The organism is Rothia nasimurium, from assembly GCF_928381415.1.
GTDB classification, from domain to species: Bacteria; Actinomycetota; Actinomycetes; order Actinomycetales; family Micrococcaceae; genus Rothia; species Rothia nasimurium_H.
The window spans coordinates 57,672-115,342 of sequence record NZ_CAKMSF010000002.1 but is presented as its reverse complement, the minus strand read 5'-3'; the positions used below and the strand labels follow the sequence as shown (position 1 = coordinate 115,342).

Here is a 57,671-nt window from a genome sequence, read left to right as displayed (position 1 = left end):
GAAGTTATCTTCACCTTCGACGGCGATGCCGCCGGTCAAAAAGCCGCCCTCGCTGCCTTCTCAGAAGACCAGCGCTTCGTTGCTCAAACCTTCGTCGCCGTTGCCAAAGACGGCATGGATCCCTGCGACCTGCGCCTAGCCCGCGGGGACGCCGCCGTGCGCTCCCTCATCGCCTCCCGGCGTCCGCTCTTCGAATTCGCCATCGACGCCACCCTCGCCAACTACGACCTCGGCACCCTTGAAGGGCGAGTGCGCGGCATGCGCGCCATCGCCCCCATTATCGCCGGAATCAAGGACGCCGCCCTGCGGCCAGCCTACGTACGGCAAGTTTCAGGGCAGTTAGGACTAGACGCCGCCGAAGTGCAGCGGGCCGTCAGTGCAGCGGCAGCTAACCCGCAGGCGTCCGCCAGCCAAAGGGCAGAGGCTGCAGAAGCCGAACGAGCCGCCCGCGCCGCCACAGAAGAGACCCCCGCCCCCGTAGAAGACCCCTACGAGCTACCTGACCTACGCGACCCCGCAGCGCGCACCGAGCGTGAAGCCCTCGAAATCGTGCTGCAATACCCCCAGTACCTCTCCCTCGAACAGTGGCAAGAACTAGCCACCGTGCACTGCCGCTACCGGGCCCACAGCGGCATCGCCCAGGGCATCATTGGAGCTGCTTCCACCATCGCCCCTGAGCCCGGAGCCACCTGGGTCAACACTGTGCGAGCCTATGCCCCCGAACCCGTCCACGCGCTCATCGCAGAACTCACCGTCGCCCCCATCCCAGCCCGCACCGACGAGCAACTGGTGCGCTACTCACAAGACATCCTCAACCGACTCTTCGAACAAGAAATCACCCGACAAAAATCAGATCTGCTCATGCAGCTCCAACGCCTCTCACCCCAGAGCGACGCCCAAGCCTACCGAGAAATTCAACAGCAACTCCTCACCCTCGAACTCCGCCGCCGCAGCAAAATGCAAGGCCAAGACTAAGATGTGATGTAGTTAACCCCATCTTGATTTGCACGGGGTGAAAACCCCGTGTAAAGTTATTACTCGTTGCAGCGATGGAAACAAAGCAAACAACATTCCCCCGTAGCTCAATTGGCAGAGCATTCGACTGTTAATCGAAGGGTTACTGGTTCGAGTCCAGTCGGGGGAGCAAATAAACAGCCCGGTCTTATGGCCGGGCTTTTTTGTATGCTTACGCTCTCTATCTGTGGCACTGGTCCCCAAATGTGGCGGCACCACTGCCACATTTGGGAAACAGTGCCACACTTGCTAAAGTCTTGCCTTCTAGCAACTAAGGCTGGTGGCTTCGCGCGAAGAGGCGTAGCATGTGAACTGTTGCATAGTTCATAGATAAAGGAATAGGAAATGTCTGACCAGCAACTTCTAAACGACCTCTACGCCACCGCTGCTCGAAACGAGAAAGACATCATCGCCTGGCGTCACCACCTTCACCAGCACCCCGAACTTTCAAACCGCGAGACAAAAACAGCGGCCTACATCGTTGAATGCCTCAAAGATATGGGCTTCGCAGATACTGACATACAGCAAAACATCGGCGGAACCGGAATCATCGCTACCCTGCGAGGAAGTACCCACTCAGAAAAGGCTGTTCTCTTACGGGCGGACATGGACGGCCTGCCTGTCAAAGAAGAAACCGGCCTGCCCTATGCCTCTGAAGAAGTAGATGAAAACTACCCCGGTGGCCCTTTTCCCGTTGCCCACGCCTGTGGTCACGACTGCCACGTCGCCATGCTTTTGGGTGCAGCGCGTACCTTCGCAGAGCACCGAGAGGAACTTGCCGGAACCATCTACTTCGTCTTCCAGCCAGCAGAAGAGGGGGCCCCTGTGGAAGAAGAAGGCGGAGCTGCCCACATGTTGACTGACGCGGCCTTTGACTCACTTGACCCCCAGCCAACTCTGGCCTTTGGTATGCATGTGATTCCTGCACCAAGCGGCTATGTGGGGTGGGCCTCGGGCGTGCAGCACGCTTCATCTGAAATGGTCAAGATAACCGTGCACGGTGAACAGGTGCACGGCTCATCGCCGTGGGCGGGGCGAGATCCGATGCCAGCGGCTGCAGACATCATCAGCGCCATGGGGCAAATCTACCGCCAGATAGATGCCAAAGATGCGTTTACTATTTCCATTGGCCATGTTGAAGACCAGGGGCGTTTCAACATCATCGGCGAAAAAGTAACCCTCTGGGGCACCGTGCGCTGTCTCAAAGACGGACTGATAGACGCCGTCAACACCAAGATTGCCCGTACCGCTACCCACATCGCAGAAGCCTACGACTGTACCGCTACTGTCGAGTTCTTACAGCAAATTCCGGCTGTGGTGAATGCGCCTGAAACGGTTGAAGCCTTGCGCCCTGCTTTGGAAAGCGCAGCGGCAGACCCGGATCATGTCTTTGCAGCGCCAGCGTCACTGGGATACGACGACGTCTCTGAGTTCATTAACCGGTACACCGGTATGTACGCCCTGCTCGGTGTGCAGGACGTGAAGTTCGGCTCGGGTGCAATGCCAGAACCTGTGGACGGCGGACGCGGTTTTGCTCCCAACCACTCACCGCGTTTCTACGCTAATGATGAAGCCCTCATCACCGGCGTCCGAATGCATCTTGCGGTTGCACTGACCCATCTCGAAACAGCGCAAGGCTAAGAACCAATAATCGCATCACAAATCGGGGGCGCAGTCGCCACAAGCCCTTAAAAGCCGGTAAACTTACTATTTGGTACACGTAATACGCAAGCACGCTTATCGACACATAGAGAGGTGGCACATGACCACTCCCAACGACCTGAACGGCTCACGCCGAGCCCAGGGTCTGCGCGCCGGCTTCAATAACATCAAAGCTAGCGTTACGAACGTGGCTGACGCAGGCAAGGTGCTCACCAACCTGGCCCCTAAGCAGCTCAAAGATGAAATCCAGATCGCCAAGATTGAGGTCAAAGAAAAGGGCATCGCCCTGGGCAAGGGCGCCGCGGTTGCCGCAATAGCCCTGGTCTTTGCTCTCTTCATGGCTATCGCCCTGGTCATCCTGGCCTACGTTGGCCTGGCCTCCATCATGCCTAACTGGGCGGCAGCTCTGGTTCTGTTCGTGCTCTTCCTGCTCCTTGCCGGCATTGCCGGTCTGGTCGGCTTCAAGATGATCAAGGCCCAGCTGCCCTTCAAGCCTGAATCAGCTATCTTTGGTCTGCTCTACGACCTGGGCGTGCTGAAGGAAGGCTCCGCCATGACCTCCAAGCGCCTCAAGCGCGAGCAGGCTGAGAAGGCAGAAGCCAAGAAGGCCGAGCAGAAGTCAGAGGAGAAGAAGGACGGCGGCGAGCAGCAGGCACCTGCTACCCCCGCCCCCAGCAAGGAACAGCTCCTGCAGCGCACCAAGCAGCGCCGCGAGCACCTCAAGACCCTGCGCGACGACATCGAGACCTACTCACGCGACGTGCAGGCCGGTGCCCAGGGCCTGGTGCAGAACGCCAAGACCTCCGCAAAGAACGCTCCTGCAACCGCCGTTGACGGTGGCAAGAAGCTGGCCGCAAACGCCTCGAACCCCGAGACCCTGCAGGCCCACTGGAAGTCCTTCGCAACCCTGGCAGCTTCCCTGGGAGCCTTCTTCGTCTTCCTCGGCAAGCTCATTAGCCGCCGCAAGTAAGACCCTGCCCTGCCTCAGATGAGGCGGCACAAGCGTCCTTGCACCCAGGCCCGCCCCGGCAGAACCGCCGGAGCGGGCCTGGCTTTTTGGACCAGTAGGGGCGCGGACGCCTGTGAGCCCCGTCGAATCCGCCGCCGGGCTGATGCAGAGCTACCGAAAACCCTGTAAGGTCAGTGTGACACTGAACAAAGAGACCTCGAAAGGGCCCCTGCATGGCTGATCAGCCCCTGACCGTCCTCATTGGCGCCGATACTTACCCGCCCGATATCAATGGGGCCGCTCAGTTCTCATCCCGTCTTGCTCACGCTCTGGCCGAACGCGGCCATACCGTACATGTGATGGCACCCAAGCAGGAAAAAGGCGTCACCAGCCGTCACACGGTAGACGGCATCGTCGAGCACCGCATGCGCTCGCACAAGGTAATTACCCACCCCTACATGCGCCTGAACTTCCCCTGGGAAATTTACGCCGAGGCAGACCGCCTGGTGCAAGAGATTCAGCCCGATGTGATTCATATTCAGTGCCACTACATCATTGGCCGAGTTTTAGCTCGTGTAGGTGCTAAACGCGGTGTGAGAGTTATCGCTACCAACCACGTGATGCCCGAAAACATCACCCCCTTCTTACCGTTCGGTAAGGCTGGTAATGAGCTGGTGGTTAAGGCGTCGTGGGTTGATATGCGCCGGGTTCTCAACCGGGCTGCCGTAGTCACCACTCCCACCCAAATCGGTGCGGACGCCATGGAAAGCGCCGGTAAGTTCCGTCGCCCGGTGATGCCGGTATCTAACGGTATTCAGAGCTCTGACTATGAGCTTGCTCCGGGTGAAGTAGTCGAGAAAGCTGCTGATGAGCTAACGATTTTCTTTGCCGGGCGCCTGGCCGTTGAGAAGAATATCGATGTGCTCATTGAGGGTTTTTCGCTTCTTCATGCTGAGCTGCGGCAAAAAACTGTGCTTGAGATTGCTGGAACCGGCGAGATTCTTTCTGACTTGCAGGTCAAGGCCGCAGAATGCGGTGTGGCTGACCGGGTGCGTTTCTTGGGGTATGTGTCCGATGAGGAACTTCGCGCGGGCTACCTGCGCGCCGACGTGTTCTGCCAGCCCGGTACAGCTGAGCTTCAGTCGCTCGTGACCCTAGAGGCTATGAGCGCCTCAAAGCCGGTGGTGTTAGCTAACGCCCTGGCTCTGCCTCACCTGGTGGATCCGGGAAACAACGGTTACCTTTTTACACCGGGCGATACCGTTGAGCTGGCTGCTCGGCTAGCTGATATCTTGAGCTTGCCCGCTGAAGAGCGCAAGGCCATGGGGGAGTGCTCCCACCAGATGGTAGCCCGCCATGCCGCTGAGAAAACTTGGGAGACCTTTGAATCTCTGTACGTGTCTGACAACTTGTATCGAGAGTTTCTTGACGGTAGGTGCTAGGTTTATCGAAGAAGCCTAGAAATACCATATAAACACACTACTAGAGGTAACCATTTTGTTCTCTCTCTCTCTCTCTCTCTCGTCTTAAGAAAGTAACCACTGCCTTTGTAACGACTGGTCTGGCTGTTAGCGCTTTAAGCCTTGCACCAATATCAGAAGCACAAGCCGTAACTACGAATCGGACCTTCGCTACCTTTTCTGCTTACGGTACAAGCTCTCAATACCACGTCTATGCCAACAATATTGACTGGTCACGGCCGGTAGGAGTGGTTTTCTACCTTGATGGTGACTACTGGACTTCAGATCAGTCCAAAGTCTATTTCCCTAACAATGCGGATTTAACTGCGATGGCTCGGGTAGCTAACCAACGGAACATGGTCTTTGTTCCTGTTATCTCACCTGATAAAGACGCTTCAGGCGACGGCATAACCTGGTGGCAGTCGATGAACTACAACGGTGACTGGTTCCGTGCTTTCGCCCAGAACTTTATCGAGTCAGCCGGTATTGACCGGTCTAATGTCTGGACTATTGGCTATTCAGGTGGCGCCGAAATCACCGGTTTTGAACTATTAGCGGACCGGCAAGATTCATGGCGTAGCGGTGGCGGATCCATCATGGTTGGTGGCGGTAACAGCAACGGTATGCAGACGTGGCCTTCCTCCGTGGCAAAGAACTTTTCGCTTCGCTGGTATGTAGGTGAGTTGGATGGCAAAGGCGTTACCTGGCCATCAACCTGGTCAGCTTTAGGCGCTGCTCAGGACGGGTATCGCGTGTATAAATCAGCTGGCTTCAATAATGCACAGCTCACAATTTTGCCAGCTACTACCCACTACAACTATAACTTCGCATCCATTCTTGATAACGCTCTTCCCCAGCGTCCTGCAAGTTCCCCGTACGCTCTCATCGGCGCTATCGGTGCCTACTACTACGCCCACGGAGCAGCTGCCACTTTTGGAACGCCTACCAGTGCTGAATTTCCCCTGCGCGATGGTGGTGTAGGCCAGACCTTTGCAAAAAACTACACTATCTACTGGACCCCGCGGACCGGGGCCTACCCTGTTTATTTCTCAGGTGGTATTGGTGCAAGGTACCGAGCTGGTGGTTATGAGAACGGGTACGGGTACCCGGTTTTTGCTGAGACTGCTATTGCCGGTGGAGCCATGCAGAAGTTTGCCCTTGCTGATGGGCGTCGGTTTGCTTTCTATTGGACTCCTGAGCATCATCGTACCCATGTGGTGTGGGAGGCCGGTGGTATCGGTGGACGTTTTACCCGTGAGGGTGGCACTGGCACCTACGGTTTCCCCAGTGAGGATGAGAGCGCTTACGCGTATGGGGCGCGTCAGACTTTCCGCCTCAACGGGAAAGAAACTCGTTTCTACTGGTCGCCTACTACCGGAACACGGACGATGAACGGAAAGGGTGCTATTTTTAGCCGCTGGGTAGATTTAGGGCATGCTACCACTCTGGGGTTCCCTCTAACGGATGAACAGGGTATTCCTGGGGGAGCGCAGCAGGTGTTTAGGGCGCAGAATGGTTGGGAGACTAGGTTGGTTTGGTCACCGGCTACGGGTACTCGTAAGGTGGCTGCTCATGGTGCGCTTTATTGGTATTGGGTTAATAACGGCTATACAAGTACCTTGGGTTTCCCTGTAACTGATGAGACTGTGCAGGCTGATGGTAGTGTGACTTTGAAGTTTTCTAGTGGTGTTGAGCTGCGGTGGACTGAGGCTGGTGGGGTGAAACGAGTCCGCTAAGGCTCTCGCGAACCGTGACTTGCTGTTTTTGGTCTCTGCCTGACTTTTCGGTATTCTTAGAGGCAGTGCCAGTTCGCTAGAACCTGGCGCTGTGGGGCTGTAGCTCAGCTGGTTAGAGCAGGGGACTCATAATCCCTTGGTCGCGGGTTCAAGCCCCGCCGGCCCTACTATAAACGCCTTGCCTTTCTACTTTCAGAAAGGCAAGGCGTTTTTTGTACCCTACCCAGGGTGTGGGCGACACGCCCCGTTCACCGGCTATTCTCACGCAGTTCCCCCACTCTTACCTGGCGGATGCTACATTTGCTGAGGAAAGTTTCACTTTCAATCACTCGCATTCCACCTATCCCAGAGGAAACTATGTCTTTCTCCCTCAAGCGCATCACCGCGCCCGTACTCGCAACCGGTCTGCTGGCTAGCTCCCTGCTCGTTGCTGGTACTACCAGTGCTCAGGCAACCACCAACACCACCCAGTTCGCGACCTACACCTCAGAAGCTGGTGTGAGCTCCAACTACCACGTCTACGCAGAGAACATCGACTGGGCCCAGCCCGTAGGCGTTGTCTTCTACCTCGACGGGGACTACTGGTTCACCAACCAGTCCAAGGTTCATTCCCCCAACAACTCACAGCTGCTCGGTATGGCCGAGGTAGCGAATGAGCGCAACATGATTTTCGTGCCCGTTATCTCGCCCGATAAGGACGCAAGCGGCAACGGCATCACCTGGTGGCAGTCCATGGACGCTAACGGCGATTGGTTCCGCTCTTTCGCTAGCTCTTTCATTGCTGAAGCAGGCCTGGACTCCTCCAACGTCTGGACCATCGGCCACTCCGGCGGCGCTGAAATCACCGGCTTTGAACTGCTGGCTGACAGTCAGGACGCCTGGCGCACCGGCGGCGGCTCCGTGATGGTCGGTGGCGGTAACAGTAACGGCATGCAGACCCTGCCCTCAGAGACCGCCCAGGACTTCTCCTTGCAGTGGTATATCGGTTCTGAGGACGGTGTGGGCGCAACCTGGCCGATTGCCTGGTCAGCCTACGGGGCAGCAGAAAACGGCTACAACGTCTACGCAGCTGCCGGTTTCAACAACGTAGACTTCACCGTGCTACCTGGCATCCAGCACCACAACTACGACTTCCCCGTGATTCTGGAAGAGGCCCTCGACAAGGTTGAACCCAAGCTTATCGGTGGTATTGGCGCCTACTACTACGCTCAGGGTGGTGCTGATGCCTTTGGCGAGCCGGTAGCTAATGAATACAGCATTGAAGGTGGTGCCCAGCAGCTCTTCCGTGCAGCTGACGGCACCGAGACCCTGCTGGTCTGGTCAGCTGAGACCGGCATTGTTACTCCGGTAGCATACGTGCGCTCATAGCGGTGCCCCTTAACTACCTCCTCATACCGTATGCTGTGTAGAAACACACATTTGAGGGAGTAGTTATGGCCCGTTCGCCATTTTTGCAGTCCGTTGCAGGCACCTGTTCCCTGGTGCTTGCAGCGGGTTTTTTATTTGCGACCCAACCCACTGCGGCCCAGGCAGCCCCACCTCAGGGTGCAGGTGGCGACACCGCAATCCAGGGGCAGGTCAGCGGTGGCCCGTCCGCTGGCCCCGCAGGTGAAATGACCACCCGCTACCAGCCGACAGCTGAACCAGATACCGACCGTCTGGTGGTGAAATTTAAGGACGGGGTAGACGGCCAAGAACAGGCCCAGATTCTGGAAGAGGTCGCTGACGCCACTGCGGCCGTAGACACCGCAGAAGTCTCGCATGAGACAGTTGAGCAGGCCCAGGTTGTAGATGTTCAGCAGATGATGACCCCGGATGAACAGGCGCAGGTGGTTGAGCTTCTCGAAGAGCAACCTGATGTTGAATACGCTGAACCCGATTTCATCATCACAACCGGCCAGGCCGCTATTCCCCGTAATCCTCCTAGCGACCCTTACTTTGCTAGTCATCAGTGGAATATGCGAGCTATCGATGCGCCCGGTGCCTGGCGATACGCTACCGGTGAGGGCATCATCATCGGTATCGCTGATACCGGGCAGACCTGGCACCCCGAACTAGCTGCAAAGACTTTACCCGGTTATGACTTTGTCTCGGCCGATCAGAGCCGGGACGGTAACGGCTGGGACCCCAACCCCAACGATGAAGGCGACTGGGGGCCTCAGGTTCCCCGTTCTATGTGGCACGGAACCCACGTAGCTGGTATCGCTGCCGCCGCAACCGATAATGGGGCAGGAGTAGCCGGTGTAGCCCCTAATGCTCGAATTCAGCATTCCCGCATTATGGGTGTCAACGGCCGCGCCTACACTTCTGACCAGGCTGCGGGCATTGCCTGGAGTGCAGGTGTGCCCGTCCCTGGTGCTCCTGCCAACCCCACACCAGCTCACGTCGTTAACTACTCCGAAGGCTTTTACTCGGCAACCTGCTCCAAAGTATTGCAGGACGCCATCAATGCGGCTCACGCACGGAATGTTCCGGTCGTTGCGGCGGCAGGTAACTTTGGTGCAAACGCAGTTGGCACCTCACCGGCTAACTGTCTGGGAGCTATCGTGGTCGGTGCAACCGCTAACGGCAATGTGATGACAGGTTACTCCAACTGGGGGCCCATGCTTGATGTGCTGGCCCCTGGTGGTGCGGTTGGATCAGATGTCTGGTCAACTGTGAATACAGGTGCCTACACCCAGGCGGGGCCCGGGTACGGACCGCTCAATGGCACCTCAATGGCTGCCCCTCACGTGAGTGGCATTATCGCTATGATGAAGGAACGCAACCCGAACCTGACCGTAGAGCAGATTCGCACCATTCTTAAGGACACAGGATCAAACGTCAACGGGTACCGTTTTGTTAACGCTCCCCGTGCAGTTTCAGCTGTTGCAGATACCCGCGGTTTCCCGCTGATTGGTGCTATCGGAGCCTACTACTACGCCCACGGGGCAGCCGCTACTTTTGGAACGCCGACGAGTGCTGAGTTTCCCCTGCGTGATGGGGGAGCGGGGCAGAACTTCTCGCGTAATTTCACTATCTACTGGACTGCCCGCACCGGGGCCTACCCCGTGAACTTCTCGGGAGGTATCGGGGCAAGATACCGAGCCGGTGGCTACGAGAACGGGTATGGGTACCCGCTCTTTGCAGAGACTGCTATCACCGGTGGCGCGATGCAGAAGTTTGCTCTTGCTGACGGGCGTCGATTTGCCTTCTACTGGACACCTCGACACCATCGAACCCAGGTGGTGTGGGAGGCCGGTGCTATTGGCGGCCGGTTTACAGCAGCAGGTGGAACTGCACGCTATGGCTTCCCCGACACCGATGAGCAAGCTGTTCCCGGCGGCGGCGCCCAGCAGCGCTTTACGACGCCTTCAGGTGCAGGCACCCTGTTCGTATGGTCACCTACCACGGGCGCTAAGACCCTGGTGGCAGATGGCGGAATCTACTGGTACTGGGTCAATAACGGCTATACATCATCGCTGGGTTTCCCCACTACCGATGAGGTTTCCCATCCCGATGGGTCAGTGACGGTGAGCTTCACCAAGGGCGCGGTTGTGCGGTGGACCGCCGAAGGTGGGGTGCAGCGCATCCGCTAGGCAGAGAAATCATCGCCGATAGGCAGTAGCACGCTGGGGCCTTCAAGCCCTAGCAGGAGCAGGGGGTTTGTGTAATCGAGCCCCCTGCGTGCTGTTTCAGAGCCCGGGGCCGGTTCCCTCACACCCCAGTGTAGGCAAAAGCTCGGGGCGCAGTGCTGAACCTCAGAATCTAGCTGGGCGATGGCGTCCCCGGCCTGCACCCGGCTACCTACCGGCAGCGAATCAGAAACCGGTTCAAAGGACGACCGCCGCCCGTCCGGGTGCTCAAGGGTAAGCACCTGCCGGTCAACTACGGTTCCAGCAAAAACTACCTTCCCCTCATAAGGGGCAAGGACGCGCCCACCCGCTTCCAGCGCAAGGTCAACGCCGCGGTGCCCGGCAGCCCAGCGGGCAGCCGGTTTTTCAAAACCCCGAACCACGGTAAGCTGCCCCTCCACCGGGGCCTGCCAGGGTGGCGTCCGCCCCGCAAAAGCTAGCGGGGTTACTACCCCTACTAAAAGCAGGGCACAACAAACCCCCAGAAACCTCACAAGCCTTCTAGAGAGCAATACAAGAAAAGACACGATAAACCCCTTTCGGTCGGAGCCCGCCCCTTACCCCAGGTGGCGCCAACCGTAGGTTGTCTCCATCTTTACCACTGGAAACCTGCCACCACAAGAGCCAAAACCCCGGTGATTAAAGCCCAATAATGCGGTATAGTTATTGATTGCAGTTTGCCCCTGTGCCCTGCCCAAAAACAGGCAGTGCAAGGGCAAGGGGAATCCCTTTACATAGAGACCTCTCCTTGGCGAGCCGTTCACGCGAGCTTCACCCGGGATCTGACGTCGCGTAACGCGAAGCAACTAGCCTCTAGTTGATAAGGAACTTTCGGTCCGGCACATGCCGGTGAAGGTCTGAGACAGCTTCGTCACTCCAACGAAAAAGTCTGAGTGTTACCAGGGGAGCGGGCTCACGCCCACAGGTTCCACATGTAAACCGATAACTACTATGCGCGGAGCGGAGCTAGCCTGGAATCAGGGGCCCGCCCGGCACCCACACTAATAAGGAGACGACATGCCCGTCGTAACTATGCGCCAGCTTCTCGATTCAGGTGTCCACTTCGGTCACCAGACCCGCCGCTGGAACCCCAAGATGAAGCGCTTCATCCTCACCGAGCGCAACGGTATCTACATCATCGACCTGCAGCAGTCACTGGCCTTCATCGACCAGGCTTACGAAGCTGTTAAGGCAACCGTTGCTCACGGCGGCACCGTTCTGTTCGTTGGTACCAAGAAGCAGGCTCAGGAAGCCATCGCTGAGCAGGCTACCCGCGTGAACATGCCCTACGTCAACCACCGCTGGCTCGGTGGTATGCTCACCAACTTCGCAACCGTTTCAAAGCGCATCGAGCGCATGAAGGAACTCGAGCAGATCGACTTCGACGACGTCGCAGGCTCACAGTTCACCAAGAAGGAACTGCTGCTTCTGCGTCGCGAGCACGAGAAGCTCGAGAAGACCCTCGGTGGTATCCGTAACCTCACCAAGGCTCCCTCACTGATCTGGGTTGTTGACACCAAGAAGGAACACCTGGCTGTTGACGAAGCTCAGAAGCTCGGCATCCCCGTAGTTGCTATCCTCGACACCAACTGCGACCCCGACGAAGTTTCCTTCCCCATCCCCGGCAACGACGACGCAATCCGCTCCGTCAACCTGCTCACCCGCGTCATCGCGGACGCAGTTGCCGAAGGTCTGCTGGAACGCGAAAACAAGAAGGCCGGCAAGTCAGCTAACGCTTCTGAAGAGCCCATGGCTGAATGGGAGCGCGAACTGCTCGAGCAGCACGAAGCTGCCAAGGCAGAAGCACCCGCTGAAGAAGCTAAGTAAAGCCTCATAAGAGAAACGGCACCCGCCCACATTCGGTGGGTGCCGTTCTCACCTTTCTTACCGGCACCACCGGTAAGAGCCCAATAGATTTCCCTAATCTGTTCAAAATATAAGGAGTTCACCATGGCGAACTACACCGCAGCCGACATCAAGGCTCTGCGCGAAAAGACCGGCGCAGGCATGCTCGACGTCAAGAAGGCCCTCGACGAGGCCAACGGCGACCAGCAGAAGGCAATGGAAATCATCCGCGTTAAGGGCCTCAAGGGCGTCACCAAGCGCGAAGGCCGTGCAACCGCAGAAGGCCTCGTTGCTGCCCGCGTAGAAAACGGCGTTGGCTTCATGATCGAAGTTAACTCAGAAACCGACTTCGTTGCTAAGTCCGAGCCCTTCATCAAGTTCGGTAACGACGTTCTCGAAGCAGCAGTTGCCGCTAACGCTTCCACCCTGGAAGAACTCAAGGCAGCTTCTTACGAAGGTAAGACCGTCGACGAGCTCACCACCGAAGCAGGCGCCCTGCTCGGCGAAAAGATCGTTGTTCGCCGCGTAGCTCGCGTTGAGGGCGAGAACGTTGCAGTTTACCTGCACAAGACCTCCAAGGACCTGCCCGCACAGGTTGGCGTTCTGCTCGCAGTAGCTGGCGAGAACACCGAGGAAGTTGCTCACGACGTAGCCGTTCACATCGCTGCAATGAGCCCCAAGTACCTCAACTCAGACTCCATCTCAGCTGAGGACATCGAGGCCGAGAAGCGCGTTGCTGAAGAAACCGCACGTGGCGAAGGCAAGCCCGAGCAGATCATCCCCAAGATCGTTGAAGGTAAGCTCAAGGCTTTCTACAAGGAGAACACCCTGCTCGACCAGGACTTCGCTAAGGACTCCTCAAAGTCTGTAGCTGCAGTTCTCGAGGAGAACGGTGCAACCGCAACCGCTTTCGAGCGTTTCCGCGTCGGCGCCTAATACTCGTCAGGTGTGATTGAGCACCAAAAAAGCTCATAGCTCAGGGGAGCCCCGCACAGGGGCTCCCCTTTGCCGTATGCTAGAAACAAAGCGCGCAACGGATGCCGCAAAAAATTTTTGACCTTTTTCAGGAGGGCCACCATGGCAGAGTCAACCCGAACCATCCACCGCGACGACACCGGCCGTCGCCGCGTCCTACTCAAGCTCTCCGGCGAGGTCTTCGGCGGCGGTGAAGTCGGCATCTCCACCGAGGTCGTCCGCGGCATCGCAGAACAGATTGCCTCAACCATCGGCCAGGTCGAAGTCGCAGTTGTCGTCGGTGGCGGCAACTTCTTCCGCGGCGCAGAGCTCTCAGAAGCCGGCATGGACCGCTCCCGCGCCGATAACATCGGTATGCTCGGTACCGTCATGAACTCTCTTGCCCTGCAGGACTTCCTTGAGCAGGCCGGCATCGACACCCGCGTCCAGTCCGCTATCTCCATGCAACAGGTCGCAGAAAACTACATCCCCCGCCGCGCCATCCGCCACATGCAAAAAGACCGCGTCGTCATCTTCGGCGCCGGTGCAGGCCTACCCTACTTCTCCACCGATACCGTCTCAGCCCAGCGTGCCCTCGAAATCCACGCCGACGAGGTCCTCGTCGCCAAGAACGGCGTGGACGGCATCTACACCGCCGACCCCAACAAGGACCCCAACGCCGAGCGTCTCTACAAGCTCACCTACGACGAGGCCCTCAAGCGCAACATCCGCGTCATGGACCAGACCGCCTTCTCCCTCTGCAAGGACAACAACGTCACCATGCGTGTCTTCGGTATGCAGGGAGAGGGAAACGTGGCTCGCGCAATTTTAGGTGAAGAGATTGGCACTCTGGTCACTGCCTAAACGCGCCACGACCACTAGACTAGATAAAGACTACCTACACCGCGCCCACAGACGGGCACAACCCTAAAGGACTAACAACAGATGGTTGAAGAAACCCTACTCGAAGCCGGCGAAAAGATGGACAAGTCCGTCGAGGCCCTCAAGAACGAATTCGCCTCAATCCGCACCGGACGCGCCAACCCCGCCCTCTTCGCAAACCTCACCGCAGACTACTACGGTGCACCCACCCCCCTGCAGCAGCTGGCGTCCTTCCAGACCCCCGAAGCTCGCACCGTCCTGATCACCCCCTACGACAAGAGCGCCCTGGGTGCCATTGAAAAGGCAATCCGCGACTCCGACCTCGGTGCTAACCCCGCTAACGACGGCAACGTTGTGCGCGTTGTCATGCCCGAAATGACCGAAGAGCGCCGCAAGGAATACATCAAGATGGCAGGCCACAAGGCTGAAGAAGGCCGCGTTGCTGTGCGCAACACCCGCCGCCACGCCAAGACTGCTCTCGACAAGCTGGTCAAGGACGGCGAAATCGGTGAGGACGAGGGCGCACGCGGTGAAAAGGAACTCGATGCCCTGACCAAGAAGCACATCGACACTGTTGATGCGCTGCTGAAGTCCAAGGAAGCTGAACTGCTCGAGGTCTAAATCCGAATGACTGTTCAATCTCAAGAACAGCCGCCCCAGGCCTCTAAAGCCGGCAGGAACCTACCCGCCGCCATCACCGTCGGCCTCGTGCTGGGCGCGTTGCTGGCGGTGGGTTTGTTTTTCGTCCCTCTTATCCTTGTGCTCCTGGCGGCTGCTGCCGTGTCGGTAGGTACCTGGGAGGTCTGCCACGGGCTCAACCAGAAACGCGGCATGGGAATCCCCGTTATTCCTGCCGTTGCAACAGCCTTTGTCATGCCCTTTGCCGCCTACTACGGGGGCGGGTCCTGGCTAATTTTTACCGTGGTCGCCTCGATTTTGGTGCTAATTGGCTGGCGTATCGTGGGGCACCGAGACGGCATGATTATGTCGATTATGGGCTCCATCTTCGTGATGTCATGGGTACCCTTCATGATTTCCCTGGCCCTGTTGCTCTACCGCGAAGAATCGGGCCCCGGTAAGGTGCTCATGATTCTGCTCATGGCTATCGGCAACGACACCTGGGGCTACATCGCCGGCGTGAAATGGGGCAAGACCCCCATGGCCCCCAAAATCTCCCCCAAGAAAACCTGGGAGGGCTTTGCCGGGTCGATGGTGGGCTCGATTATCGTGGGCATCATCTGTTCGCTCTTCATCGGTGACCCCTGGTGGTACGGCCTGGTTGTGGCGATTTTCCTGGTCGTAGCTTCAACAGCGGGCGACCTGGGGGAGTCCATGGTCAAACGTGAAATCGGCATCAAAGATATGTCGAATATTCTGCCCGGCCACGGTGGCGTGATGGACCGCCTGGATTCCATCGTGTTCGCTATCGCCATCGGCTACGTGATTTTCTCGGTACTCTCAGCTCTCTTCTAAGAGGCAGAGGGCTGTCAGATATTTGGAGGCTCAATGAAACATCAGGCTGAATCTTCCGGTGAATTCCGCCGGGTTAGTTCCCACGAGAAGGGGTACTCGGTAGCTGCTGTAGATTCCTTCTTCACCCGCCTAGCCGACGACTATGAATTGATGCTTTCCGGCGCAGAGCTGGGCAAGGACATACATACCTCCCGGACGGTGCGTGAAGCCATCTTTGAGGGGGAGAGCGGGGGCTATGACCCGCAGGACGTCGATGCTGCCCTCGATAAGGTTGAAGACCGTTTCTGTGAGCTAGAGAAGCAACTGTATCTGCAGCGGTACGGGCAGCACACCTGGGATCAGGCGGTGCAAGAGCTACGGGAGCTCCTGCTTGGGCGTCTCGAGCGTCCTGCCGGCGAGCGCTTCCGCAGACCCGCTAAAAAGTTGACCAAGGGGTATTTCACGGCAGAAGTCGACGCTCTCTGTGACCGGCTTTTTGCTCACATGGAGGGGGCGGACGTCCTCGCCCCCGCTGATATTAGGGCGGCAGCTTTTAGCCCGGCAACGGGGGACCTCAGCTATGAGGAAACCCAGGTCGATGCCTTCTTGGACAGGGCTATTGAGTATCTGAACGATACGGCTGCTTCCAGCATCTAGGACCACTTGATAGGTGGACCACCCGAAATATTTCGGGTGGTCCACCTTTTTTAGTCTAGAGACTTGTATGTAACGTAGATAACACGCTAATGTGTGTTGAGTTACACAAAGGAGGTAGTGATGGCACACGCATCACCAGAATCTCACCAGCCTCTAATCGACGCTGAGCACGTTGATTTCAAGGCAGCTCAGAATAGCGGTGAGTTTAAAGAGCTTCGCGCAACCCACAGGTCTTTCGTCTTCCCCATGACTGTGGCCTTCTTGGTCTGGTATCTGCTGTATGTGATTCTGGCGGTGTATGCCCCCGGCTTCATGGCAACCAAGGTGCTGGGCAATGTCAATATCGGCATTATCTTTGGTCTCTTGCAGTTCGTTACCACCTTCACTATTACTGGCTGGTATGTAGCTTTCGCTAACCGCAAGCTTGACCCCCGTGCAGCTAGCCTGCGCAGCGACATTGAATCCGGCAACTATGCCCACAAGGCTCACTAAGGGGTGAACTTTTCATGACGACTACAGGAACCCTCCTCGCGGCTGAAGCTAGCACTCAGACCGTGGGCACCCCCTGGGTGAACATGGCGGTTTTTGGGGCTTTCGTTTTGGCCACCATGGTGGTGGTGCTTCGCGCCTCTAAGAACAACAAGACCGCGGCAGACTACTACGCCGGTGGGCGATCCTTTAGCGGTACCCAAAATGGTCTTGCTATCGCGGGTGACTACCTCTCGGCTGCCTCCTTCCTGGGTATTGTGGGTGCTATTGCCCTGCAGGGGTATGATGGCTTCCTCTACTCGATTGGCTTCCTGGTTGCCTGGCTGGTAGCGCTGCTGCTGGTAGCTGAGCCCCTACGTAACACCGGTAAGTTCACCATGGCGGATGTGCTCTCCTTCCGTCTGCGCCAGCGCCCCGTTCGAATTGCTGCCTGTATCTCAACTCTGGCAGTTACCCTCTTCTACCTGCTGGCTCAGATGGCCGGTGCGGGTGCCCTGGTCTCCCTGCTGATGGGTATTAGCTCCAAGGCTGGCCAGTCACTGGTCATCATTATCGTGGGCGTACTTATGATCGTCTACGTTCTGATTGGCGGTATGAAGGGTACCACCTGGGTACAGATTATTAAGGCTGTTCTGCTGGTTTCTGGCGTTGCTATTATGACCATCTGGATTCTGGCAATCTACGGCTTCAACTTCTCCGCGATGCTCGGCTCGGCGGTTGAAACCTCCGGTAACCCGGCTATTCTGGAGCCTGGCCTCAAATACGGTCTAAATGACCTGACCAAGCTGGACTTTATCTCTCTCTCCCTGGCTCTGGTCTTTGGTGCAGCTGGCCTGCCTCACGTTCTGATGCGCTTCTACACCGTTCCCACAGCTAAGGAGGCGCGTAAGTCGGTGGTCTGGGCTATCGTGCTGATCGGCCTCTTCTACCTCTTCACTCTGGTGCTGGGCTTCGGCGCTGCAGCTCTGGTGGGTGCGGATGCCATCAAGGCAGCTCCCGGCGGCGTCAACTCGGCAGCCCCCTTGCTGGCCTTCGAGCTGGGTGGTTCCCTGTTGATGGGTGTTATCGCGGCGGTTGCTTTCGCAACCATTCTGGCCGTGGTGGCGGGTCTGGCGATTACCGCGTCCGCCTCCTTCGCCCACGATATCTACACCAACGTTATCTGCAAGGGCAACGCTGACCCCGCCAAGGAAATCCGCGTAGCAAAAACCACCGTGGTTGTTATTGGCCTGCTGTCCATTGCAGGTGGTATCGGCGCTCAGGGGCAGAACGTAGCCTTCCTGGTGGCTCTGGCTTTCGCGGTAGCTGCCTCGGCTAACCTGCCCACCATCGTCTACTCCCTCTTCTGGAAGGGCTTCAAGACCCGCGGTGCCCTCTGGTCTATGTACGGTGGTCTGGGCATCTCGGTGATCCTGATTATCTTCTCCCCGGTGATGTCCGGTGCTGAGACCTCTATGATTCCCGGTGCTGACTTTGCCTGGTTCCCCCTGGCTAACCCCGGTATCGTAGCGATTCCTGCAGCCTTCCTGCTGGGCTTCCTGGGCTCACTCGGTGGCGATAAGGAAGATGAAATCAAGCAGGCTGAGATGGAAGTTCGCTCTCTTACCGGCGTTGGAGCCGAAGGAGCTATTGACCACTAAGAGCGGTAGGATCGCGCCTGCTGGAAACCCCCATTGCTGGCAACCCATGGCAGGGTTTGTCGGTGGTGGGGGGTTTCTGTGTGGGGGTCGAGGGTATAACGCGGGGAAATGGTAAGCCAACACACTTGTAGCTTGCTTAGCTTTATCTTGGATTTTGATATAAACTAGAAGCACGCTGAACAATTCGGGCTCACCCCCGTAACCCTATGAAAGAAGGAAAACATGTCAATTTTCGGTTGGATTATCATTGGTCTTCTCGCAGGTGCTATCGCAAAGCTGATTATGCCCGGTAAGCAGGGCGGCGGCATCCTGGTTACCATGGTGCTCGGTATCGTAGGTGCTATGCTCGGTGGCTGGCTCGGTTCCTTCCTGCCCTTCCTCTCAGATGGTATGAGCGGCGGTGTCGGTATTGGTACCCTCTTCACCGCCGTCATAGGCTCACTGCTGGTCCTCTGGATCTACGGTGCCATCACCAAGAACAAGGCCTAAGCCCTAGCGGCCTAGCCCTTTAGTCTCTAAGCCCCGGCGGGCGTCCGTCCTTACCCAAGGACAAGACGCCCACCGGGGCTTTGTGTTACCCGCGTGGGCAAAAGAACACTGCTCCCTCAACCAGGTGGGGGGACGCCGGCGGTAGGGTAGTGGGGCACCACAAGAACACCGGCAGGTAGGGATTTTCATGAAAAGTATCGCCAGAATCGTTAGAGCTACTCAAGAGCTGTGGCCCTACTTCGTAGGAATCATCATCTGTGCGGTGCTTACCAGCGCAACCTCCCTGCTGGCCCCCTTCATTATTTCAGGGGCAACCGATGCCGTCGTGGGGCACCTGAACGGTTCAGCCCCCACCACCGGCACAGCCATCGCCTGGTTCGCGGTTGCCTACCTGGCAGCCCAGCTGGTGAGCGTGCTGACCACCAACATCGGCGGCTACATTGGCGATGTCATGAGTCAGCGCATGCGTACCATCCTGTCGGTGCGCTACTACGAGAAACTGCTCTCCCTGCCCCTGTCCTACTTCGACACCGAGCTGACCGGCACCATCATCGCCCGTCTCAACCGCTCCATCACCGAAGTCACCAACTTCGTCAAAACCATGAGCAACACCTTCATCTCCCTGGTGCTCACCACGGTCTCGGTGATTGTGATTAGCTCCATCTACTACTGGCCCCTGGGGTTGCTGCTCATTATTATCTTCCCGGTCTACTTCTGGCTCACCAGCAAAACCAGCGAAAAATGGCAGGTCTGGGAAGGCGAGAAGAACGAGAATATCGACATTGCGTCCGGCCGCTTTGCTGAAGTTATCGGGCAGATTCGCGTAGTAAAGTCCTTCGGCCGCGAGCGCCGAGAACTCACTGATTTCGGTGGCCGTTTCGAAAAGACCATCGGGCTCACCCGCGCCCAGTCTAAGTTCTGGCACACTATGGACGTTGCCCGCCTGTCCTTCCTCAACCTCATCTTCTTCGCCCTCTACCTGCTGATTTTCCTGCGCACCCTGGCCGGGGACTTCACCATCGGCGACATGGTGCTGCTCATTCAGCTTCTGGCCATGGCGGTAGCTCCCATCAATTCGCTCTCCTGGATTGTCGACACCGCCCAGCGCGCTATTGCCGGTTCTAAGGACTACTTCGAGGTCATGGAACGGCAGTCAGACGCCCGAGCCCTGGCCATTACCGCCGGGGCTGCCGGGGTGCGTCCGGACTCCGCTACAAAAACCGCTACTGACGCCGCTGCCGCCAGCCTCACCGCTGAACCCGGGGCCGAACTCGTCCGCTTTGAGGGCGTGACCTTCGGCTATGAGGGCGAAGCAGATGTGCTGCACGGGATTAATCTGGCGGTGAATCGCGGTGAGCGTATTGCCTTTGTGGGGGAGTCCGGCGGGGGTAAGTCGACCCTCATGGCCCTGCTCGAAGGTCTCTATGACCCCCGTGAGGGCCGGGTGCTGGTTGACGGCATGGATATTGCCGGCAGCGACCTGGCGCAGGTGCGCTCGCTGATTGGCATGGTCTTCCAGGACGCCTCGCTCTTCTCGGGCACTATTGCCGAGAATATTGCCTACGGCCGCCCCGACGCTACCCGTGAGCAGATCATCGAGGCTGCCACTAAGGCGAACGCCCACGATTTCATCTCGAAGTTTGCGGACGGCTACGAGTCGCTCATCGGCGAGCGCGGCCTGAAGCTCTCAGGCGGCCAGAAGCAGCGTATTGCTATTGCCCGGGCCATGCTCAAGGACGCTCCGATTCTAATTCTTGACGAGGCTACCAGCGCCCTGGACACTAAGGCCGAGCGGGCTGTACAGAAGGGACTGGAAGAGCTGATGGAGGGCCGAACCTCCCTCATCATTGCCCACCGTCTCTCGACCATCGCAACGGTGGACCGTATCGTCACCCTCAAGGAGGGGCGGATTGACGCGGTGGGCAGCCCTGCTGAGCTGGCGGCCTCCGGCGGTATCTACGCTGAACTGCTGGGCCTGCAGACCGAGGGCGGTAAGGCGAGTAAGAAGAAGCTGCAGAGTTTCGACATCGTCGGCTAGCAGGGTAGGTACCATCTAGGTCAGAAATGACCATCAACTAGGTGGGTTTTTCTGACCTAGATGGTACCTACCGGGGTGTAAAACTTAAGGTATGAAGAAAAGCACCCTCACCACCCTAGCCGGTGGGCTGGCCCTCGCCACCGCCGGGCACTTCGCCTTTTGGGGCTACCGCTACCTGACAACCGATCCCGCCCGTCGCTCCTGGGCGATTTTGCTAGGACCGGCCCGACACCTTACCGGAAAATAGAATCATGCGATTTGGCTCAACTCAGCGCTTCGGCGCCTCCCGCGAAACCCTCACCGACCAGCTAGCAGACTTCCTGATAGGTGGGCGGACGGTTACCCTGCTCGGCTCCACCGGGTCCATCGGCACCCAGGGCGTGCAGGTCATCGACCACCTCAACTCCCTGGCAGGAACTTCCACCGGTAGCGACGACGCTCCCGTGCGCGTCACCGCCCTCTCAGTCGGCTCCCGCTCCCTGCCCCTGCTGGCAGAGCAGGCCGCCCGCCTGCGTCCGCACCTGGTCGCCACCAGCGGCACCGAAGCGGACGCCACCACCCTGCGCTCGCTGCTGGCAGAGCTGGCACCGGGCTACAGCCCCCAGATTGAGTGGGGCAAGGACGCCGCTACCGCAGCCGCGCGCGCCGGGGCGGACGTGGTGCTCAACGGCATCACGGGCTCTATCGGCCTGGAACCCACCCTGGCTGCCCTGCAGGCAGGCTCCCAGGTAGCACTGGCTAATAAGGAATCGCTGATTGCCGGTGGCGAGCTGGTCAAGGCTGCCGTTGATGCTTCGCCACTGGGACAGCCCATGATTCCGGTGGATTCTGAGCATTCTGCTCTGGCCCAGGCTTTGGCCTCGGGCACCGACCGGGAGATTGACCGGCTGGTGCTGACCGCCTCGGGTGGGCCCTTTAGGGGTATGACCTACGAGCAGCTGCGGGAGGTCACCCCGGCGCAGGCCCTGGCCCACCCCACCTGGGACATGGGGCTGGTGGTGACCACCAACTCGGCCTCTATGGTCAATAAGGCCCTGGAGGTGCTGGAGGCCCACCACCTCTTCGGCATTGACCTGGACCGCATTGATGTGACGGTTCACCGCCAGTCGGTGGTGCATTCTATGGTGCAGTTTGTGGACGGCTCGACCCTGGCTCAGGCGTCCCCGCCCACCATGCTGCTGCCCATTGCCCTGGGACTGACCTGGCCCCACCGTATTCCCGGTATCGCGCAGCCCTGCGACTGGTCGCAGGCTACCGAGTGGACTTTTGAACCCCTGGATAATAAGGCCTTCCCGGCTGTGGAGATGATTAAGCGTGCGGGCCAGCGGGGCGGTACCTTCCCGGCGGTCTTCAACGCGGCGAACGAGGAGGCGGTAGCTGCCTTCCACGCCGGTGCTATTCGTTTTACCGACATGATTGAGACAACCGGGCAGGTGCTCGATGAGCACGCGAGTTCTTCGGCCCTGGCCGAGTCAGGTTCTCTGACTCTGGAAGCGGTGCTTGAGGCAGAAGCCTGGGCCCGCACCCGTGCCAACGAGATTCTGGGGCAGGCATAGACCTACCCCTGCGTAGGCGTATCTAAAGAGATGACCCCCTTGTTTCTCTCTTCACCCTGAGATAATCCATGGGGTGAAGAGAGAAGCGAGGGGTCATCGTTTGATGTATGGAGTCTAGAAGACGGTGAGGCCGCGGGCGCGGAAGATGTCGCGGGCGGCTTCGGTGGCTTCTTTGCTGGGCGGGTGGACGTCCTTGAGCTTGTAGTCGTAGCCCAGGGACTCCCACTTGTCGGTGCCCATCTGGTGGAAGGGGAGTACCTCCACCCTCTCAACCACATTCCGCCAGCGGCAGACGATGTCGGCTACCTTCTCAATGTTGTCGGGGGCGTCAGTGTAGCCGGGCACCAGCACAAAGCGGATCCAGATTTTCTTGCCGAGGGCTGAGAGCCTGTCCCCAAAATCAATCGTGGGTTGCAGAGCCCGGCCGGTGAGCGCCTGATACACCTCTTCAGAGCCCGATTTAACATCGAGTAGCACCAGGTCTACATTATCGAGAAACTCATCTGAGGCGTGGGCCCCCAGGAAACCCGAGGTGTCAATACAGGTATGGATCCCCAGGGACTTGGCACTGATGAGGATATTCTCAGCGAAAGCCCGCTGCATGAGCACCTCGCCACCGGAGATGGTGATACCGCCGCCGGTGGCTTTAAAGACCTTACGCATGCGCTTAATCTTTTTGATAAGGTCGGCAGCCATGACGGGTTTGCCGTCCTTCATGTTGAAGGTGTCGGGGTTGTGGCAGTAGAGGCAGCGCAGGGGGCAGCCGTTCATGAAGATGGTCATGCGGGTGCCGGGCCCATCAACGGCAGTCACCAGCTCCCAGGAGTGTACTGAACCTAGCTGGCCTTCGCGCATGAGTTTGAGCTGGGCGCTGCGTTCGAGTTCTGTTAGCTCACCCAGACCCCAGGTTCCGGCCCCGGAATGCCGGTCCGCCGGCGGAGCAAATGCTAGCTCGCCGGCGGTATCGGTTATCTCGTGAGAGATATCAAGTGACATGAAGAATCACTAGGCTCCGTGGTGGAAGGTGCGTGAGAGTACGTCGAGCTGCTGCTCGCGGGTGAGGCGCACGAAGTTGACGGCGTAGCCCGAGACGCGGACGGTCAGGTTGGGGTACTTGTCGGGGTTTTCCATGGCGTCCTCAAGGGTTTCGCGGTTGAGGACGTTGATGTTGGCGTGGTAGAGGCCCTTGGGCGCGGTCTTGTTGGCGCGGTTTGCCTTCATGGATGCGAGGCGCTCTTCGTAGGTCTTGACGGCCATGATGTTCTCCTTAGTGGTGAGTTGATTGAAATAGGGCGGCAACCCAGGTTCGCGGCGAAGCTGCTGGCTCGGTGGCTGGCGTGAATCGCCTTGTGAGCGAAGCGAACCAGGTGAGAGGGTCGGCAGCGAGCGCGAACCTGGGGAGCCGTTCTGTAGTTTTAGTCCTCTTCAGGAATAAATCCTGCGTCCAAGATTCCGACCAGGTTGGTGACCTGTTCTTCCTTGGTGCGGCCGAGGGCGGTGGGGGTGATGGTGTTGGTCAGGGAGATGCCGTCGAGGGCGTCTTCGTAGTCCAGCTTGCCGACTGAGAGCATGGAGGCGACCATGCCGTGGGTGTCCATGCCGTTTTCGGGGTTGGCGCCGGGGGAGAAGGGGGTGCCTGCGCGGTGGCCGGAGGGGAAGTTACCGGTTGCCTTGCCGTAGACCACGTTGGAGGTGATGGTCAGCACGGACTGGGTGGGGATGGCGTCGCGGTAGAGGGGGATGGCCTTGATTTTCTCCATGACGGTGTGGACGATGGTGGCGGCGATGTCGTCGGCACGGTCGTCGTCGTTGCCGTAGGCGGGGAAGTCGCCTTCGGTGATGTAGTCGACGATGAGGCCAGTTTCGTCGCGGACGGGGGTTACCTTGGCGTACTTGATGGCTGAGAGGGAGTCAGCGACGATGGAGAGGCCGGCGATGCCGCAGCCCATGGCTCGGATGATGTCTGAGTCGTGCAGGGCCATTTCGATGGACTCGTAGGCGTACTTGTCGTGGCTGTAGTGGATGATGTTGAGGGCCTCGACGTAGGTGGCGATGACCCAGTCGAGCATTTCTTCGTACTTGAGCCAGACTTCGTCGAAGTCGAGGGGGCCGTCGCCCTTGATGGGTTCGTAGCCTTCGACGATGAGTTTGCCGGTCATTTCGTCGCGTCCGCCGTTGATGGCGTAGAGCAGGGCTTTGGCTGCGTTGACGCGGGCGCCGAAGAACTGCATCTGCTTGCCGATTTTCATGGGGGAGACGCAGCAGGCGATGGCGACGTCGTCGCCCCACTGTTCGCGAATCTGGGGGTCTGATTCGTATTGGATGGAGGAGGTTTCGATGGAGATGGCGGAGCAGAATTCCTTGTAGCCGGTGGGTAGGTTTTCGTCCCAGAAGATGGTGATGTTGGGTTCGGGGGCGGGGCCTAGGTTGCGGAGGGTTTGCAGGAGGCGGAAGGAGGTTTTGGTGACGAGGGTGCGGCCGTCGTCGGCGAAGCCGCCGTCTGACCAGGTGGCCCAGTAGGGGTCGCCTGAGAAGATCTGGTCGTAGTCGATGGTGCGTAGGAAGCGGACGATGCGGAGTTTGATGACGAGGGCGTCGATCATTTCCTGGGCGTCGGTTTCGGTGATGAGGCCGGCAGCGAGGTCGCGTTCGAAGTAGACGTCGAGGAAGCCTGAGAGGCGGCCGATGGACATGGCGGCGCCGTCCTGGGACTTGACGGAGGCCAGGTAGGCGAAGTAGGTCCACTGCACAGCTTCTTGGGCGGTGCGGGCGGGACCGGAGATATCGAAGCCGTAGAGGGCCGCCATCTTCTTGAGGCGCTTCAGGGCCTTGATCTGTTCGGAGTGCTCTTCGCGGTAGCGGGCCCAGTGCTCTGAGAAGCCTTGATCGGCAACGGCGTGCTTGGCGCGTTCTTTGTCGGCGATGAGATTGTCGACGCCGTAGAGGGCTACGCGGCGGTAGTCACCGATGATGCGGCCGCGACCGTAGGCGTCGGGTAGGCCGGTGATGATGTGGGAGGAGCGGGCCGCGCGGATGCGGGGGGTGTAGATGTCGAAGACGGCGTCGTTGTGGGTCTTGCGGTATTCGGTGAAGATTTTCTTGATGTTTTCGTCGGGTTCTTTACCGGCTTCGCGGATTGCGGTTTCGACCATGCGCCACCCGCCGTTGGGCATCATGGCGCGCTTGAGGGGGACGTCGGTTTGGAGGCCGACGATGACGTTGTCGTCGTCTGAGATGTAGCCTGCGGGGAAGGCGTCGATTTCGGCGGGGGTGTGGGTGTCTACGTCGTAGACGCGGTTTTTGCGTTCGACGGAGAGGTAGTTCTTTTCGAGGGTGTCCCAGACGCGCAGGGTCTTGTCGGTGGGCCCGGCGAGGAAGGCGGCGTCGCCTTCGTAGGGGGTGTAGTTTGCAAGGACGAAGCCGCGCACGTCGATGCTGTCTTGCCAGGGGCCGGGGGTGAAGCCTTCCCAGGCGGCGGTGGATTGTTCGTTGACAAAGACTCCCGTGGTGGGGGCTTCAACCTGTGCAGTCATGATGAGTGCTCCTCGTGAAGTGATGGGGGTGGCGCCTTTGCTGAGGCGGCGCGCTTTCTTCTTTTATTCTGCCTAGTTTGCCCCGTAAAACAAAATAGGTATGGTAGATGCTTAAAAACACCAAGGTGTGCTATTAATCGACATTTCTACTAGTCATCGCAGATATTGAGGGCTCTTTCCTGCTTTCTGAGCGCCCGCCGCAGCCTAGATTAGATCCCAGAAATCCCCTCTTTGACACTTTGTGACGTAAAGGCCTTTTTGACCCAAAAGTAAAGGTAAAAACCACCCCAAAGACCTGCTCGCCCTCCCTCTTTGTGGGCAAACTCCAAGGCCATCTAAGGCGACAGCTCCCAGCCCCATGGCGTACTCTGGCAGATGACCTGCCCAACCACCACGGGCGCCGCATCTACAAGGAGCACCCTCGCGTGACCGTCCTACTTTTCATCGTCGGTGTAGTGCTGATGGCCCTGGCTATCGCCGCCTCTATCGCCCTGCACGAGCTGGGGCACCTGGTGCCCGCCAAACTCTTTGGTGTGCGCGTACCCCAGTACATGATTGGCTTTGGCAAGACGATTTTCTCCTGGCGGCGCGGGGAAACCGAATACGGCTTCAAGGCCCTGCCCCTGGGTGGCTACATCTCCATGATTGGCATGTACCCGCCCGGCAAAGACGGAACGGACGGGCGCGCCGGCGGCACCAGCCCCCTACAGCAGCTTGCCCGCGAAGCACGGGCGGCGGACGCTGAACGTATTACCGAGGCAGACCAGGGCAGGCTTTTCTACCAGCTGCCGGTCTACAAGCGCATCATCATTATGCTGGGTGGGCCTTTCATGAACTTGCTCATCGGTGTGGTGGCAACCATGGTGCTGGTTACCGGTTTTGGCTCCTATCAGCCGACCACCAGCGTCCAGACCGTTGCCCAGTGCGTGCAAACCGTGGACTCCACTAACGCCAACACAGCCAACTCCACCGAATGCGGGGTAGAAGACCCTCGGTCACCCGCCAACGCAGCGGGCCTGCAACCGGGGGATACCGTCACCGTCTTTGCCGGGCAGACCATTACCAGCTGGGACCAGCTGACCGAGCTCATTCGCACCAACGCCGATACCGAGGTGCCTCTCACCGTAGAACGCAAGGGGCAGAGCCTAGAGCTCACCATCACCCCCATGCTGACCGTACGCCCTATCTACGATGAACTCACCGGAACCTACCTCACCAACTCCGACGGAAGCTACCAGACCCAGGAAGTCGGCTTCATCGGCATCGGCCCCACCAGCGAACTAACCCCCGGAACCATTGGCGAGGTGTTGCCGACAGTAGGGGAGTCGCTGCAGCGTATTGGAGCCACCCTCATCAAGCTGCCCGCCCGCGTCTACGGGGTAGCCGTCACCCTGGTCACCAACGGCGAGCGCGACGCCAACAGCCCGGTCTCAGTCGTGGGTGTGGGGCGCATCGCCGGTGAAATTGCCGCCCACGACCAGATTATTCTGCGCGATAAGGCAGCCTCCCTGGTTTCCCTGGTTGCCCAAATGAACCTCATGCTCTTTGCCTTCAACCTCATACCCCTGCTGCCCCTTGACGGCGGGCACGTTCTGGGCGCCCTCTGGGAGGGCTTCCGCCGCAAGACCGCCAAGCTGCTCGGACGCCGCGACCCCGGCCCCTTCGACCCCGTCAAGCTGCTACCCCTGACCTACGTGGTAGCCGGTGCCTTCCTGCTGATGACCGTGATTTTGGTAGCCGCCGATATCTTCAAGCCGGTGAGCGTGTTCTAGGAGCTGAGTAGGTGGGGCAGGATGCCCTCGCAGCCGACTGGCTGGGATGAGCGAGGATTTCCGCGAAGCGAAAAAGAAATCTTCGCGAATCAGCCGAGCCTGCGAGGCTGGCATGAATTGAGCGAGCGCCCCAGCGCGAGCTCAAGAAGGTTAGTCGGCTAGAGGGCGTCCCTGCACCGCCCTTGCTCATCCATTCCAATCAGCTGCGAGGGCGTCCCCGCCCCTGTGTGCTTTAGCTCAACCGCTCTTTGAGCTGAAGCGTGGCACAATAGATAGTTGAACAGGTGCGCAAGACCGCACCGCCAAAGAACCTTTGGAGGAAGATTTGACCTCGGTCGCCCTTGGAATGCCCGCTGCTCCGCCGCCCGTTTTGGCTCCGCGCCGTAAAACCCGCCAGTTTAAGGTCGGTAGCGTAGGCGTTGGCTCAGAATCTCCTATCTCGGTGCAGTCCATGACCACCACCAAAACCCACGATATTGGCGCGACCCTGCAGCAGATTGCCGAGCTGACTGCTGCCGGTTGCGATATCGTGCGCGTTGCCTGCCCCACCGATAAGGACGCAGAAGCCCTGCCCATTATCGCTAAGCAGTCCCAGATTCCCGTTATTGCCGATATTCACTTCCAGCCCAAGTATGTCTTCGCCGCTATCGAAGCCGGTTGCGGTGCTGTGCGCGTGAATCCCGGTAATATCCGTAAGTTCGATGATCAGGTTAAGGAAATCGCTGCAGCCGCTAAGGATCACGGCACCTCGATCCGTATCGGTGTGAACGCCGGTTCGCTCGATAAGCGCCTGCTGGAAAAGTACGGTAAGGCGACCCCCGAGGCTCTAGTTGAGTCAGCTGTCTGGGAAGCCTCCCTCTTTGAAGAGCACGGCTTCCAGGACTTCAAGATTTCGGTCAAGCACAATGACCCCGTCATCATGGTTGAAGCCTACCGCCAGCTGGCAGCTGCCGGGGACTGGCCCCTGCACCTGGGCGTCACCGAAGCAGGCCCTGCTTTCCAAGGCACCATCAAGTCGGCAACTGCCTTCGGCGCCCTGCTCTCAGAGGGTATTGGTGATACCATCCGCGTCTCCCTGTCTGCGCCCCCGGTTGAAGAGGTCAAGGTTGGCTCCCAGATTCTTGAGTCCCTGAACCTGCGCCCCCGCAAGCTCGATATCGTTTCCTGCCCCTCCTGTGGCCGTGCCCAGGTGAACGTGTGGGAACTGGCTGAGAACGTCACCAAGGGCCTTGAAGGCATGAAGGTGCCCCTGCGCGTGGCCGTCATGGGCTGCGTCGTCAACGGCCCCGGCGAAGCCCGCGAGGCCGACCTGGGTGTAGCTTCTGGCAACGGCAAGGGGCAGATCTTCGTCAAGGGCGAGGTTATTAAGACCGTGCCCGAAGAAGACATCGTGCAGACCCTGATTGAAGAGGCCAACCGCATTGCCCGCGAGATGGAAGAACGCGGCGAAATTGACCTTTCAGGCGAACCCACCGTCTCAGTTTCCTAAGCAGCTGAAGAAAAGCCCACCGTGACCGTCTTTTCACGTTTCTCCCGCGGGGCAGAAGATGCCCTGATCCGCCCCCTTACCATCGATGACCGGGCGGAACTTGAAACTATGATTGAGTCGGACCCGGTGGGCTTTCTCTTTGCCGCCGAGCACCTGCACCACTTTGGCCTACCGGCCCCTAGTGCCCTGACCTCTTTGAAAACGCCCCACGGTTTCATGGGGATTTTTGCCCCCCGAGATCTCCCCGGGGAATGGGGAAGCAAGGACGCCCCTGCCGGCTCGAGTGCGCACCTCACCGAAACCGTGGGGGAGAAACTACCTGGTCGTGTGCGTTCTGCCCTAGAGGGGCTTCTTGCGAAAGCTGCTACCAAAGTGGGCAGTTCAGCTGGAGCCCACTTTGCCGAGGAGGCTACCGCCCCACGCGCTGCCATACCGGGGCTGGCAGAGACCTTGGCTCCGGCGTCCGCGCCTCTATCGGGGCCTGCCGAACCCCGCTACTGCCTGGTTGGTGCCTTCTGGCTGGGAGCTAACTGCGTACCGCTGACCGTACCCGAGCCCTACCAACGTCAGGTGGCGGCGTACATCTGGCGGCACAACCGCCGTATCGGCTCCATCTTTGGGCACAGTGAACCTGTGTTGGGTATCTGGTCCCACCTGGCTTCCCGTATGCCCACCCCCTTTGACGTGCGAGAAAACCAACCCCTGCTTGAACTGCCGCCAACAGCTGACCTGCGTGAGCTCGTCCGCGCACCCCTGACTCGCCCGGCGCTGGGTGCCCCCGCCATCACAGAGCCGGTGCGCTGGGCCCGTACCGACGACAGACCCAGTCTGCTGCGGGCCTCGGTTGCGATGTTTACCGAAGAGGTGGGTTACGACCCCATGACGCGCGACCCGGCCGGTTACACCCGCCGTATCGACGAACTCACCCGCACCGGACGAACCTTGGTCGCTGTTAACAGCGAAAATGTGGTGATTTTCAAGACCGACCTGGGTTTAGCTCACGACTCCACCTGCCAGCTTCAAGGGGTTTGGTTGCACCCCGCCTACAGAGGCCACCGCCTGGCCCCGGTACTCCTGGCTCAGGCCTGCCACCTGATTCGTCAGCGCTTCCCCCACCTATCCCTCTACGTCAACGACTACAACGCCCCGGCCCGCGCCCTCTACGCGGCAACGGGATGGGAACAGCGTGCAACCTTTGCCACGGTGCTGTTTTAGGTCAGAGCTGTTCCCCGGCACTGTTTGTACCGCGCTGCTATTAGCAGACATATCCCCCAGTGGGACCACACTTGTCCCCTAAATGGTCGGTTTCTTCCCTGTGCATAAGCTGGTAGTTTTGAGGGTGCACACTTTTTACTCTGCATCGCAGGTCTGAAGCCCCACCCACCTCTTTCAGGCGCAGAGCACTTGATCACCACGAACTTTTAGGGAAAGCATTGAAGAGCCTCCGTACACCTCTTGGCGTATCCACCCTCCTCGGCCTTTCGCTGACCATGGCCCCCGGCGCTTTCGCCGCAGATGCCGTGACAGTGGATACCACCACCCCCATCGGCGCTTACTGGGAAAAGAATAAGGACGCCCTCGGCGCAGCAACCGGCGCCCAGCAGACCTTCGCCAACGGCGCTACCCAGCAGACCTTCGAAAACGGTGTTGTCACCCAGGGCAAGTACGGCGGCGTGCAGGCAGTAACCGGCGCAGCCGGCGAAGCCTTCATGAAGGCCGGTGGTGCTGAGAAGTTCGGCAATGCTGAGTCAGCCCCCTGGAAGCACAGCCACTGTGGCCTATCCATCACCACCCACGACGGCAAGACCCGCTGGCTCGTTGTGCTGGATGAAAAGACCCAGGCTGGTTCCTACATCAACCTCAACTCTGCTGAGGCCAAGACCTGGCAGGCAGAGCGCTCCAAGACCCGCACCTGCTTCACCAACAACGCCGTTGTTGAAACCACCCCCGTCCTGCCTGAGACCCCGGCAGAACCTGTCGCACCCGAGACTCCCGCTGAGCCCGAGACCCCGGTTGCCCCTGAGGTCCCCGCTGAGCCCGTAGCTCCTGAGACTCCTGTTGAGCCCGAGACCCCGGTTGTACCTGAGGTTCCCGCTAAGCCTGTAGCTCCTGAGACTCCCGCTGAGCCCGAGACCCCGGTTGTACCCGAGGTGCCTGCTCAGCCTGAAACTCCGGTTGCACCCGAGGTTCCCGCTGAGCCCGTAGCTCCCGAGGCTCCTGCCGACACCAACTTCGGCGATGCTGCCAACAAGATTGCCGATGCCCGCGCAGTTGCCGCCGCTAACGGTGTTGCCGTAGCTGAGACCGGTGGCGAGCTCACAAAGGCAACCGCTGACCTGGTCACCCAGGACTTCGGCGGCAACGTCTCTGCTATCTACTCCGTTGCCCAGGACCGTGCGCTCATGATCAATACCGATGCGCTCGCAGCCTACCTGGCTCAGCCCGCTGAGTACGGTACCTACCTCTACCAGAACGAGTACACCAAGCACTGGAAGACCGGTGCCCTAGAACTGCGTGCCCTCTTCTACAACACCACCGCTGAGCAGTGCTCCACCCCCGTTACCTGGGATGACCACGGCTACGCCCTGTACTCCACCGGTACCGCTGTTATCTCTCACTACTTCATCCAGTACGACGACTACGGCACCTGCATCAACTGGGACAACCAGACCACCGCATCCCCCGTTACCTGGGGTGCTGGTCTGATGGACCGCACCGCAACTGGCACCGAGATCGATGCCACCTATGACTGGTCAGCAGCTAAGTTCATTCCCCTGCAGCAGGTGCTTGAACTGCGCGTAGACGCTAACAAGGTGGTCTACATCAAGGCCGATGCCCAGGGCAAGCCCCTGGCAGGCGCCCAGCCCTTTGAGTCCTCCGCCTTGACCGAGGCTCTGAACCTGGATGACCGCGGTCGTTTCTCCTCCTACAACGACTGGGCTAACGGCGGTAACTGGAACATCTGGAACGAGATGACCATGCTGGGTGCCCCCGTTGCTGAGGCAACCGAGGCAACCGCTAACGGCACCACCATTGTCACCCAGCAGTTCGAGGGCGGCACCCTGGTCTGGACCAAGGGAACCGCTTTCATGACCGCTGAGCTCAACGACCTGGGCCAGGCAAAGCTGGCCTGGTACAACGCTCTGGGTCTCTAAGCTCCTAGGCTTTCGCAGAAACTTCTGCGCGGACGCCGGCCCCCACCTCCTTGCCCGTAGGCAGGGGGGTGGGGGCCGGCGTCCTGTCATAAGCACCATCGGTACAGTGGGTACACGTTCAGTCGGTTGGCGGTAAACTGGTAGGTAAGTATGCCCGACTCGGCCAGGTTGCCGGGTAGAGCGGGCCCCGTACGAGAGAAGCGAGAAACCACTTGGTCCAGCGCCTGTCACACCTGTTCCTGCGCACCCTGCGCGAAGACCCCGTCGACGCCGAAGTAGCGAGCCATAAACTGCTGGTTCGTGCCGGTTACATTCGCCGTGCCGCCCCCGGCGTGTACACCTGGTTGCCTCTGGGACTGAAGGTGCTGGGCAAGATCGAAAACATCGTGCGTGAAGAAATGAACGCTATCGGTGCCCAAGAAGTCCACTTCCCGGCCCTGCTACCCCGCGAACCTTACGAGGCTACTAACCGCTGGGAAGAGTACGGCGATAACCTCTTCCGCCTGAAGGACCGCAAGGGCGCAGATATGCTGCTGGCCCCCACCCACGAGGAAATGTTTACCCTGCTGGTCAAGGACCTCTACACCTCCTACAAGGACCTACCGGTTTACCTCTACCAGATTCAGACCAAGTACCGCGACGAGGCCCGCCCCCGCGCTGGCCTGCTGCGCGGCCGCGAGTTCATTATGAAGGACTCCTACTCCTTCAACGTGGATGACGAGGGCCTAGAAGAGGCATACCAGGCCCACCGCGCCGCCTACATCAAGATTTTTGAGCGCCTGGGTCTTGAGATCGCTATCGTTCAGGCCCAGTCCGGTGCCATGGGCGGCTCCCGTTCCGAGGAGTTCCTGCACCCCACCCCGATTGGTGAGGACACCTTTGTGCGCTCCGAGGGTGGCTACGCTGCCAACGTTGAGGCCGTGACTACCGTGGTGCCTGAGCCCGTGGATGCTTCGTCCACCCCGGCTGCCCGTGTTGAGCTGACCCCCGACTCACCGACCATCGAAACCCTGGTTGACCAGTCCAATACCCTGCACCCGCGCGAGGGCGAGCCCTGGAGTGCTGCCGACACCCTCAAGAACGTGGTGCTGGCTGTTATCCTGCCCGATGGCACCCGCCAGCTGGTTGCTATCGGTGTACCCGGCGACCGTGCCGTTGACCTGGGTCGCGTCGAGGTTAATGTTGGTGCCCTGCTGGGCGTTGGCGGCGAGGTTGAGGTTGAAGCTGCCAGTGAAGAGGACTTCAAGAAGTTCCCGCAGCTGGTCAAGGGCTACATTGGCCCCGGTCTGACCCTGAATGAGAAGCTGCTAGGCGTTGAGTCAGCCACCGGCATCCCCTACTTCGTTGATCCCCGCGTGGTTGAAGGCTCAGCCTGGATCACCGGCGCTAACGAGGACCAGAAGCACGTCTACGACCTGGTGCTGGGCCGTGACTTTGAAGCTGACGGCGTGATTGAGGCCTGCGAGGTGCGCGAGGGCGACCCCGCACCGGACGGCTCCGGCCCCCTGATTGCTGCCCGCGGTATCGAGATGGGCCACATCTTCGCCCTGGGCCGCAAGTACGCAGAAGCCCTAGGCCTGAAGGTGCTGGACCAGAACGGCAAGCTGCAGACCGTCACCATGGGCTCCTACGGCGTGGGCGTCACCCGCGCCCTGGCTGCCATTGCCGAGGGCAACCACGACGAGAAGGGCCTGATCTGGCCCCGCAACCTGGCACCTGCCGACGTTCACGTGGTCATGACCGGTAAGGGCACCGAGGTCGCAGAAGGTGCAGAGAAGCTGGTTGCCGACCTTGAAGCAGCCGGTCTGGATGTGATGTTCGATGACCGCCCCAAGGTATCTCCCGGGGTTAAGTTTGGCGATGCTGAACTGCTGGGTGTACCCACTATCGTGGTGGTCGGTCGTGGCTTTGCCGAGGGCAAGGTTGAAATCAAGGACCGCCGCAGCGGCGAGGCCCGCGAGGTCGCTGTTGAGGACGCCGTAGCCGAGCTGCTGGCTGAGATCCAGCGCTAAGCACCCTAGGTAGGTACCATCTACGTCAGAAAAGACCACGAACTAGCTGGTCATTTCCGACGTAGGTGGTACCTTGTGCTTTAACCCCACTCTCAGGAAAGGCCTATAGCGTGCTAGAAATTCTTGGTCTTGAGGCCCTTGGCCTAGAACCGTCCACGCTACTTCTACTCCTGCTAGCGGCTCTGGCCGCTGGCTGGGTGGACGCCGTGGTCGGCGGCGGTGGCATGATTCAGCTTCCCGCGGTGCTCATGATCCCGGGGCTCTCGCCCGTGCAAGCCCTGGCTGTCAATAAACTGGGTTCTGTCTTTGGCACCCTCACCAGTGCCGCAACCTACCTGCGGCGTACCCCGGTCGATGTGCGCACGGTGCTGCCAGCGGCGTCCTTGGCCTTTGTGACAAGCATGGGCGGGGCCCTGGTCGCCACAGCCCTGCCCGAAGAACTCTTCAAACCCATCATTGTGCTAGCCCTGCTGGCTGTGCTGGTCTACACCGTCTTCAAGCCGTCGCTGGGTGAGCTCACCCAGCTCAAACACCAGGGCCTGAAACACCTGATGGTGGGTCTAGGCATCGGTGCAAGCATCGGTTTTTACGACGGTCTGCTCGGGCCCGGTACCGGCTCTTTTCTGATGATGGCTATGGTGTCTTTGATGGGCTATAGCTTCTTGCAGGCAACTGCCCAGACCAAGATTATTAATGCCGCTACCAACCTTGGAGCCCTGGTGCTCTTTGCGGTGGCAGGCCAGCAGGTCTGGGCTCTTGGCCTGCTTCTGGGTATGGCCAATATGGTGGGTGGCTACCTGGGAGCGCGTACGGCGTTGGCCCGGGGGAGCCGCTTTATTCGCTGGATGATGATTGTGGTGGTCAGCGCCCTCATTATTAAGCTGGGCGCCGATATTCTGGGTACCCTTTAGGCGGAAAGCTCCTGGCTGTCGAGGGCCAGAATGAGGGTGAGGGCTTCAATATCGTCTGCTGACGTTGCGAGGGTCTGGTCGGCCAGGGCGGCGCGGGCGTTGGATTCAATAGCCGCGGTGAAGTCGGTGAGCTGCTGGGGGGCGTCCGCTGCGTCAGCGATGGGGTAGGACGCCGCGGGCGCCTCAAAGACCCCGTAGCAGGTCAGCACGGGGGCAGCCAGGTGCCCCATATCGGTGGTAGCTGTTGCTAGCTGAGCGGCCTGGGCTGCTACGTCCGCATAGCCCTGCTCGGCGCGGGCGGCGTAGACCTCGCTGACGTAGTTGAGCTGATAGATACTCTGCTGCAGGGGTAGCAGGGAGGCGGGCTGCACAGCCTGTTCACTGCCTGAACTATCGGGAGCACCGGCAGCAAGCCCCTCATCACCGCAGGTATAGCTGCTGATATGTGCCACCTCATCAGCCAGGGCCTCGGGGTAGGCGGCAGTAGTCAGCCCGTCCTGGCGGGCAGCCTGCCACACATCCGCAACGGCTGTGAGAGCCCGAGCCCGATCACCGACGTCCTGGGTTGCAAAACCTAAATCAAGCAGGGCCGAAACCGTGCTCTGTAACTGCTGCTCTACCGGCTCATACTCCGTAACCGTTACGTCCTGAGCCGCAGGCGCAAGGGACTCAAGGGCAGCCTGTGCCGCCTGACCCAGTGCGTCCTGACCCGACTCATTAGCTGCCTGCTGCAGGGCGGTCAGCTGAGCAGCCATGGTGCTCTGATCGCTAAGGTCAGCGCGGATCTGCTCCGCCTGTCGCTGCGAAAACCAGCCCACAGCAAGAAGCACCGCCAGCAGGCCAGCTAATAGAGCGGCCACAAGTACCGGGGTCAGACGAACAGAGCGATTCATAGGCAGCTACCTCTCACACAAAACGGACGGGCAAGAGCCCACCTCCCATTCTGCCAAAAAGTCCCGTAGCCTGCCCGCCCTCAGCGAATTCTCGGCCGACGTACTGGGAGCCGGTGGTAGGCTTGAATGGATTTACCTACCCCTAGACACCAGGAGCTACGCGCGATGGCATCACCCAAAGCCAGTAAAAAGGACGCCCCCAACGCCCGCGAGCGCCGGGCTGCTGCCCGTGCTGAGCAGGGCATTACCCAGAAGGCCCCCGCCGGTAGCTTTGTGAGCGTCGAGGGCGTACGTGAGGCCGTCACTCGGGTGGTGGAGCAGGAGTTCAAGCTGGTGCTGGAGAAACTGACCGCTAAGGGCAGCGGCGCTAACCGCACCCTAGAAATCGTGGTGGACTACCCCGAAGACCGTACCGATGCCCTGTCTCTCGATACCATTGCTGAGGTTTCCCAGGCCCTGTCAGCCGCTCTTGATGATGCTGATGACGGTGAAGTGCCCTACTCTCTTGAGGTGTCATCGCGCGGTGTGACCAGCCCCCTGACCGAAACCCGCCACTGGAAACGCTCAATCGACCGGCTGATTGAAATTACCGAAGCCGGGGGAGAGAAGTACCTGGCCCGCCTGGACTTCGTCACCGACGAGGGGCCGGTTGTTCGCCGCAAGAAGGAAACCAAGAAGGGGCAACCCGAAAGCTACCGCGACGCCGTCACCCTACCCTGGGGCACAATTTCTGCTGCAAAGGTAGAAATTGAATTCAACCGCTAGCAAGTAATCGCTAGAATATAAAGACAAGACCACAACTCAATACTTTTGAGGCAGCGCGCCGTAGGTGCGCGAACATACACCGCAAGCGGTGCCGGAGCTTTTTGCCCCGGCACCGTGTTACACGGAAGGGCCAACCATGGACATTGATTTGAGCAACCTCCGCCTGCTCGAAAAAGAGCGCGACATCTCAATCGACAACCTGATCCCGATGATTGAGAGCGCCATCCTGCTGGCCTACCAGAAGCAGCCCGGTGCCATCCGTGGCTCACGTGCAGAGCTTGACCGCACCAGCGGTAAGGTCACTATCTGGGCCCCCGAGCTCGATGAGAACGACCAGCAGATCGGTGAGTTCGACGATACTCCCAATAACTTTGGTCGTATCGCGGCTTCTACCGCCCGCCAGGTCATCCAGCAGCGTCTGCGCGATGCCCAGGATTCAGCCGTGCTCGGTGAGTTTAAAGACCGCGAAGGTCAGCTGATTTCAGGCGTTATTCAGCAGGGCCCCAACCCCCGCATGATCCACGTCGACCTCGGCACCCTTGAAGCTGTTCTCCCTACCGCCGAGCAGGTACCCGGTGAGCGCTACACCCACAACACCCGCATCCGCGCCTACGTACTAGAAGCCAGGCGTGGTCCCAAGGGTCCCTCCATCGTGCTTTCCCGCTCCCACCCCAACCTGGTGCGTCGCCTCTTTGAGCATGAGGTTCCCGAAATTGCCGATGGCTCAGTTGAAATCATGGCCATTGCCCGCGAAGCCGGCCACCGCACCAAGATTGCTGTACGCGCTACCAAGCCCGGTGTTAACCCCAAGGGCTCGTGCATCGGCGAAATGGGCGCCCGAGTTCGCGCGGTGATGGGTGAGCTCAACAATGAGAAGATCGACATCGTTGACCACTCCGAGAGCCCCGAAGAGTTCATTGCCGCAGCTCTCTCACCAGCTAAGGTCAGCGAAGTCACCGTCACCGAACGCAAGACCTTCTCTGCCCGTGCTATCGTGCCCGATGACCAGCTTTCCCTAGCCATCGGCAAGGAAGGGCAGAATGCCCGTCTGGCCGCTAAGCTCACCGGCTGGCGTATCGACATCATCTCAGCCTCCAAATACGAAGCCGCAATGGCAGCAGCCCGAGCAGCCCAGGAAGAAAGCGCTGAAGAAGCACCCGAATCTGACGCTGAATAAGAGAGCTGACTAACATATTTGCCGTTAGCCCCCGCAAGGGGGCTAAACTGGTCTATAGAGGTCACATCACTATAGAGTGCTCATGACTGGTCAGCAGCCAGCCATGCCTGCCAGCTCGCGCTAATGAGCTGGCAGTAAACAGGTCAACAACACGAAGGGAGCGCCCCAGCTGCACACCCCCGTCCGCACCTGCATCGGCTGCCGAACCACAGCACCTGCCCATGACCTCGTCCGTATTGCCCTGACCCAGACTGAACCACCGCGTGCAGTCTTTGACCGGGCCAAAAACCTCCCGGGGCGTGGAGCCTGGCTCCACCACACACCCGAATGCCTTGCCCAAGCGCTTAAGAAAAACGCGCTCGCCAGGGCTTTTAGAACCCGGGTCGAAGCCAATGAACTGGTGATCCCAGCATAATGGGGCACCGGTTCAACCCCGCCAGGGGTGGCGAACCAACAATGTCAACGAGTTTGACGACTTACTGTGTACGAAAGCGAGTCAGAAAACTGATGGAAACCCGATGAGTGCCGCGCAATGAGTACTTTCCTGTGCTCGCCCACCGGCAAAAACCCAGCTGCAACCCAGCTGACACCTCATACAAACTGAAGGTTCGCCCCTGTTCGGTGCGAACCAGAACAGGAGAAAAGTGGCTAAGCCCCGCGTTCACGAGATCGCTAAAGAACTCGGAATCCCCTCAAAAGAAGCTGTCGCAAAGCTTCAGGAACTTGGCGAGTTCGTCAAGGGTGCATCATCTACCCTTGAACCGCCCGTTGTAAAGAAACTCCGCGCCGCCTTCCCCAAGGCTGCCGCCTCTGCTGAGGCTCCCGCAGCCGAGAAGAAGGACGCCGCAGCCCCCAAGGCAGCAGCTCCCAAGCCCGGTGCATCCGCACCCAAGCCTGGCGCAGGTGCTCCTAAGCCCGGTGCCGCAGCTCCCAAGCCTGCCACCCCGGCAGCTCCTGCTGCCCCCAAGCCCGCAGCAGAGCCCGCCCCCGCCGCTGAGAAGAAGGAAGCCGCCGCTAAGCCCGCTGGCCCCCGCCCCGGCAACAACCCCTTCTCAACCACCCAGGGCATGTCTGCTCCTAAGCCGGCAGCTCCCAAGCCCGCAGCCCCCAAGCCTGCTGGCGCTAAGCCCGGCCCCCGCCCCGGCAACAACCCCTTCGCCCCCTCACAGGGCATGGGTAAGCGCAACGACCGCAATGACCGCGGCGAGCGTTCAGGCGGTCCCCGCCCCGCAGGCGGCCGTAACGCCCGCGGTAATAACCCCGGCGGCCCCCGTCCTGCCGGTGCAGGTGCCGGTGGCCCCCGCCCCGCAGGCGGACGCAACAACGCCCCCCGCCCCGCAGGCGCAGGTGCCGGTGGCCCCCGTCCTGCCGGCGGCGCACCCCGCCCCGCACCCGCAGGTGGCGGCAACCGCCCCTCACCCAACATGATGCCCACCAAGATGAGCGGTAACGTCGGCGCCCGTGGCGGTGCCGGTGCCCCCGCAGGTGGCGGCCCCCGTCGCGGCTCAGGTGGCCCCGGCGGCGGTAACGGTGGCGGCGGCTTCAACCGCGGCCCCGGTCGCGGTGGCCCCGGTGGCGGTCGCGGCAACGCCCAGGGCGCCTTCGGTCGCGGTGGCGGTAAAAAGAAGAAGGGCAAGACTAAGTCAGCTCTGCGTCGTGAAGAGCAGCTGCGTCAGCCTACCATCGGTGGCGTAGCCGTACCCCACGGCGACGGTACCACCGAGATCCGTATGCGTCGCGGTGCCTCACTGATGGACTTCGCCGAGAAGATTGGCGCAAACGCCGCAGCCCTGGTGACCGTCCTGATTCACCTGGGTGAAATGGCAACCCAGACCCAGTCCCTCGACGAGGACACCTTCGAGCTGCTCGGCGCTGAACTGGGTTACGTCATCAAGATTGTTTCCCCCGAGGACGAAGAGCGCGAACTGCTCGAATCCTTCGACATCAACCTGGCTGCCGAGGCCGAGGCTGAGGACGACGAAGTACTTGAAGTACGCCCGCCCGTTGTGACCGTCATGGGTCACGTCGACCACGGTAAGACCCGTCTGCTCGATGCCATCCGCAACACCAACGTCATCGACGGTGAAGCCGGCGGCATTACCCAGCACATCGGTGCTTACCAGATCCACACCGAGGTCGATGGCGAAGAGCGCTACCTGACCTTCATCGACACCCCCGGTCACGAGGCCTTTACCGCCATGCGTGCCCGCGGTGCCAAGGTCACCGACATCGCGATCCTGGTAGTCGCCGCGGACGACGGCGTTATGCCCCAGACCGTTGAAGCCCTCAACCACGCCCAGGCCGCAGGCGTACCGATCGTTGTTGCCGTCAACAAGATCGATAAAGAAGGCGCTAACCCCGACAAGATCCGCGGTCAGCTCACCGAATACGGCCTGGTACCCGAAGAATACGGTGGCGACACCATGTTCGTAGAAGTCTCAGCCCGCCAGGGTAAGAACATCGACGAACTGCTCGCAGCCGTCACCCTGACCGCCGACGGCGCCCTCGAACTGAAGGCTAACCCCAACAAGGAAGCCCGCGGCGTAGCCATCGAAGCTAACCTCGACAAGGGCCGCGGTGCCGTCACCACCGTCCTCGTCCAGTCCGGTACCCTGCGCGTCGGCGACGCCATCGTCGCAGGCTCCGCCTACGGCCGCGTCCGCGCCATGTTCGACGAAAACGGCAACAACGTCGAAGAAGCCGGCCCCTCACGCCCCGTGCAGGTACTCGGCCTCAACACCGTGCCCCGCGCAGGCGACACCTTCCTCTCCACCGAAGAAGAACGTACCGCCCGCCAGATCGCCGAAAAGCGTGAAGCAGCCGACCGCAACGCCCAGCTGGCCAAGCGTCGCAAGCGCGTCACCCTCGAATCCTTCGACGCCGCAGTGGCAGAAGGCAAGATGGACACCCTCAACCTCATCATCAAGGGCGACGTTTCCGGTGCTGTTGAAGCCCTGGAAGAGTCCCTCATGAAGATCGAGGTAGGCGGCGACGAAGTTCAGCTGCGCGTCATCCACCGCGGCGTAGGTGCTATCACCCAGAACGACGTCAACCTGGCAACCGTCGATAACGCAATCATCATCGGCTTCAACGTCCGCCCCGCCGAACGCGTGGCAGAACTAGCCGACCGTGAAGGCGTAGAAATGAAGTTCTACTCCGTCATCTACCGCGCTATCGAAGAAGTCGAAGCAGCCGTCAAGGGCATGCTCAAGCCCGAATACGAAGAAGTCGAACTCGGCTCCGCCGAAATCCGCGAAGTCTTCCGCTCCTCCAAGTGGGGCAACATCGCAGGCTCCATCGTCAAGACCGGCATCATCAAGCGCAACTCCAAGGCCCGCCTGGTGCGCGACGGTGCAGTTGTCGCCGACAACCTCACCATCGAATCCCTGCGCCGCTTCAAGGACGACGCCACCGAAGTACGCGAAGGCTACGAGTGTGGTATCGGCCTGGGCTCCTTCAATGACATCAAGGAAGGCGATGTCATTGAAACCTGGGAGATGCAGGAAAAGCCCCGCGTCTAGGCTTCTACCTGGTTGATATTAAGGACGTCGGCGGGCGGGGCGCCCCACCCCCCGGCAACCCTTAACGCCAGACCCGGCCAGCCGGCTCTGGGGCCCCCCGCCCCGCCGGGTATGCCGGGTACATAACCTAGCAATCACGCTAAGGCACCCTAGGGTTCGCGCTTGCTGCCCCTGGGGTGCCTTTACACTTAAACATAGAAACCTCTCTAGAGAAGGAGAACATCATGGCAGATCCGGCACGCGCCGCCCGCCTAGCCGACCGCATCAAGGTCATCGTTGCCCAGGCCCTCGAACGCCGCATCAAAGACCCCCGCCTCGGCTTCATCACCGTCACCGACGCCCGCGTCACCAACGACCTCCAGCACGCCACCATCTACTACACCGTCTTCGGCTCCGAAGAAGAGCAGGCTTCTACCAAGGCTGCCCTCGAATCAGCCAAGGGCATCCTGCGCTCAGAGGTCGGCAAGAACATCACCGCGCGCCTGACCCCCACCCTCACCTTCGTGCCCGACGAAGTACCCGTCAACGCAGCCCACATCGAAGACCTGCTGCGCAAGACCAAGGAGCGCGACGCCGAACTGGCCGCCGCCCGCGAAGGCGCCGAATACGCCGGTGGCGAGGACGCCTACAAGAGCACCGAAACCGAGGAAGACGAAGCCTAAACCGTGGCCAAGAAAGCACCCACCGGGCCCTCGGGCCTCATCGTCGTTGACAAACCCGCCGGACTCACCAGCCATGACGTGGTCTCCAAAATGCGGTGGATCGCCGGCACCCGCAAAGTCGGGCACGCCGGCACCCTCGACCCCATGGCCACGGGGGTGCTCATCCTTGGCGTCAACAAGGCAACCCGCCTACTCACCTGGGTCGTAGGGGAAACCAAGACCTACACCGCCACCATCCGCCTCGGCGTCTCAACCCTCACCGACGACGCGGACGGCGAAGCCACCGCCGTCGCTAACAACGGCGCGTTGGATAGTATCAGCGAGGACGCCATCAGGCAGCACATTGCCGCCCTCACCGGCGATATCATGCAGGTACCCTCCGCCGTCTCGGCCATTAAAGTCAACGGGGTACGCTCCTACGCCCGCGTGCGCTCAGGGGAAGAAGTCGAACTCGAAGCCCGGCCCATCACCGTGCACTCCTTCGACCTGCACGAGGCTCGCACCGCCACCGCCATTTATCAGCTAGGCGAAGAAGAGCTGAGCACCAGCGTCCTCGACCTCGACGTCACCGTCGTCTGCTCAGCAGGCACCTACATCCGCGCCCTAGCCCGCGACCTCGGCGCAGCCCTAGGAACCGGCGCCCACCTCACCGCCCTGCGCCGCACAGCCATCGGCGAAATCCACGCCGAAGACGCCCTCACCCTCGACGAACTCATCGCTGGGCGAGAAGCAGAACAGGCAGCCCCCCTGCTACCCATCGAAGAAGCAGCCCGCCGCCTCTTTGCCGTCCGCAACCTCACCGCAGCCGAAGCCACCGACCTCGCCAACGGCCGCCGCATCACCCCCACCGAAGGCAGCCCCGCCACCACCGCGCCCAAAACCGGCTCCACCGGCGGGCACGACAAACCCACCACCACCGGCCTCACCGCCGCCTTCGCCCCCAACGGCACCCTCGTCGCCATCATCGAAAACACCCGCTTCCGCCGCGAAAACGTAGCCGCCCCCGTGCTCGTCTTCGAAGCCGGAACAACCTTCAAGGAAAACTAACCCGTCATGATGATCGCCGGACTCGACCTCTGGTTCTGGGCCATAACCGCGCTCGGCCTAGCCTCCTTCCTCATCTGCCTCACCCGCTTCCTGCGCGGAGCAGCCCCCGACGACTGGTCCCAAGGCTCCGTTATTCTCCTTGAAGCCTTCCTCATCATCTACCTGATCGGCTCCATTGTAATGCAGGTCACAACAGACGGCCCCAGTGGCGACTGGCTCGAATACTACGGCTACCTGCTCACCGCCATGATTATCCCCGTCGGCACCTTCATCTGGTCACTCTCCGAACGAACCCGCTGGTCAACCCTGGTACTGGGGCTAACCGGGCCGGTGCTGATTATCATGGTGCACCGCATGAACATGCTCTGGTACTACTATTAGGTCGATGCGCTGGAAAATGACAGAATGAGCGCAGGGCGTGCGCTCTCGCCGACTCAAGAGCAGCACCAACATTGCTTGGGAGATGGAAGAAGACAATGAATCAAACACAGAACAAAGCCTCCGCTACAAAAAATAGCGGCTTTGGTCGCCTACTCGTCGTCATCTACGGCGTCTTTACCCTGTCGGCCGGGGCACGGGCCCTCTACCAGGTCATCCGCAAGTTCGATGAAGCCCCGCTGTCTATCAGTCTCTCAGCACTTTCAGCCCTCATCTACCTGGTTGCCACCATCGCTTTGGCTAAGAAGGGGGAGGGGGCCTGGAAAATCTCCCTGGCCGCCGTCAGCATCGAAATGGCCGGCGTGCTCCTCATCGGCGTCTTCTCCTACCTGCAACCCCAGCACTTTGAACTGGCCTCTGTCTGGTCCCACTTCGGATCCGGTTACGGCTACATCCCCCTGATCCTGCCCATGGTAGGTCTCTGGTGGCTCAACAAAACTCGCCCCAGTCGCACCCGCTAACCACCGGCGTCCGCCTGGCCTCAGCAGAAGGCCCCAAATACGCGTAGTATAGACACGAAGCAACCCAACCGAGGAGCACAGTGAAGCGCTTTACCGATCTCGCCCAGATCCCCGCCGACTTCGGCCCCACCGTGGTCACCATTGGCAACTTCGATGGCGTGCACATCGGCCACCAAAAAGTGCTCTCCACCCTGGTCAACACCGCTAAAGTGCACGATCTTTCCTCTGTCGCCGTCTCCTTCGACCCCCACCCCGCTCGCGTCCACGGACCAGCCGGGGTACACATCGAAATTATGGGGCAGGACGGCCGCCAGCAGATCCTTGCCGACCTCGGCGTCGACTACTACCTGCTCCTGCACTACAACCTAGCCTTCGCCGCCCAAACCCCCGAAGAATTCGTCAAACGAACCTTCGTCGATGCCCTCAAAGCCAAATTCGTGGTCATAGGCGATGACGTCCGCTTCGGCACCAACAACTCCGGCGACCTCAACACAATGAAGGAACTCGGCCAAAAATACGGCTTTGAGGTACTCGTCGTTGAAGACCTGCTTGCCCACGACGACCGCCGTTGCTCATCGACTTCCATCCGGCAGTTGCTCGCCGAAGGGCGGGTGCGCGATGCCGCCTCTATTCTGGGCCGCAACCACTACATGAGCGGCGAAGTCGTGCACGGCGCTGCCCGCGGCCGCGAACTCGGCTTCCCCACAGCCAATATGGACGTCGACTCCATTGGCCTCGTACCCGGCGACGGGGTCTACGCAGGCTGGCTGATTGACGAGGCCGGAACCCGCCACCCCGTTGCCGTATCGGTGGGCACCAACCCCACCTTCGAAGGCATCACCACCCGCCAGGTCGAAGCCCACGTCATCGGCCGCCCCGAAGAGAAGGTAGAAGACTTCAACCTCTACGGGCAACACGTCACCCTAGAATTCGTCGACTACCTGCGCGGCATGGTCGCCTACACCGGCGTCGAAGCACTCATTGAGCAGATGCACGCCGACGTTGAACAGGCCAAGACCATTCTCGGTATCGGCTAGAGAACATATAAAAAGTTCCCGGGATAAGAACTCTTATTCCGGGAACTTCTTTATGTGGGATCCTTGCTCTTGCGGGAAAAGGTAGGAAGGGCGGCAGGCTCACAGCGAAGCTGCTGGCTCGGGGCTGGCGTGAATCGCCTTGTGAGCGCTAGCGAACCGGGCGAGAGGGTCGGCAGCGAGCGTGAGGCTGCTGCCTCTCCTCCGTCTCTTCCTACATTTCTTCGTGGGTATTCGGGTCAAACCCGCGACCCACGCCAGCTTCGAGTGCATCGATGCGGGCGACCTGGTCGTCGGTGAGTTCCCAGTCGAAGACCGCCAGGTTTTCTTCCATGCGCAGGGTGTTGGAGCTCTTGGGCAGGGGCACCAGGTTCTTCTGGACCTCCCAGCGCAGAATCACCTGCGCTACGGTTTTACCGGTCTCGGCGGCGATGGTCTCGAGAGCGGCGTCCTTGAGCAGGTCAGTTTTGCGGCCCAGGGGCGACCAGCACTGGGTGAGAATGGCGTGGTCGAGGTTGTAGGCCGCCCAGTCCTGTTTCTGGGAGTAGGGGTGCAGCTCGATCTGGTTGATGGCGGGGGTTACGCCGGTTTCTTCAATCAGACGGTCGATGTGCTCGGGCAGGAAGTTAGAGACGCCAATGGACTTGACCAGCCCTTCTTCCTGGGCCTTGATAAGTGCCCGCCAGGTATCGACGTAGAGGCCCTGGGAGGGGTTAGGCCAGTGGATTAGGTAGGCATCTAGGTAGTCGAAACCCATACGGCTCAGGGTGCCTTCGAGGGAGCGCAGGGCGGCATCGTAGCCGTGGTCGCGCCCCGGCAGCTTGGACTGCACGAAGATTTCATCGCGCGGGGTGCCTGAGCGCAGCACGCCGCGGGCAACGCCCACTTCGTTCTCGTAGTTCACCGCAGTGTCGATCAGACGGTAGCCGCGGGCGATGGCTTCAGAGACAGCGATTTCGGCATCTACGTTATTGAGCGGGTAGGTACCTAGCCCTAGGGGAGGGATAGAGGTGCCGTCGCGCAGGGTATGGTTTTGCATTGGTTTTCCTCTCGGGTGGAGTGGGGCGGACGCGGGCTAGCGGCTGAGCAGGTCAAGCACCAGGGTGGCACTCCGCTCGGCCACGATGGGGGCGTCCATGTGGAAGTCCTGGTCGGCAGCCGGACCGCAGAGGTCAGAGATACCGCGCACCGCAATGAAGGGCAGGGAACGGCTGGAGCTAATCTGGGCCAGGGCGGTGGTTTCCATGTCGGTGGAAAGCGCCTGGGGGAAGAGCTGGCGGGTGTCTTTGACGTTGTGGGCGGTAACAAAAGACCCACCGGCCAGCATCTGCCCAAAGAGGGCGCTGCCTTCACCGGTGTAGGCCGCTGCGGCAGCGCGGGCCTTCTCAACCAGCGCCGGGTCGGTGGCGTAGGTTGCGGGCATGCCGGGAACCTGCCCGAACTCGTAGCCGAAGGCGGTGGCGTCCGCGTCCGTGTAGGTGTAGTCGGTGCCGATAGCCAGGTCGCCCACATTCACGTCGGCGCGCAGGCCGCCGGCGGTACCGGCAGACACAATGACGCGCGGGGTAGGCACCAGCGCCAGGGCGGCAGTCAGGGCGCTAGCGGCATTGACCAGGCCAATCTTGGAGCGCACCAGCAGAATCTTCAACTCGTCAGTACCGGTGGCAAGCACCCGGGGGTAGAAGACAGCCTCACCCAGGGCATAGCCCTCACCGACCGGATCGGTCATGCTCAGGAAAGGGGCGGCTTCTTCATCCATGGCTACCTGCACGATAGCGGCACTCTCAAAGCCAGAAGGGAGCGCAAAAGCCGACACTAGGCCATCACCTGCTCCCACTCGTCCTTCTTCTCCACAAAAGCACGAACCGCAGCCTGGGCCTCTTCCAAGGAGTGGTTAGCGCCCCAGCCACACTGAACCTCGTTAGCGGCCGGAACCTCATCGGCCTGCAGCAGGTCATTCATCGTAGCCTCAAGAATCTGCATAAAATCGTCAGGCTCGACACCCAGGGTCAGGGCGTAGAAACCGGTCTGGCAGCCCATGGGGGAGAAGTCAATCAGAGCGTCGGTGTGATTACGCATGTGGTGGGCGGTCATATGCTCAATCGAGTGAACCGCCTTCATTCCCAGGTGTCCCTTGTTCGGCTGGGTGAAACGCACGTCGTACTTAATCAGGACGTCCCCGCCCGGCAGGGTCTTACGGTCAGCTACGCGCACGTAGGGCGCCGCCACAGCGGTATGATCCAGGTCGAAAGACTCAACATTAGTCTTCTGCTTCTCAAAATTCTCAGTGATTTGCATGCTTACTATTCTCCCAGGCTCAGGGCACAAGCGCTAGCTGCGGAGTAATCTACTTACTGTAGGCTGATTTGAACTAGCTCAACCCAACCCCAGCTCACACCGGCTAGACCGTTGGCGCGGCTAAGGCGCCCCTGAAAGCCGACGTGGAACGGGGCTGGCGGTGAATCACGGCGAGCCCTCCAGGGCGAGACGTGAGAGCGGTTGTCGGCGCAGGGGCGCCTTTCGCGCCTTTTACCTAACCAAGAAGATTGTGGAGTGTAAACCATGAACGTACTGATTCCCACCGCTGCTGCCTCAGCCGGCCTCATGGGCGGTTACAAAGTCGCCCGCGTGACCAAGGTCCGCGCCCTGGGCGGAGTCGCCCTAGCCGCCGGCGGTGCCGCAGCCTTTGCCGGTTGGCAGAAGAATGCCGGAACCGGCACCGCTGCCGCCCTCACCGCCGTTTACCTGGGGGCCTTCGGCTACTCCCACGCCCTGCACAAGAAGATTGGCCCCTGGCCCGCTGTGTGCGCCGTTACCGGTGCTACCGCGCTCGCTTCCCTGGCCTTCGGCCGCGAAAAGAAGTAGGAAGGGGAGCCCTCCCCGCCGGCTTGACCAAGTTTGTACCATGCCCTGCCCGCAAGCGGTACTAAAAATGGGCCGCGCGTGGTACAAACTGGTGTTGCGGGCATGGCCAATAGAGCGGAGCAGGTGAGCAAGCTACCACCGGGGCCTCTCTTCCCGGTAGCTGGCTTGTACTGTAGAGTTGACTATGCATGTGACTGCAGTCCGTGGCAGTTACCTGCAGCGGCCAAGCCGCCCACCGGCGTCCTTGCCCCTCAACCCGGCAGCAAAAATGTTGACCGGGCCGCACACGGCACTAACTCTAGGAGTTAACCCATGGCTCTTGATCCCAAGATCAAGCAGGAAATCATGAAGGAATACGCAACCCACGAAGGTGACACCGGTTCACCCGAGGTTCAGGTTGCAGTTCTGACTCGTCGTATCACCGACCTGACCGAACACCTCAAGTTCCACAAGCACGACCACCACTCACGTCGTGGTCTGATGATTCTCGTTGGTCGCCGCCGCAACCTGCTCGGCTACCTCAAGAGCGTCGACATCGAGCGTTACCGCGCCCTCATCGAGCGTCTCGGTATCCGCCGATAACACAAGGTTTGTGAGCGTGAGGGCGACACCGCAACCCGCGCATCCGGCATAATAGCCGGACGCCGCTGGTCGGGGGTGACGCCCTCACCCACACCTACCACCCACAGAATAGAAATAAGTCGCCGCGTGCTTTGACGGTCCTCGGTAGCGGTTTACAGAAAGCCCCATTGGCGGGGTCTGTGAGCCTCAATCGATGACCGAAGGCGCGGCGCAGACAACAGAAATGGAGGAACCTTGGAAGGTCCCGAAATTCAGTTTGCAGAAGCAATCATTGACAACGGCAAGTTCGGTAAGCGCGTAGTGCGCTTCGAAACCGGCCGCCTCGCCAAGCAGGCCGCAGGCTCTGCCCTGGTCACTATCGACGACGACACCACCCTGCTCTCAGCCACCGCTATCGGCAAGAGCCCCCGTGACGGCTTCGACTTCTTCCCCCTGACCGTAGACGTTGAAGAGCGCATGTACGCAGCCGGTAAGATCCCCGGCTCCTTCTTCCGCCGTGAAGGCCGCCCCTCAACCGAAGCGATTCTGGCTGCCCGTCTGATCGATCGCCCCCTGCGTCCTGCCTTCAAGAAGGGCATCCGCAACGAGGTGCAGGTCGTCGTCACCGTGCTCACCATTGAGCCCGACGAAATCTACAACACCGTAGCAATCAACGCAGCCTCCTGCTCCACCACCCTCTCCGGTGCCCCCTTCGCGGGCCCCGTTGGCGGTGTGCGCGTTGCCCTGATCGACGGCCAGTGGGTTGCCTTCCCCAAGCACTCCCAGCTTGAGAACGCTGTCTTCGACATGGCTGTAGCCGGTCGCGTTGTGACCAAGGCTGACGGCACCGAAGACGTCGCCATCATGATGGTTGAGGCAGAAGCTACCGATAACTCCTGGAAGCTCATCAAGGAAGACGGCGCCACCGCACCGACCGAAGAAGTTGTTGCTGAGGGCCTCGAAGCTGCTAAGCCCTTCATCGCTGCCCTCTGCAAGGCCCAGGCCGACCTGGCTGAGCGCGCCGGCAAGCCCGCTCTGGAGCTGCCCATTTTCGGTGAGCGTGCCGCAGAAATCGACGAAGCCGTCAAGGCTTTTGAACCCAAGATCGTTGAGGTCTACTCCATCGCCGGTAAGCAGGACCGCGAAACCGCGTCCGCTGACCTGCAGCAGGAAATCGTTGAAACCCTGGCCGCAGAAGGCAAGGAATTCGAAGGCCGCGAGGACGAAGTCAACGCAGCTTTCAATGCCCTGACCAAGCACGTTGTGCGTCAGCGCATTCTCACCGACCAGGTCCGTATCGACGGCCGCGGCCTGACCGACATCCGTCAGCTCACCGCTGAGGTTGAGGTACTGCCCCGCGTCCACGGCTCTGCTATCTTCGAGCGCGGCGAAACCCAGATCATGGGCGTCACCACCCTGAACATGCTCAAGATGGAGCAGCAGCTGGACTCCCTCTACCCGGTCAAGTCCAAGCGCTACATCCACCACTACAACTTCCCGCCCTACTCAACCGGCGAAACCGGCCGTGTGGGCTCACCCAAGCGTCGCGAAATCGGCCACGGTGCTCTCGCTGAGCGCGCCCTGACCCCGGTTCTGCCGTCACGCGAGGAATTCCCCTACGCTATCCGCCAGGTCTCTGAGGCTCTGGGCTCTAACGGTTCTACCTCCATGGGTTCCGTCTGTGCCTCCACCCTCTCCCTGCTGAACGCCGGTGTGCCCCTGCGCGCACCCGTCGCCGGTATCGCTATGGGTCTTGTCTCTGACGAGGTCAACGGCGAAACCCGCTACGCAGCCCTCACCGATATTCTCGGTGCTGAGGACGCCCTGGGCGATATGGACTTCAAGGTCGCAGGTACCTCTGAGTTCGTGACCGCTATCCAGCTGGACACCAAGCTCGACGGTATCCCCGCCTCCGTTCTGGCTGGCGCCCTGACCCAGGCCCGTGAAGCCCGCCTGCACATCCTCGAGGTCATCAACGCAGCTATCGACGCACCCGACGAGATGAGCGACTACGCACCCCGCGTGATTTCAGTCCAGGTTCCCGTCGCCAAGATCGGTGAGGTCATCGGCCCCAAGGGCAAGATGATCAACCAGATCCAGGAAGACACCGGCACCGACATCTCCATTGAGGACGACGGCACGGTCTACATCGGCGCAACCGACGGCCCCTCAGCCGAAGCAGCCCGCGCAGCAATCAACGCGATTGCTAACCCGCAGGTTCCCGAGGTTGGAGAGCGCTACCTGGGTACCGTCGTGAAGACCACCACCTTCGGTGCCTTCGTCTCACTAACCCCCGGTAAGGACGGCCTGCTGCACATCTCCGAGCTGCGCAAGCTCAACGACGGCAAGCGCGTAGATGACGTCGAGGACGTCGTCGGCGTAGGCCAGAAGGTCCAGGTCGAGATCTCCAAGATCGACGACCGCGGCAAGCTGTCACTGGTACCCGTCGTAGCCGAAGGCGAAGAGAGCGGCGACGAAGAGTAAGAAAGACATCTTCACACCTATTTAGATAGCGCAGGAGCTACTGAAGCTTCTGTGCTATCTATTTTTATAGGGTAGAAAAATATTTGATGCTTATTTTTAGACAAGTATTATGCGGTAAAAACATACATGTTCAACATAACAAGATATTTATTTTTGACGCATCTTTACCTATCGTTTTATTCCGGTAGTCTTAATTGAAATTAGGGATGGCTTGTAGCCAAGAGGAAATATGGGATTTATTGTTGGTCTGAACAGGGACCGAGACTCCTACCAGGTTCCACTCGCACTCGCGGAACTGGGTCAGTTAGAGTTGTTTGTTACCGATTACTATGAAGGTGTCGGACTGTCTTTGCCCACGTTGGGGCACCGTAAGAGTGAGGGGATCGCGCCTTCACTCGTCCGTCAATCACACCGCGCTTTCTTGGCACAGATGCCCTATGAAGTGAAGCGTCGTATTGACCGCTCAACTGATTTTCCAACCTTTTTTGTGGAGCGTCAGTTGGGTAAGACTATTGCACATGCTGCACGAAAAAACCCTACAGCAGATTTGCTGTTATATTCGGGGTCAGCTAAATGGGCATTTGAGGGACCGAGCACTGGTAAGAAAATTCTTTTCCAGTACCACCCCTCACCGGAATTTATCGTTAAAACCCTGCACAATATTGATGAGCTAGCAGGGGTTCGCCCCTGGCAGGAAGAAGCAGAGGCTCTTAACCCCGCTATGCAGGCCCTGCACGCCGAGGAAGTTGCTCTTGCCGATTCTGCTCTGTGTGCTTCGACCTTTACTAAGCAGGGCCTTATCGCTCAAGGTATGCCGGCGGAGAAAATCGCTATCGCCCCCTATGGTGGGCCTGAGGTAACCCGCTTTGCGCTCAGCCAGCAGGACGCTCGCTGTAACTTCCTCTTTGTAGGTCAGGGTATTGCCCGTAAGGGGCTTCATCACCTGATTGAGGCCTGGCGCCGAGCCAACCTGCAAAATTCTACGCTGACTGTTGTAGCGTCACGTCTAGACCCTGAAATCGAAGCTTTCGCTGAGGGGCTTGATAACTTTGAGCTTAAGGGCCGTGTGGACGACAAAGAACTCAAACAGCTGATGCAACAGGCCGATACATTCGTGCTGCCCTCACTTGTAGAGGGCTTTGGGCTCGTACTCAGTGAAGCGCTAGCCCAAGGGTGCCGCCTCATTGCAAGCTCAAACACCGGCCTGGTCGATATGCAGCTACCTGAGACTATCGGCACCGTGGTGACAGCTGGATCGGTTGACTCTCTTGTGGAGGCCCTCCAGGAAGCTGAGCACACATATAACCCCGCTCGCCCTTACATGGAACTGGCTTTTGAAGAAGCCGAAAGACTGAGCTGGAAGAACTTCCGCAGCAAGGTTCAGGAAGCTGCGCTGACTACTTTGGAACGAGAGAACAAGAACTAATGCGTATTGTCATCATGGTTCACCGCTTTTACCCCGATTTTGGCGGTGTAGAAGTTACTGCCGAACTTATCGCGCGCGGTTTCGTTGAGCGTCATAACGCTGAAGTCATTGTGGTTACTCATACCAAAGAAGAAGCGACCGATAAGACCTTCCCCTTCAAGGTCCTGCGTGAGCCTAGCCCTATTCAGTTGTGGAAGGCTATCGCGGGGGCAGACGTTGTTTTCCACAACAACCCCTGTATGCAGTTCTACTGGCCCCAGCTCTTTATGAAGAAGCCCTGGGTTGTAGCACTGCGTACCTGGATTACCTTGCCCGGCCAGGAACTGAGCCGAATCGAAAAAATCAAGTACTGGCTCAAGTACAAGATGGTTGAGCGAGCTGATCTGCTTGTGGGTAACTCTAAGGTGCTTGCCGGCCATGTTAACGCTGAAGCTGAGGTTATTTATAACAGCTACCGTGACGATATCTTCAAGGTAACGAACACCGAGGAACGAGACCCCGAATCAATCGTTTACCTGGGTCGTTTGAGCGATGATAAGGGAATTGACCTGCTGCTTGAGGCTGTCTCAAAGTTGGTCGATCGCGGGCTATCTCCCAAGCTTTCCATTATTGGTGGTGGAGACTACCAGCCTGAGGTGGAGCGTATTATCGGTGAGCTAAATCTGCAGGACTGCGTGGTGCTTCACGGGCCGAAGACCGGTACTGATATCGCAGATATTCTGAACCAGAACGCTATTTCAGTAGTTCCTTCTCGAATTCCTGAGCCTTTTGGTACCGTCACGCTGGAGGAAGCAGCATCAGGTTGTGTGGTTCTCGTGGCTAATCACGGCGGTCTGCCTGAAGCCATCGGCGATGCCGGCCCCAAATTCACTCCTAATAATGCAGATTCTTTGGCAGATCAGCTCGAGAAACTCATCACTGATCGTGACTACTACGAGTCTTTCCAAGAGAAGATTCCTAGCCACGTAGAGAACTATAAAGAACATGTTTTTATCGATAAGTTCTACGACGCAATGGTTCGTGCTTATCAGAAGGTAAACGGGTAAAGCTGTGTTGGAAAAAAACCAAAAGGTAGTGCTACTTGCAGCACGCGACGTCACTGCTGCTCGTACCGGACGTATCGCGGTGCTTGAGACAGCGGTAAAGGCTCTTCAAGATGCTGGCTACCCTGTAGAGGTCATCGCGATTACTAACTCTGAGGGCGCAGCAACCTGGCTGGGTTGCCCCGTCCACCGCGTACGTACTCCCTCTATCGTTTCGATGCCTTTTAGCGCTGTACGTTCGCTTGCATCGCGTAAGACTCTGAACGAAGCTCTCTTCGATTCACAGCAGGTAAGAAACTCTGTTAAGGCCATCTGCGATCAGATCGGTGCGACGGTGGTTATCGGCGATAATATCCGTACCTGGGATGCCGCACAGGCCACCGGTCTGCCGGTCGTTATGCACCTAGATGATCTGCTGTCTACCCGCTATGCTTCTACCGAATTCAAAGAGAGCAATGATTCTGTCTTTGGCTACTTCGGTGAGCAGATTCCCAGCTTCATTCGTCCGCTTCTTGAAGGTGCTGTCAAGCACCTGCTGGGAGTGGAGGCAAAACTGGCTTACCGTCGCGAAATTCAGATTGCCCGTGAGGCCGCTGTGACTGCCCTGACCAGTGAAGCTGAAGCCGACGTCCTTGCACTTCGTGCACACGCTCCGGTTGTAGGCCTGCCGATGGCCGTACCCCAGAACGTTAAATGCACTCCTAGCAATAACGCTGCTGAAAAACTAGTCTTCCTGGGTGTTATGCACTACGGGCCCAATATGGGGGCCTTGCGCTACCTGCGTGACGAGGTGCTCCCCATTCTGGAAGACCACGGTCGTAAGGTCGAGGTGACAGTAGTCGGTAAGGCAGACGCTGAGCAGATGGCAGAGTTCGCAGGAACTCCTATTACCTTCAAGGGCTACGTAGAAGATTTGCATGCTGAGCTAAGCAGCCACCGCGTCTTTGTCTCGCCTATTCAGAGCGGTACCGGTGTAAAGACCAAGGTGTTGGATGCTCTGAGCGTAGGTATTCCTGTAGTGGCCACTCCGCTAGGTGTAGCAGGTATTCCTTCTTCACACGGTGATGAGTACCTTGTAGGGCATGATGCAATAGAGTTTGCCCACCATATCGAATACCTCATGGATAACCCCGACCGCGCAGACGCAATTGGTTCTGCCGGTTACGAGCTTTTGGGTCGTTCTATGAACCCCCAGAAAGTATATGATGATTGGGAATCCGCAGTTATCCGCGCAACCGAGGGGCAGGTCGTCTATGCGTAGCCATCTTTTAACTCCTACAGAACTTGGAGAGTTTCAAGTAAGCCCTCTCGGTATCGGTACTTCCCGCCTGGGAGCCTTCTGGCAGAAGCGCTCCATCAAGGAAGGTGAAGAGGCTCTTAACCGTGCCTTAGATCTGGGCGTTGGTCTGGTTGACACCGCTGACGTGTACGCCCGCGGTATTAGCGAGCGAATCGTCGGCAGGGCTGTTAGGCACCGCGATGACGTAGCCGTGATGACCAAGGTAGGTTTGCTCAAGACCCCTCGGGGCATCTTGAACGCACGGAAGCATTCTGGTGGGGCAGGGCTCCAGGGGCTCAAGGCGGCTACTGCGGCTGCTACCTGTTTCGAACCGGGGTACGTTGAAGAAGCTGCAGTAGCGTGTATGCGCCGTCAGGGTAAAGATGAGCTCGATATTTTGCTTCTGCATGAGCCTACCGCCGCAGATTTTGAGCGCTCCGGCCTGATTGAGCAGCTGAACTCCATGAAGGACCGCGGCTTAATCCGCGCCTGGGGAGCCTCTGTGCGCCATGAGGCGGACGCTGTGGCTGCAGCTGGCGCTGAGGGCTTAAGTTGGCTGCAGGTGCCTATCAACCTGGGCAATACTGCTATTGCAGATGCGGTGCAGCCTTTAACCGAAGGCATTCAGGTCGTAGGTATTGCTGTACTGGGTGACGGCTCTTTGCTGCCTCAGGTAACCGCAGGTGGCCTGAACCGTCCGAAGGCCGTGGCTGCCATGGTTGAGGGTGCTTACCAGCACCCCGCTATTGACGCCGTTTTGCTGGGTATGAGCCGTCCGTCCCACGTCACCGAAAATCTTGCCGCTTTAGAACGCGGCGCATCAGAAGCAGATATCGAATCTGCACGAAAAATACTAGAGAGTTAAGAGACTATTATGAGTTTCATCGACGCCCGTGAATTGCCTGAAAACGCCCACCTGACCGGTACGGTGGTTATTGTTGGTACTGGTCCGGCTGGAACTACTGTAGCGCGTGAACTGGCGCCTACGGGCGTCGATATACTCATGGTCGAGGGCGGCTCTTTAGGGCGTTCGCCTGAGCACGATGACACTCTGAAGGCGGATCAGCGATCCCAGAGTGTTGAACCCATGGAAAAGGCACGCACCAAGCGTTTGGGCGGTGCCTCAACCCAATGGGGCGGGCGAACCTACCCCTTCGATGCCTTGGATTTTGAAGACCGGACTGAAGGCGGCTTGAACTTTAAGGGCTGGCCTATCAGCCGGGAAGACCTCAACCCTTTCTACCAGCGCGCGACTGTAGCTGCTGGCGTAAAGAATATGCAGTACACCGCAGCCCAGGCCATTGAGGGCGCCCCCCAACACCTGATGGGGGAGTCTGATCTCGTTAACACTCAGGGTATCTGGCGCTGGGGGCCTCCGGTTAACTTTGGTGATGTTGTTACCGATGAGTTAGCTGACCGCGGGAATGTGCGCGTTTTGCATAATGCGAACGTAACTCATGTGGTTCAAGACCCCGAAACTGGTCGTATTACTGAGCTAAAGATTCAGTCGAAGCCCGGTAAGTTCCTCACCGTGAGCGGTGATGAAGTTGTGCTGGCTATGGGTGGTCTTGAGACTGCTCGTCTTCTGCTGAACTCAAATGTGGGTAACGAGAACGACCAGGTAGGTCGTTACTACACCATTCACCCGATTGGCGAGGTCGGCAAGCTTACTATGGCAGACCCGAAGGCTGAAGGTAACGCTGTTACCTATACAAAGAGCCACGACGGGGTTTGGGTACGACGAAATCTGCAGCTGCATGAGGACGTCCGCCGCCGCGAAGGCCTGCTCAACATGGGGTTTGCAATTTGGTACGACGAGCCCCGTAACCCCGATCATGGCGATCCGCTGCTGAGTTCTTTTGCTCTGGTTCGTAAAATGCTTACGATGACCGGTGGCTTCAAGGGTACAGGTATGCACCGTCGTTATGCGGAGCTGGAGAACCCTAAGGCACACGTGCTGAACGTGGTTAAGGGGCTCCCGAGTGTAGGTGCTTTTGGTGTGCATTGGTTGCGCGACCGTATTCTTGATCCTCGTACCCTTCCTTCTTTCACCCGTTATTCTAAGAAGGGCGTGTACCGAATTCGTTTTGATGCGGAGCAGGCTCCGCGCGCCGAGCAGCGTGTTGTTCTTTCTGATTCAGAGAAGGACGCTTTCGGTGTGCCCCGCCTGGATGTGCAGCATTTTATTCCTGAAGAGGACCGCCGGAATTACCACCGTTCCTTAGAGCTACTTGCTGAAGGCATCAATGCTACTGGCTTTGCAACCTACGAGCCGCCGACTCTGGAAGAGATGCTGACTCGCCCTATGGTCGATGCAACCCACCAGATGGGTTTGGTTCGTATGGGTAGCGCCCCTGAGGAATCGGTGATTGATGAGAATTTGAAGGTATGGTCCTCACCTAACCTCTACCTCTCTACCACCGGTGCGTTTACCACAGGTGGTATGGCAGGCCCGACTCTAACTGTTATTGCTATCTCAATTCGCCTGGCTGATCACCTTGCGGCGAAACTTGGTCTCTAAGGAGAAGAATGAAAGATCTTTCTGGCTTCCAGGGCTACGGCTACGACAAGGGCCGACCAAAAGCTGTTCAGGCCCTGTGGCTTCTGACCCAGAGCACTCTTCTGCAGCACTGGTGGTTTCCGCCCAAGCTGCGTGTAAAGATTTTGCGTGCCTTTGGCGCCAAGATTGAAGAAGGCGTGTTAATC

51 protein-coding genes and 2 tRNA genes (2 of these 53 cut by a window edge) are annotated in these 57,671 nt (G+C 59.3%); 45 read left to right on the top strand and 8 right to left on the bottom strand.

Annotation, left to right across the window (positions count from 1 at the left end):
- The 9 genes from dnaG to L7A20_RS02355 form a co-directional block, all read left to right on the top strand.
- On the top strand, positions 1–975 hold the 3' portion of the coding sequence (dnaG, locus tag L7A20_RS02395) for a DNA primase (RefSeq protein WP_237222285.1). Its footprint begins 930 nt before the window's first position; only the last 975 of its 1,905 coding nucleotides appear in the window; its start codon lies beyond the left edge, outside the window; it ends in the stop codon at positions 973–975.
- Between the two features lie 96 nt (positions 976–1,071).
- Positions 1,072–1,144, top strand: a tRNA-Asn gene (locus L7A20_RS02390).
- 215 nt (positions 1,145–1,359) lie between these two features.
- Entirely contained in the window at positions 1,360–2,655 is a 1,296-nt protein-coding gene (locus L7A20_RS02385) for a M20 metallopeptidase family protein (RefSeq protein ID WP_237222284.1), read from the top strand.
- A 121-nt stretch (positions 2,656–2,776) separates the two neighbouring features.
- Positions 2,777–3,646: a phage holin family protein gene (locus L7A20_RS02380; RefSeq protein WP_237222283.1), complete on the top strand. Its 870-nt coding sequence runs from the start codon at positions 2,777–2,779 to the stop codon at positions 3,644–3,646.
- Between the two features lie 212 nt (positions 3,647–3,858).
- Positions 3,859–5,067: a glycosyltransferase gene (locus L7A20_RS02375; RefSeq protein ID WP_237222282.1), complete on the top strand. Its 1,209-nt coding sequence runs from the start codon at positions 3,859–3,861 to the stop codon at positions 5,065–5,067.
- A 266-nt stretch (positions 5,068–5,333) separates the two neighbouring features.
- Positions 5,334–6,821 carry an LGFP repeat-containing protein gene (locus L7A20_RS02370; RefSeq protein WP_237222281.1) on the top strand — a complete coding sequence of 496 codons (1,488 nt, stop codon included), beginning with the start codon at positions 5,334–5,336 and terminating at the stop codon, positions 6,819–6,821.
- A gap of 93 nt (positions 6,822–6,914) precedes the next feature.
- Positions 6,915–6,988: transfer RNA gene (locus L7A20_RS02365), tRNA-Ile, on the top strand.
- 190 nt (positions 6,989–7,178) lie between these two features.
- Entirely contained in the window at positions 7,179–8,189 is a 1,011-nt protein-coding gene (locus L7A20_RS02360) for a hypothetical protein (protein ID WP_237222280.1), read from the top strand.
- 65 nt (positions 8,190–8,254) lie between these two features.
- Complete coding sequence (locus L7A20_RS02355; RefSeq protein ID WP_237222279.1) at positions 8,255–10,399, top strand: S8 family serine peptidase; 2,145 nt, start codon at positions 8,255–8,257, stop codon at positions 10,397–10,399.
- Here the strand turns inward: L7A20_RS02355 and L7A20_RS02350 are convergent.
- The gene (locus L7A20_RS02350; RefSeq protein WP_237222278.1) at positions 10,396–10,818 is read right to left on the bottom strand and encodes a M23 family metallopeptidase; all 423 of its coding nucleotides are present in this window, start codon (positions 10,816–10,818) and stop codon (positions 10,396–10,398) included. The genes L7A20_RS02355 and L7A20_RS02350 overlap by 4 nt on opposite strands.
- Before the next feature lie 634 nt (positions 10,819–11,452).
- Here L7A20_RS02350 and rpsB point away from each other — a divergent pair.
- The 12 genes from rpsB to dxr all read left to right on the top strand — a co-directional run bounded on the left by rpsB (position 11,453) and on the right by dxr (position 22,437).
- Positions 11,453–12,262 carry a 30S ribosomal protein S2 gene (gene rpsB / locus L7A20_RS02345; protein WP_185173307.1) on the top strand — a complete coding sequence of 270 codons (810 nt, stop codon included), beginning with the start codon at positions 11,453–11,455 and terminating at the stop codon, positions 12,260–12,262.
- Positions 12,263–12,385: 123 nt separating this feature from the next.
- Positions 12,386–13,216, top strand: a complete 831-nt coding sequence (tsf, locus tag L7A20_RS02340; RefSeq protein ID WP_185173306.1) for a translation elongation factor Ts — start codon at positions 12,386–12,388, stop codon at positions 13,214–13,216.
- Positions 13,217–13,357: 141 nt separating this feature from the next.
- Positions 13,358–14,098 (top strand): UMP kinase, encoded by a 741-nt coding sequence (pyrH, locus tag L7A20_RS02335; RefSeq protein ID WP_135012806.1) that lies wholly within the window; start codon positions 13,358–13,360, stop codon positions 14,096–14,098.
- A gap of 81 nt (positions 14,099–14,179) precedes the next feature.
- Positions 14,180–14,737 carry a ribosome recycling factor gene (gene frr / locus L7A20_RS02330; protein WP_185173305.1) on the top strand — a complete coding sequence of 186 codons (558 nt, stop codon included), beginning with the start codon at positions 14,180–14,182 and terminating at the stop codon, positions 14,735–14,737.
- A gap of 6 nt (positions 14,738–14,743) precedes the next feature.
- Positions 14,744–15,589: a phosphatidate cytidylyltransferase gene (locus tag L7A20_RS02325; protein WP_237205492.1), complete on the top strand. Its 846-nt coding sequence runs from the start codon at positions 14,744–14,746 to the stop codon at positions 15,587–15,589.
- A gap of 33 nt (positions 15,590–15,622) precedes the next feature.
- Positions 15,623–16,225 (top strand): DivIVA domain-containing protein, encoded by a 603-nt coding sequence (locus L7A20_RS02320; RefSeq protein ID WP_237197292.1) that lies wholly within the window; start codon positions 15,623–15,625, stop codon positions 16,223–16,225.
- Positions 16,226–16,345: 120 nt separating this feature from the next.
- Entirely contained in the window at positions 16,346–16,717 is a 372-nt protein-coding gene (locus L7A20_RS02315; protein ID WP_237205493.1) for a DUF485 domain-containing protein, read from the top strand.
- A 14-nt stretch (positions 16,718–16,731) separates the two neighbouring features.
- Positions 16,732–18,354, top strand: a complete 1,623-nt coding sequence (locus L7A20_RS02310) for a solute symporter family protein (RefSeq protein ID WP_237222277.1) — start codon at positions 16,732–16,734, stop codon at positions 18,352–18,354.
- A gap of 222 nt (positions 18,355–18,576) precedes the next feature.
- Positions 18,577–18,843 (top strand): GlsB/YeaQ/YmgE family stress response membrane protein, encoded by a 267-nt coding sequence (locus L7A20_RS02305; RefSeq protein WP_237205495.1) that lies wholly within the window; start codon positions 18,577–18,579, stop codon positions 18,841–18,843.
- A gap of 187 nt (positions 18,844–19,030) precedes the next feature.
- A complete protein-coding gene (locus L7A20_RS02300; RefSeq protein WP_237222276.1) occupies positions 19,031–20,881 on the top strand; it encodes an ABC transporter ATP-binding protein in 1,851 nt (616 codons plus the stop codon).
- A 91-nt stretch (positions 20,882–20,972) separates the two neighbouring features.
- Positions 20,973–21,128 carry a hypothetical protein gene (locus L7A20_RS02295; protein ID WP_237222275.1) on the top strand — a complete coding sequence of 52 codons (156 nt, stop codon included), beginning with the start codon at positions 20,973–20,975 and terminating at the stop codon, positions 21,126–21,128.
- A gap of 76 nt (positions 21,129–21,204) precedes the next feature.
- Positions 21,205–22,437: a 1-deoxy-D-xylulose-5-phosphate reductoisomerase gene (gene dxr, locus L7A20_RS02290; protein ID WP_237222425.1), complete on the top strand. Its 1,233-nt coding sequence runs from the start codon at positions 21,205–21,207 to the stop codon at positions 22,435–22,437.
- Between the two features lie 114 nt (positions 22,438–22,551).
- Here the strand turns inward: dxr and pflA are convergent, their stop codons facing one another.
- The 3 genes from pflA to L7A20_RS02275 all read right to left on the bottom strand — a co-directional run bounded on the left by pflA (position 22,552) and on the right by L7A20_RS02275 (position 25,970).
- On the bottom strand, positions 22,552–23,433 hold the full coding sequence (gene pflA / locus L7A20_RS02285; protein WP_237205497.1) for a pyruvate formate-lyase-activating protein: 882 nt from the start codon (positions 23,431–23,433) through the stop codon (positions 22,552–22,554).
- A 9-nt stretch (positions 23,434–23,442) separates the two neighbouring features.
- Complete coding sequence (grcA2, locus tag L7A20_RS02280) at positions 23,443–23,694, bottom strand: autonomous glycyl radical cofactor GrcA2 (RefSeq protein WP_083093496.1); 252 nt, start codon at positions 23,692–23,694, stop codon at positions 23,443–23,445.
- Between the two features lie 158 nt (positions 23,695–23,852).
- The gene (locus tag L7A20_RS02275; RefSeq protein ID WP_237222274.1) at positions 23,853–25,970 is read right to left on the bottom strand and encodes a pyruvate formate lyase family protein; all 2,118 of its coding nucleotides are present in this window, start codon (positions 25,968–25,970) and stop codon (positions 23,853–23,855) included.
- Between the two features lie 461 nt (positions 25,971–26,431).
- On the opposite strand from L7A20_RS02275, the gene L7A20_RS02270 reads away from it, so the two are divergent.
- The 6 genes from L7A20_RS02270 to L7A20_RS02245 all read left to right on the top strand — a co-directional run bounded on the left by L7A20_RS02270 (position 26,432) and on the right by L7A20_RS02245 (position 35,309).
- Positions 26,432–27,742: a M50 family metallopeptidase gene (locus tag L7A20_RS02270; protein ID WP_423817421.1), complete on the top strand. Its 1,311-nt coding sequence runs from the start codon at positions 26,432–26,434 to the stop codon at positions 27,740–27,742.
- A gap of 325 nt (positions 27,743–28,067) precedes the next feature.
- On the top strand, positions 28,068–29,231 hold the full coding sequence (gene ispG / locus L7A20_RS02265) for a flavodoxin-dependent (E)-4-hydroxy-3-methylbut-2-enyl-diphosphate synthase (RefSeq protein ID WP_185173294.1): 1,164 nt from the start codon (positions 28,068–28,070) through the stop codon (positions 29,229–29,231).
- A gap of 21 nt (positions 29,232–29,252) precedes the next feature.
- The gene (locus tag L7A20_RS02260) at positions 29,253–30,446 is read left to right on the top strand and encodes a DUF4081 domain-containing GNAT family N-acetyltransferase (protein WP_237222272.1); all 1,194 of its coding nucleotides are present in this window, start codon (positions 29,253–29,255) and stop codon (positions 30,444–30,446) included.
- A 218-nt stretch (positions 30,447–30,664) separates the two neighbouring features.
- Entirely contained in the window at positions 30,665–32,386 is a 1,722-nt protein-coding gene (locus tag L7A20_RS02255) for a hypothetical protein (protein ID WP_237222271.1), read from the top strand.
- Positions 32,387–32,598: 212 nt separating this feature from the next.
- Positions 32,599–34,398: a proline--tRNA ligase gene (locus tag L7A20_RS02250; RefSeq protein ID WP_237222270.1), complete on the top strand. Its 1,800-nt coding sequence runs from the start codon at positions 32,599–32,601 to the stop codon at positions 34,396–34,398.
- A gap of 110 nt (positions 34,399–34,508) precedes the next feature.
- Complete coding sequence (locus L7A20_RS02245; RefSeq protein WP_237222269.1) at positions 34,509–35,309, top strand: TSUP family transporter; 801 nt, start codon at positions 34,509–34,511, stop codon at positions 35,307–35,309.
- Here the strand turns inward: L7A20_RS02245 and L7A20_RS02240 are convergent.
- Complete coding sequence (locus L7A20_RS02240) at positions 35,306–36,202, bottom strand: hypothetical protein (protein WP_237222268.1); 897 nt, start codon at positions 36,200–36,202, stop codon at positions 35,306–35,308. The genes L7A20_RS02245 and L7A20_RS02240 overlap by 4 nt on opposite strands.
- 165 nt (positions 36,203–36,367) lie before the next feature.
- Between L7A20_RS02240 and rimP the strand changes: the two genes are divergently transcribed.
- From rimP to L7A20_RS02195, 9 genes are all read left to right on the top strand, one after another.
- Entirely contained in the window at positions 36,368–36,967 is a 600-nt protein-coding gene (gene rimP, locus L7A20_RS02235; protein ID WP_237222267.1) for a ribosome maturation factor RimP, read from the top strand.
- Between the two features lie 136 nt (positions 36,968–37,103).
- Positions 37,104–38,144 carry a transcription termination factor NusA gene (gene nusA, locus L7A20_RS02230; protein ID WP_237222266.1) on the top strand — a complete coding sequence of 347 codons (1,041 nt, stop codon included), beginning with the start codon at positions 37,104–37,106 and terminating at the stop codon, positions 38,142–38,144.
- 169 nt (positions 38,145–38,313) lie between these two features.
- Positions 38,314–38,559 carry a YlxR family protein gene (locus tag L7A20_RS02225; RefSeq protein WP_336603566.1) on the top strand — a complete coding sequence of 82 codons (246 nt, stop codon included), beginning with the start codon at positions 38,314–38,316 and terminating at the stop codon, positions 38,557–38,559.
- Positions 38,560–38,788: 229 nt separating this feature from the next.
- Positions 38,789–41,665, top strand: a complete 2,877-nt coding sequence (gene infB / locus L7A20_RS02220; RefSeq protein ID WP_237222265.1) for a translation initiation factor IF-2 — start codon at positions 38,789–38,791, stop codon at positions 41,663–41,665.
- A gap of 224 nt (positions 41,666–41,889) precedes the next feature.
- Positions 41,890–42,327 carry a 30S ribosome-binding factor RbfA gene (gene rbfA / locus L7A20_RS02215; RefSeq protein WP_185173286.1) on the top strand — a complete coding sequence of 146 codons (438 nt, stop codon included), beginning with the start codon at positions 41,890–41,892 and terminating at the stop codon, positions 42,325–42,327.
- Between the two features lie 3 nt (positions 42,328–42,330).
- Positions 42,331–43,374, top strand: a complete 1,044-nt coding sequence (gene truB / locus L7A20_RS02210; protein WP_237222264.1) for a tRNA pseudouridine(55) synthase TruB — start codon at positions 42,331–42,333, stop codon at positions 43,372–43,374.
- Between the two features lie 6 nt (positions 43,375–43,380).
- Positions 43,381–43,755, top strand: a complete 375-nt coding sequence (locus tag L7A20_RS02205) for a hypothetical protein (protein WP_237222263.1) — start codon at positions 43,381–43,383, stop codon at positions 43,753–43,755.
- 95 nt (positions 43,756–43,850) lie between these two features.
- On the top strand, positions 43,851–44,273 hold the full coding sequence (locus L7A20_RS02200; RefSeq protein ID WP_237198492.1) for a hypothetical protein: 423 nt from the start codon (positions 43,851–43,853) through the stop codon (positions 44,271–44,273).
- An 80-nt stretch (positions 44,274–44,353) separates the two neighbouring features.
- Positions 44,354–45,310 carry a bifunctional riboflavin kinase/FAD synthetase gene (locus tag L7A20_RS02195; RefSeq protein WP_237222262.1) on the top strand — a complete coding sequence of 319 codons (957 nt, stop codon included), beginning with the start codon at positions 44,354–44,356 and terminating at the stop codon, positions 45,308–45,310.
- 211 nt (positions 45,311–45,521) lie between these two features.
- Here the strand turns inward: L7A20_RS02195 and L7A20_RS02190 are convergent, their stop codons facing one another.
- Genes L7A20_RS02190 through L7A20_RS02180 form a run of 3 tightly spaced genes read right to left on the bottom strand, consistent with a single transcriptional unit; the run spans position 45,522 to position 47,605 of the window.
- Complete coding sequence (locus L7A20_RS02190; protein WP_237222261.1) at positions 45,522–46,346, bottom strand: aldo/keto reductase; 825 nt, start codon at positions 46,344–46,346, stop codon at positions 45,522–45,524.
- 36 nt (positions 46,347–46,382) lie between these two features.
- Positions 46,383–47,144, bottom strand: coding sequence for a 5'-methylthioadenosine/S-adenosylhomocysteine nucleosidase (gene mtnN / locus L7A20_RS02185; RefSeq protein WP_237222260.1), 762 nt, complete (start codon positions 47,142–47,144; stop codon positions 46,383–46,385).
- Positions 47,123–47,605, bottom strand: coding sequence for an S-ribosylhomocysteine lyase (locus L7A20_RS02180; protein ID WP_237222259.1), 483 nt, complete (start codon positions 47,603–47,605; stop codon positions 47,123–47,125). The genes mtnN and L7A20_RS02180 overlap by 22 nt, the downstream gene beginning before the upstream one ends.
- Positions 47,606–47,869: 264 nt before the next feature.
- Between L7A20_RS02180 and L7A20_RS02175 the strand changes: the two genes are divergently transcribed.
- The 9 genes from L7A20_RS02175 to L7A20_RS02135 all read left to right on the top strand — a co-directional run.
- Positions 47,870–48,172, top strand: coding sequence for a hypothetical protein (locus L7A20_RS02175; protein ID WP_237222258.1), 303 nt, complete (start codon positions 47,870–47,872; stop codon positions 48,170–48,172).
- 312 nt (positions 48,173–48,484) lie between these two features.
- Entirely contained in the window at positions 48,485–48,754 is a 270-nt protein-coding gene (gene rpsO / locus L7A20_RS02170) for a 30S ribosomal protein S15 (RefSeq protein WP_135012745.1), read from the top strand.
- 234 nt (positions 48,755–48,988) lie between these two features.
- A complete protein-coding gene (locus tag L7A20_RS02165; RefSeq protein ID WP_237222257.1) occupies positions 48,989–51,217 on the top strand; it encodes a polyribonucleotide nucleotidyltransferase in 2,229 nt (742 codons plus the stop codon).
- Positions 51,218–51,764: 547 nt separating this feature from the next.
- Positions 51,765–52,643, top strand: a complete 879-nt coding sequence (locus tag L7A20_RS02160) for a glycosyltransferase family 4 protein (protein ID WP_237222256.1) — start codon at positions 51,765–51,767, stop codon at positions 52,641–52,643.
- Positions 52,643–53,689 carry a glycosyltransferase family 4 protein gene (locus L7A20_RS02155; protein ID WP_237222255.1) on the top strand — a complete coding sequence of 349 codons (1,047 nt, stop codon included), beginning with the start codon at positions 52,643–52,645 and terminating at the stop codon, positions 53,687–53,689. The genes L7A20_RS02160 and L7A20_RS02155 overlap by 1 nt, the downstream gene beginning before the upstream one ends.
- Positions 53,690–53,717: 28 nt before the next feature.
- Positions 53,718–54,947 (top strand): glycosyltransferase, encoded by a 1,230-nt coding sequence (locus tag L7A20_RS02150; RefSeq protein ID WP_237222254.1) that lies wholly within the window; start codon positions 53,718–53,720, stop codon positions 54,945–54,947.
- A complete protein-coding gene (locus L7A20_RS02145) occupies positions 54,940–55,830 on the top strand; it encodes an aldo/keto reductase (protein ID WP_237222253.1) in 891 nt (296 codons plus the stop codon). Before L7A20_RS02150 ends, L7A20_RS02145 begins: the two co-directional genes overlap by 8 nt.
- 9 nt (positions 55,831–55,839) lie before the next feature.
- The gene (locus L7A20_RS02140) at positions 55,840–57,486 is read left to right on the top strand and encodes a GMC oxidoreductase (protein WP_237222252.1); all 1,647 of its coding nucleotides are present in this window, start codon (positions 55,840–55,842) and stop codon (positions 57,484–57,486) included.
- Between the two features lie 8 nt (positions 57,487–57,494).
- Positions 57,495–57,671 carry the beginning of a DapH/DapD/GlmU-related protein gene (locus L7A20_RS02135; protein ID WP_237222251.1) on the top strand. Its footprint extends 366 nt past the window's final position, so the window shows 177 of its 543 coding nt (coding positions 1–177); the start codon lies at positions 57,495–57,497; its stop codon lies beyond the right edge, outside the window.

Coding starts and splice junctions, on each gene's coding strand:
- L7A20_RS02385 (WP_237222284.1), top strand. CDS start 1,360: ATGTCTGACCAGCAACTTCTAAACGACCTCTACGCCACCGCTGCTCGA.
- L7A20_RS02380 (WP_237222283.1), top strand. CDS start 2,777: ATGACCACTCCCAACGACCTGAACGGCTCACGCCGAGCCCAGGGTCTG.
- L7A20_RS02375 (WP_237222282.1), top strand. CDS start 3,859: ATGGCTGATCAGCCCCTGACCGTCCTCATTGGCGCCGATACTTACCCG.
- L7A20_RS02360 (WP_237222280.1), top strand. CDS start 7,179: ATGTCTTTCTCCCTCAAGCGCATCACCGCGCCCGTACTCGCAACCGGT.
- L7A20_RS02355 (WP_237222279.1), top strand. CDS start 8,255: ATGGCCCGTTCGCCATTTTTGCAGTCCGTTGCAGGCACCTGTTCCCTG.
- rpsB (WP_185173307.1), top strand. CDS start 11,453: ATGCCCGTCGTAACTATGCGCCAGCTTCTCGATTCAGGTGTCCACTTC.
- tsf (WP_185173306.1), top strand. CDS start 12,386: ATGGCGAACTACACCGCAGCCGACATCAAGGCTCTGCGCGAAAAGACC.
- pyrH (WP_135012806.1), top strand. CDS start 13,358: ATGGCAGAGTCAACCCGAACCATCCACCGCGACGACACCGGCCGTCGC.
- frr (WP_185173305.1), top strand. CDS start 14,180: ATGGTTGAAGAAACCCTACTCGAAGCCGGCGAAAAGATGGACAAGTCC.
- L7A20_RS02325 (WP_237205492.1), top strand. CDS start 14,744: ATGACTGTTCAATCTCAAGAACAGCCGCCCCAGGCCTCTAAAGCCGGC.
- L7A20_RS02320 (WP_237197292.1), top strand. CDS start 15,623: ATGAAACATCAGGCTGAATCTTCCGGTGAATTCCGCCGGGTTAGTTCC.
- L7A20_RS02315 (WP_237205493.1), top strand. CDS start 16,346: ATGGCACACGCATCACCAGAATCTCACCAGCCTCTAATCGACGCTGAG.
- L7A20_RS02310 (WP_237222277.1), top strand. CDS start 16,732: ATGACGACTACAGGAACCCTCCTCGCGGCTGAAGCTAGCACTCAGACC.
- L7A20_RS02305 (WP_237205495.1), top strand. CDS start 18,577: ATGTCAATTTTCGGTTGGATTATCATTGGTCTTCTCGCAGGTGCTATC.
- L7A20_RS02300 (WP_237222276.1), top strand. CDS start 19,031: ATGAAAAGTATCGCCAGAATCGTTAGAGCTACTCAAGAGCTGTGGCCC.
- L7A20_RS02295 (WP_237222275.1), top strand. CDS start 20,973: ATGAAGAAAAGCACCCTCACCACCCTAGCCGGTGGGCTGGCCCTCGCC.
- pflA (WP_237205497.1), bottom strand. CDS start 23,433: ATGTCACTTGATATCTCTCACGAGATAACCGATACCGCCGGCGAGCTA.
- grcA2 (WP_083093496.1), bottom strand. CDS start 23,694: ATGGCCGTCAAGACCTACGAAGAGCGCCTCGCATCCATGAAGGCAAAC.
- L7A20_RS02275 (WP_237222274.1), bottom strand. CDS start 25,970: ATGACTGCACAGGTTGAAGCCCCCACCACGGGAGTCTTTGTCAACGAA.
- L7A20_RS02270 (WP_423817421.1), top strand. CDS start 26,432: ATGGCCCTGGCTATCGCCGCCTCTATCGCCCTGCACGAGCTGGGGCAC.
- L7A20_RS02240 (WP_237222268.1), bottom strand. CDS start 36,202: ATGAATCGCTCTGTTCGTCTGACCCCGGTACTTGTGGCCGCTCTATTA.
- rimP (WP_237222267.1), top strand. CDS start 36,368: ATGGCATCACCCAAAGCCAGTAAAAAGGACGCCCCCAACGCCCGCGAG.
- nusA (WP_237222266.1), top strand. CDS start 37,104: ATGGACATTGATTTGAGCAACCTCCGCCTGCTCGAAAAAGAGCGCGAC.
- rbfA (WP_185173286.1), top strand. CDS start 41,890: ATGGCAGATCCGGCACGCGCCGCCCGCCTAGCCGACCGCATCAAGGTC.
- L7A20_RS02205 (WP_237222263.1), top strand. CDS start 43,381: ATGATGATCGCCGGACTCGACCTCTGGTTCTGGGCCATAACCGCGCTC.
- L7A20_RS02200 (WP_237198492.1), top strand. CDS start 43,851: ATGAATCAAACACAGAACAAAGCCTCCGCTACAAAAAATAGCGGCTTT.
- L7A20_RS02190 (WP_237222261.1), bottom strand. CDS start 46,346: ATGCAAAACCATACCCTGCGCGACGGCACCTCTATCCCTCCCCTAGGG.
- L7A20_RS02180 (WP_237222259.1), bottom strand. CDS start 47,605: ATGCAAATCACTGAGAATTTTGAGAAGCAGAAGACTAATGTTGAGTCT.
- L7A20_RS02175 (WP_237222258.1), top strand. CDS start 47,870: ATGAACGTACTGATTCCCACCGCTGCTGCCTCAGCCGGCCTCATGGGC.
- rpsO (WP_135012745.1), top strand. CDS start 48,485: ATGGCTCTTGATCCCAAGATCAAGCAGGAAATCATGAAGGAATACGCA.
- L7A20_RS02155 (WP_237222255.1), top strand. CDS start 52,643: ATGCGTATTGTCATCATGGTTCACCGCTTTTACCCCGATTTTGGCGGT.
- L7A20_RS02145 (WP_237222253.1), top strand. CDS start 54,940: ATGCGTAGCCATCTTTTAACTCCTACAGAACTTGGAGAGTTTCAAGTA.
- L7A20_RS02140 (WP_237222252.1), top strand. CDS start 55,840: ATGAGTTTCATCGACGCCCGTGAATTGCCTGAAAACGCCCACCTGACC.